The sequence below is a fragment of the Elioraea sp. genome, from assembly GCF_022842375.1.
GTDB lineage: Bacteria > Pseudomonadota > Alphaproteobacteria > Acetobacterales > Acetobacteraceae > Elioraea_A.
Map to the genome: position 1 here is coordinate 276,390 of NZ_JALHPR010000002.1, position 46,896 is coordinate 323,285.

Here is a 46,896-nt window from a genome sequence, read left to right on the forward strand (position 1 = left end):
GACCAGCGCGATCGACAGCATCAGCAGGATGCCGAAGCCGAAGCGGAGCCCGTGGCGGAAGGCCCAGGGGTCGGGGCTTCCACCAGCCGCGGAATAGAGCATCGCATAGCCCGTGCCAGCCAGGAGACACAGCAGCACCACGAACGGCCAGCTCACCGAGCCGAGCTTCTCGGCGAAGCTCATGCCGCGGTCGCGCGTCAAGGTCCGCTGCATCAGCGGCGCTCGCCCAGCGACGGTGACGGCGCCGATCGCGACACCTCGGCAACGCGCTGGCCCTCCGGCCGCTCGGGCGCCGGCGGCGGCCTGGTCCGCCGGGCGGGATCTCGCGTCAGCGTCTCGACCATCACGTCGCGCGCCACCGGGGCTGCGGCGGCAGACCCGCCGCCACCATGCTCGACGATCACGGCTACCGCATAGACGGGGTTCTCGATCGGCGCGAAGCCGACGAACAGCGCATGGTGCCGCCACTCGTAGGGCAGGTCCTCCTGCCGACGGAGGCCACGCTCGCGCTCTGCCATCGTGATGCGGCGAACCTGGGTGGTGCCCGTCTTGCCGCCCATCTGCACGCCGAGGTCAGCCGGCAGACGGCTTGCCCAGGCCGTGCCGCCACGCTCGTTGACAACACCTGCCATCGAATCACGCATCAGGCGAAGCTGCGGCTCGGGGATGTTCATCGCCGGCCAGTCCTCCGGCCTGTGACCCTTGGCGAGGGTGCCGCCGACAGCGCGCGTCAGATGCGGCTGGATCGCGCGTCCGCCATTGACCATCCGTGCCGTCATCACCGCCAGTTGCAGCGGCGAGCTCAGGGTAAAGCCCTGGCCGATGCCGTGGATCAGCGTCTCGCCCTGCTGCCAGGCGACACCCTGGGTCGCCATCTTCCACTGCCGCGTGGGCACGAGCCCGTTGCGCGCGCCAGGGAGTTCAAGCTGAAGCTCGACACCGAGACCGAACCGGTTCGACATTGCAGCGATCCTGTCGATGCCGACACGCTTGGCCGCCTCGTAGAAGTAGCAGTCGCAGGACTGCTTGATCGCCTCGCGCATGTCGAGCGCGCCATGCCCACCCTTCTTCCAGCAATGGAACTTGCTGTCACCGAGCGTCGTCACGCCAGGGCAGAAGATGCGGTCGGCCGGCGTCAGCACGCGGGCGTCCATGGCTGCCAGCGCCACCACCATCTTGAATGTGCTACCGGGCGCGTAGAGGCCGGCGACAGCCTTGTTCACCAGCGGGTTGCGGCGGTTCGTGGTCCAAGCCCGCCACTGCGTGGCGGAGACACCCTCGGCGAAGATGTTGGGGTCGAAAGAGGGCGTGGAGGCCATCGCCATGACCTCGCCATTGCGGGCATCGAGCACGACGACGGCGGCGCTGTCATTCTCGATCCGCTTGGCAACCGCAAGCTGAAGCCCGGCGTCGAGCGTCGTGGTCAGCTCCTGCCCCGGGGTTCCTTCCTCGCGGTCGAGTTCGCGGATGACGCGCCCGACGGCGTTGACCTCGAGCTGCACGCGCCCCGCACGGCCGCGCAGCGCCTGGTCATGCGTCCGCTCGAGACCGGCACGGCCGACGCGGATGCCGGGAAGCTGGAGCATCGGGTCGCCGTCGAGATCGGCCTCGGACGGGGGCGCGACGTAGCCGATCAGGTGGGCGAAGGTCTCGCCATAGGGGTAGAGGCGGCTCTGGCCCACATCGGTGACGATGCCGGGAAGATCGGGCGCGTTGACCTCGATCCGCGCCATGTCCTCCCACTCCAGGAACTCGCGGACGAGCACGGGAACGAAGCGGCGGCGCCGGCGCACGTCGCGCTCGATCCTCGCCCGCTCGCTGTCACTCAGCGGCACGACATGGGCGAAGGTGGCAAGCGTGGCGCCGACATCGTCGGTCCGCTCGGCGACGAGCATGGCCCGCCAGTTGGAGCGGTTCTCGGCGATCGGGTTGCCGAACCGGTCGGTGATACGGCCGCGCGGCGGCGGGAGGAGCCGCATCGAGACGCGGTTCTCCTCGGCCAGCACGGCGTAGCGCTCGCTCTCGTTGATCTGGAGCTGCCAGAGCCTACCGCCGAGGATGCCGAGCAGCGCCGTCTTGCCTGCGCCGATCAGCAGCAGGCGTCGGTTGAACAGCGCGCGGCGGCCCTTCTCCTTCTTCATCGTGCCCGCTTCTTCATGGTGCCGGCATCATGGCACGGCCAGCGTGCGTTCGAGGCGTACGAACAGCCAGGCCAGTGGGGGGTAGAGCGCCACCGTCAGCCCGAACTCAAGCACGGCAGGCATGACTGGCAGGATCGCGAAGGCGAGAGCAACCCGCAGCAGCCACCCGAGCGAGAGCAGCAGGGACGAGAGAAGCAGGAAGGCGACCCAGACGAGCAGGAAGGATTGCCGCGCCAGCACGCGGCGCTGCGACAGCACCGCCGCATGGAGCAGCAGGAGCAGGAGCGTGTTCACGCCCAGCGGCGCACCGGACAGAAGGTCGGTCAGCAGCCCGAGTGCAAAAACAGCCACGGGGGGCATCAGCCGCGGGCGATACAGCGTCCAGAAATACACCGCCGCCGGGCCAGCGGACGGCATCAGGCCTGGCTGCCCCGGCACCAGCGGGGGCAGGCATGACAGCATGATGAGCACGATGCCGAGCGCCGCCGGCGCTGCCTCATGCGCCGCGGCGTCGAGGCGCTGCAGCAGGGTTTGGCGCGCCAAGCCGCCCCGAGGCGATCCGAGCGCCATGGTGCGTCAGCTTCCGCCGCGACGCCGCGCCGGCGCCTCGGGCCTAGTCACCTGTTCGGGCGGCAGCACGCCGGAGAGGCCGAAATCATGCAACCGCACGAATTCCAGCCGGCTGAGCTCCGCCGAGAGTTCGACCTCCATCACCCCGCCCGGCCCGGCGCGGACGGTGCCGACCGGAAGTCCTGCCGGGAAGGCGCCTGCCTGGGCGGAGGTCACGATGCGGTCGCCTGGCTGTGGCTGCATCCCATCGGACCAGTGCTGCAGCCGCGGCACCGGGCCGTTCGTGCCGGCAAGGATGGCGCGCGCGCGCGTCCTCTCGATCTGGACGGGGATGCGGCTGTTGATGTCGGTGACAAGCAGGATGCGGGCGGAGCGGCTGCCCACCTCGCTCACACGGCCGACGAGGCCGTTCTGGTCGAGTGCGACCTGCCCTTTGCGCACGGCATGGCGGGGGCCGGTCGAGAGCAGGACGGAACGGGCGTAGGCGGTTCCCGTGTCGGCGACGACGCGGGCGGTGATGAAGCCGGGGGTCGGATCGGCCGGCGCGTTCAGGACGGCGCGCAGCGCGTGGTTCTCGGCCTCGAGCGCCATCGCGACGTCGTGCCAGCGCTTCAGCCGTGCATTCTCCTCGCGCAGCCGGGCGTTCTCGGCGTGCAGGTCGGTCAGCGCGCGGATTGCGGCGACGGCATCCTGCGCCGCGCCGACGGGGCGCGAGAGGATGCCATAGACGGGAACGAGAAGGTCGGCCAACGCCACGCGGGCCCGTTCGGCGATCACGGTGTCGGCCTTGCCGAGCAGCATGAGCGCGAAGCTCGCCGCGATCAGGAGCGGAAGCACCAGCTTGGCGATTGCCTGCCGGAGCGGAACGCTCAGACGGATCACATCCACACTCGCCGCACGCCGTGACGCCTTGCCCAAAACCCGAAAGCAGGAACCCGAAGCCGCCGCGCTGGCCGGCAGGCTACAGGAGATGGGTTACCCTCAGTACATCGAGGTCAGCACGTTCCGCAGTTTCTTGATTTCCTCGAGCGCACGGCCCGTGCCGAGCGCGACACAGGAGAGCGCCTCCTCCGCTACGCTGACGGGAAGCCCCGTCGCCTCGCGCAGCACATGGTCGAGCCGGTAGAGCAGCGCGCCACCGCCGGTGAGCACGATGCCCTTGTCGACGATGTCGGCGGCCAGTTCCGGCGGCGTGTTCTCGAGTGCCACCTTCACCGCCTCGACGATCGCCGAGACGGGCTCCGACAGGCTCTCGCTGATCTGGCGCTGGCTGACGATCACCTCGCGGGGAACGCCGTTCATCAGGTCGCGCCCCTTCACTTCCTTCAGCGGCCCGTCATCCATGTCGTCGGGCGGACAGGCGGCGCCGATCTCGATCTTGATGCGCTCGGCGCTCGACTCGCCGATCAGCAGGTTATGGTTGCGGCGGATGTAGGAGATGATCGCCTCATCCATCTTGTCGCCGCCGACGCGCACCGAGCGCGAGTAGACGATGCCGCCGAGGCTGATCACCGCCACCTCGGTCGTACCGCCGCCGATGTCGACGACCATGGACCCAGACGGTTCCGTCACCGGCAGGCCAGCTCCGATCGCCGCCGCCATCGGCTCCTCGATCAGCAGCACCTTCCGCGCCCCCGCACTCTCGGCACTCTCCTGGATGGCGCGGCGTTCTACGGCGGTGGAGCCGGAGGGAACGCAGACGATGATCATCGGCGAGGCGAAGCTGCGGCGGTTGTGAACCTTGCGGATGAAGTGCTTGATCATCTCCTCCGCAACCTCGAAATCGGCGATCACGCCGTCGCGCAGCGGGCGGATGGCGGAGATGTTGCCCGGCGTGCGGCCAAGCATCTGCTTCGCCTCTTCACCGACGGCGAGAACCTGCTTCTTGCCCCGAACATCCGCGATCGCGACGACCGAGGGCTCGTCGAGCACGATCCCGCGGCCCTTCACATAGACAAGCGTGTTCGCTGTCCCGAGATCGATGGCCATGTCGGCCGAGAGGAACCCGAGCAGGCGAGAGAGCATCGATCGGCAACCCTTCTTGAATCCTTCCGCCCTGGCGAGCGGAGACATCCCGCCATGGCCGACACCCGCTCCATGGCCGCCATCAGCTCACGGAGGGCAGGCGCCGAATCGGCGCATGCAACCTCCGCGTGCATCCTGACACGCCGGCGCATGAAGGGAGCAAGGTTTAAGCTTCCCCGTGACGGAGGACAATCGGGATTCCTGAAGCGACCCGCGCGGCAGGCGCGCCCCAGCACTCAGGCAACGAGCACTCGGGCAACGAGCACTCAGGCAAAGAGAAAGTCGGACCAGTCGAGCCCGGACGTGACCCCGAGGAGGAACACCTGGTCACCCCCGCCATGGCGCACCAGCGTGCCGCCGCTGGCTGTCGTCCAGCCCACCTCCGCCCTCGCCACCCCCTCGAAGCGGAGCATGTCAGTCGCATTCTGGTTGAAATCGGTGATGACGTCCTGGCCGTCACCCCGACGGAACACGAATACGTCACGCCCCGCCCCGCCGGCAAGCGAGTCGTTGCCGGTGCCGCCGCGGATCGTGTCGGCCCCAGAGGTACCGGTCACCCGATCATCCCCTGCCCCGGCATCGATGCTGGCGTAACTCCAGCCGTTCCAGCCGGTGACGGTGATGCTGTCATTCCCCGCCCCGGTCGAGACGGTGAAGCCGTTGCCCCAGCCGCCGGCATCGGGCCCGTTCGACCAGGCGGTGACGGTGACGACATCGTCGCCCGCCCCCGTCGTGATGCTACCGCGCTTGCTGCCGGTCGCGGCAACCGTGCTTGGCCCATCGCCCCCCGCCTCGACCAGCACCTCGACGAAGTTGGCGAGCGTCACAACCCCGCCATCGACGTCGCGGACGGTGGCGACCTTCATCGTGTTCCAGGCCGAGGTGACGGTCGCCGACACCGCCTCCACCCCATCCCACGCGACGGCCACCGTCGCACCGGCCACGCCGTGCTGCGCCGAGGTCAACGTCGTGTCGACGCCCTGCTTCACCGCGTAGCCAAGGCCCGGGCCGACGGCGGAGACGAGCAGCGTCGCCGCCACCCCAGGCGGTGCTGCCGCCGGCACGGGGGCAAGGTCCGCCACCCGAAGCGTGACGTCGGTGAAGACCAGGTGCTCGATCCCCGTCAGCCTGTCGATACCGAGCGCGCCGAGGGAGAGCACCAGCGCATCGCCGTTCCAGGCATGGGCAGCATCGCTCCAGGCCATCGCGAAGGCGGCCGTGTCGAAGCCGGCGCCGCCATCGAGCGTGTCGTCGCCGGCGCCGCCGATGAGCCAATCATCGCCATCGCCGCCCCTCAGCATGTCGTTGCCGCGGCCACCGCTGAGGCGGTTAGCGAAACGATCGCCGGTGAGAGCGTCATCCCCGTCGCCACCATGCACCGTCTCGATCGTCGTTCCAGACGCGAGCGCGAGTGCGGCACCGCCGATCGTGCCGCCGCCTGCGGCGAGGTCGAGCAAGATGCGGCCGGTGACGGCGGCGGCGTTGATCGTGTCATTGCCGGCAAGGTCGGCGATTGTGCCGCGCGAGGCATCCGCCGCACGCAGCGCCGCGAAGGCATCGGTGAAGACGTAGATGTCATCGTCGCGTGCCGCATCGCCGAGCGCGGTGAGCGACCAGGACACGACCTGGCCGGTATCGCCCGCCATCAGGTCGACGACCTTCAGCGCCCAGGTTCCGGCAGAGCCCTCGCCCCAGAAGGCATTGGAGGTGACGGTGAAGCGGATGTCATCGGCCGATGAGCCATAGCCCGTTGTGCTGCCAGGCGGGCGGCCCGGGCGGTCGATCAGCATGCTCTCGGTTCCCTCGGGAGAGACCAGCATGACACGGAGATCGCCGATCCAGGTGTGGCGGATGTCGAGCGTGACCTGCACCTTCTCGACGTCGATGCCGCCGGCAAGCGCGAGGCTGGCGGCGAAGCCCGCCGCGGTGCCGTCGGGAATCGCGCCGCCTGCCCCGTTGCTGCTACGCAACGTCGCAAGGTTGGCGCTGGTCGATACGCCCTCCCACGTCTCGGCGAGGCGGACCGCGGCGCGGGCATCCACGATGCCGAAGCCGTAGTCGTTCGAGAACCACATCCCGCCGCCGTTCCAGCCACCACCGCCGTTGGTGAGCCAGGAGGCGTTCGCGGTGTCGGTCTGGCGCGCAGAGAGGGCGAGGATCTCCTGCACGTCGCGCCAGCCGAGGCCCGGGTTCGCCTCGAGCATCAGCGCGACGACGCCCGAGACGATGGGTGCTGCGAAGCTCGTGCCCGAGACGGTCGCGACATTGCCGCTCGCATAGCCCTCGGCCCCGACGCGATCGGTCGTCACGATGTTCACCCCGGCGGCGGAGACGAGCAGCGCCGCACCAGGCGTCGAGAAGGACGCGACCTTGCCCGTGGCATCGACGGCGCCGACGGTGATGACCTGCGGGGCTGCCTGGATGCTGTGGTGGTTCACGTTGTCGCCAGCCGAGCGCGCATTGCCGGCGGCAAAGACGAACACGGTGCCCAGCCCATCGCGGCCCTCGGCAGTGGCGAAGGTCAGCGCATCGCGGATCGGCGCGAAGGCGGCGGTCGCGAAATTGTCGGTGAAGAAGCCGCCGAAGCCCCAGGAGTTGTTCGAGACATCGACCCCCACCTGCTTGCGGAGCTGGTTGGCGAGCTGGTCGGTCGTACCGGCAGCACCATAGCCGATGCGGAAGCCGACAAGCGTCGCGTCATGCGCGATGCCGACCAGGCCGGTTCCGTTCGCGTCAGCGCCGATGACGCCGGCCACAGCGGTGCCGTGCCTGTCGCCCGCCTCGGCGGCTGGGTTGGCATCGTTGCCGCGTGCGTCCCAGCCACCCGTGCCGAACACACCAGCGAGGTCGGGGTTCGCCAGGTCGAACCCGTCATCGATGATGCCGATGCGCACGCCCTGGCCAGTGTAGTCGGGCCACACGGCCGTGACGTTCGTGTCGATGCCGGATGGGTTGCGGAGATGCCACTGGCCGGCGAGGCCGGGGTCGGACGGCAACGCGGCAAGCGGCGTGGCGGCGGCATTCTGCCCGGACATCCGACCCTCCGTTCAGCGCCTGGCCGGGACATCCCGGCGGGGCGCTGAAGGAGGCGTTAACGGGCAGAGGTTAACAGATGGTTGCCGCCAGCATGCACATGCGGGCGCCCTCCGGCAGCGGGATCAGGCCGACATTGCAGCCGGGGCGGTGCGGGCGCGCTTGACCAGCAGCTTGTTCAGCGCGTGCAGGTAGGCGCGGGCGGACGCGACGAGCGTGTCGGTGTCAGCCCCCTGGCCGTCGACCAGCTTTCCCGCTTCCTCGAGCCGCACGGTCACCTTCGCCTGCGCATCGGTTCCTTCCGTCACCGCGCCGACGGAGTAAAGCTTCAGCTCCGCCTCGTGCGGGAACAGCATGCGGATCGCCTTGAACGTCGCATCCACCGGGCCGTCGCCAACGGCTTCCGCCTGCTTGGTCTCGCCATCGACATCGAGCTCGAGGATCGCGCGCTGCGGCCCCTTCGAGCCCGCCCACACCTCGAGCGAGACGAAACGCACGGCATCATGCGCGCGCACCACCTCGTCGTCGACGAGGGCCACCACGTCCTCGTCGAACACGACCTTCTTCACGTCGGCCAGCTTCTTGAAGCGCTGGAACGCATCGTTCAGCGCATTGTCGCCGATGTCGCCGTAGCCGAGCTGCTTCAGCTTGTCGCGGAACGCCGCGCGGCCGGAATGCTTGCCGAGCACGAGCGACGACTTGGCGAGGCCGACGCTCTCAGGCGTCATGATCTCGTAGGTGCCCGCGTGCTTCAGCATCCCGTCCTGGTGGATGCCGGCCTCGTGGGCGAAGGCGTTGCGGCCGACGATCGCCTTGTTCGGCTGCACGTCGAATCCCGTGATGGTGGCGAGCAGCCGCGAGGTGCGGGTGATGTTCTGCGTCGCGATGCCGCTTGCGTAGGGCATCGCATCGGCGCGCGTGCGCAGCGCCATCGCGAGTTCCTCGAGCGCCGCGTTGCCCGCGCGCTCGCCGATGCCGTTGACGGTGCACTCGATCTGCCGCACCCCCGCCTTGACGGCCGCAAGCGTATTGGCGACAGCGAGCCCCAGGTCGTTGTGGCAATGCGCCGAGAAGATCACCTTCTCCGCCCCGGGCACGCGCTCGCGCAGCATGGTGAAGATGGCGGCGAACTCGTCCGGCACCGCGTAGCCCACCGTGTCGGGGATGTTGATCGTCGTCGCCCCTGCCTTGATCGCCGCCTCGACGCAGCGGCAGAGGAAGTCGGCTTCGGAGCGCGAGCCATCCTCGGCCGACCATTCGACGTCATCGGCATAGTTGCGCGCATGCGTGACACTGGCCGTGACCGCGGCGAGCACGGCATCGGGCTCCATCTGCAGCTTGTACTTCATGTGCAACGGGGACGTCGCGATGAAGGTGTGGATACGCTTGCGGCGCGCGGATTTCAGCGCCTCGCCCGCTGCATCGATATCGGCGCGGGCCGACCGTGCGAGGCTGCACACCACCGCCCCCTGGATCTTCTCCGAGATCGCCTTCACGGAAGCGAAGTCGCCGGGCGAGGCGATCGCGAAGCCCGCCTCCATCACGTCGACGCCGAGGTCCTCAAGCGCCTCGGCCATGCGCAGCTTCTCCTCGAGGTTCATGCTGAACCCCGGGCTCTGCTCACCGTCACGCAGCGTCGTGTCGAACACGATGACCCGGTTCGGATCGACGCGGCCGAAGGACGGGTGGTCTACGGCATGGGTGTGTTGCGTATCAGTCATGGCGCTTCTTCCTGGTTCTGAACGACGTGGCCGGGGAACTCCCCCTGAGCGGTGCTTCGCGAAAGCGCGAAGGCGTCACGCCCAGGGGCGGCTAAGTCGAAGGAGAAGGCCAGAAATGAGGGCGTGATGAGCCGGCACCGAAACGGGCGCAAGGACGCTGGCGCGGGCTGGGCCGTGGCTCATGCAATGATTATCCACAGACAAGGGCGTTTCCGCAAGCGCCCCCCGTTGCCGGCACGGCGGGCTGGACGCAGGATGGCGCCCGCTTCGGGGGAAACCAGTTCCGGAAAGGATCACCGTTTCATGCCGCATGTCCTGCTCGCCGGCCAGCTGCACAAGGCCGGGCTGTCGCTGCTCGAGGCCCGCCCCGACATCACCTTCGAGACATTGACGCCAGGCTCGCCGGAATTCCCCATCCGGGTGAAGGAGGCCGATGCGGTTCTGCTCTGGCTCGAGCCGATCACCGAGGCGGTCCTCGCCGCCACGCCGCGGCTGAAGGTCGTTGCGCGCTACGGCGTCGGATACGACACGGTCGACATCGCCGCCTGCACCCGCCGCGGCATTCCCGTTGCCGTCGCCAACGGCTCGAATGATCTTTCCGTGGCCGAGCACGCGATGATGCTGATGCTCGCCGTCGCGCGCCGCACGGTCGAGTACGACGCGAAGGTGCGCAGCGGGCAGTGGCGCCAGGGCCACATGCCGCCGATGCACGAACTTGCCGGCCGTTCCGTCCTCGTCATCGGCTATGGGCGCATCGGCACGCGGGTGGCCAAGCTCTGCCAGGCCTTCGGCATGAAGGTGTTCGTGCACGACCCTGCCTTTCCAACGCCGCGCATCGCCGCCGACGGGCACGTTCCGGCACCGGACTGGAAAGCCGTGCTGCCGGAGATGGACGTCGTGACGCTGCATTGCCCGCTGCACCCCGGCACCAGGGGGATGATGAACGCCGAGGCGTTCGGCCGGATGAAGCCAACGTCCTGGTTGATCAACACCGCCCGCGGCGGCGTGGTGGATGAGCCGGCGCTGATCGAGGCGCTCAAGGCCAAGCGCATCGCGGCTGCCGGCCTCGACGTGCTGGTGGTCGAGCCGCCGACGACCGACCATCCGCTGTTCGCGATGGAGAACGTCGTGCTCGCGCCCCACAACGCGGCGACCCCCGATGAGTGCCTGGCCAAGATGGCGATGCGGTCGGCCCAGAACATCATCGACTGCTTCGACGGCAAGGTCGACCCGGGCTACCTCGTCAACCCCGAGGTGCTGCGCAAGAACGCCTGAGGAAGACAGCGATGCCCCATGTCCTCTGCCTGCGCGCGATCCACCCGGATGCGATCGCGCTGATGAAGGCTGCCCCCGGCGTGACGGTCGAGGTGCTCGACCCCGTCACGCCGGAGACACTTGCCGCGCGCATCCCGGAGGCGGACGCGGTCACCGTCAGGCTCACCAGGATCGACGCGCCGCTCATCGCACTCGCCCGCAACCTCAGGATCGTCGCGCGCCACGGCGTCGGCTACGACGCGGTGGATGTTCCCGCGCTGACCGCCCGCGGCATCCCGCTCACCATCACGCCAGAAGCGAATGCCGGCAGCGTGGCCGAGCATGCGTTGATGCTCATGCTCGCCTGCGCGCGGCGTGTCACGGGGTATGACCAGCGGCTGCGCGACCTCGGCTGGGGCACCGTGCCGGACATGCCCACGGTCGATCTCGCGGGACGCACGGTGCTCATCGTCGGCTTCGGGCGCATCGGCACGCGGGTGGCGAAACTCTGTTCCGCCTTCGGGATGAACATCTCCGTGGTCGACCCGGCCGTTCCCTACAACACCATCAAGGGCCTCGGCTATACGCCGGTGGAGGACCTTCGCGCCGCACTCGCCACGGCGGACGTGGTGACGCTGCACTGCCCGGGTGCCGCGGAGAATCGCGGCATGGTCGATGCAGGGTTCCTCGGCACGATGAGGAAAGGGGCAATCCTGATCAACACCGCCCGCGGCACGCTGGTCGACGAAGCCGCGCTCGCCGATGCGCTGCGATCCGGCCAGGTCTCCGCGGCCGGGCTCGACGTGTTCACCGAGGAGCCGATGGTCGCGTCGAACCCGGTGCTCGCACTTCCCAACGCCATCATCACGCCCCATTCCGCGGCCGGAACAGCCGAGGGCATGCGGCGGATGGCGATGTCGTGCGCCGAGAGCATCCTCGCGCGCTTCGCCGGCACGCTCGACCCCCATGTTGTGGTGAACCCCGAGGTGCTTCGGCGCAACGCGTGATGCTCTATCGCGCGCTCCTCGGCACCAACCTCGTCGCGGCGGCAATCGCTGCGTTCTTCTTCCTCTGGGGCGTGGCCGACGGGACCGTGTCGTCGTTCAACATCGGCATCTGGTCGCTGCTGCTCGGCGGCATCGCCGTGATCATCGGTGGCGGAATGGCGCTCAGGCGGCAGGGAAAGAACAAGGCCGCGAACGCGCTGCTGCTCGTCCTCGCGATGCCGACGGCGGGCTACGCGCTCTTCATCCTGATGATCCTGATCCTTCAACCACGCTGGAACTGACGTGTCAGCGGCCGAGGTCCAGGCCCTCGATCCAGGTACGGGCGAGCGCGAGCGGCTGTTCCCAGCCCGTATCGAGCATCATCGCATGGCCGATGCGGTCGAGCATCGCGCGGTCGGCGCCGTGGAACCAGGCGGTGCGCAGCACGGCATCGGGCGGCACCAGCGGATCAGCCTTGGCGCCGAGAACGAGGGTAGGAACGCCGAGAAGCCGCGCGCTTGCCACCGGCCGCGGCCACTGCGCCTCGGCCAGGGCGCGGATGCTTTCGGGCTGCATGCGCGAGAGATGCGCGGCCGCGTGCCCGTCTTCCATCGCCTCGCCGAACAGGGCATGGCGGAGGCGTGCCGGCGGTGCCACGCCCTCGGCGAGCCATGGCATGCGCGCCACCTCCTGCCACAGCAGGGGGTCGGTGATCGCCAATCGCATGTTGGCCGCCGCAAGTCCCTCTGCCGGCACCGGGGCCATCAGCACCATTCCGCGGATGCGCTGATCGCCGAGCATCATCTGGGCGACGAGGGCGCCCAGCGAATGCGCGACGACGATGACAGGGCCGTCGAGCGCATCAAGAGCGGCGCGCGCGTCCGCCAGGTAGTCGAGCAGGCCCCAGGTGTGGAGCAGGCCACGGCCCCATGAATTGCCATGGCCGCGGAACGATACGGCCGCGCACCGCCAGCCGGAGGCGGCAAGGCTGGGCATCGCATGCTCTGCCCAGACCCAGGCGCCGGCAGCAGCGCCGTGCAGGAACAGCAGCGTGGCCGGACGCTGGTCCTCGGGGCCCGCGAGCAGAAGCTCGAGCCCGTCCGTCTCCGCCGGCGCCGAACGATCCCGGCGCGGGAAGGCGAGGACCTGTCCGGCCACGCCGTATGCCTCAGTTCCGGCTCTTGTCGACGAGCGCGTTCTTCTTGATCCACGGCATCATGCCGCGAAGCTTCTCGCCCACCACCTCGATGTCGTGCTCCGCCATCTTGCGGCGCGTCGCCTTGAACGAGGCCTGGTTCACCTTGTTCTCGAGCATCCAGTCGCGCGTGAACTTGCCGGTCTGGATGTCGTTGAGCACGCGCTTCATCTCGGCCTTGGTCGCATCCGTGATGATGCGCGGGCCGGTGACGTACTCGCCATACTCGGCGGTGTTGCTGATCGAGTAGTTCATGTTGGCGATGCCGCCCTCGTAGATGAGGTCGACGATCAGCTTCACCTCGTGCAGGCACTCGAAATACGCCATCTCCTTGGCGTAGCCGGCTTCGACCAGCGTCTCGTAGCCGGCCTTGATCAGCTCGACCAGGCCGCCGCACAGCACCACCTGCTCGCCGAAGAGGTCGGTCTCGCACTCCTCCTTGAACGTCGTCTCGATGATGCCGGCGCGCCCGCCGCCGATGGCGGACGCATAGGAGAGGCCGAGCTCGAGCGCGTTGCCAGAGGCGTTCTGCGCCACGGCAACGAGGCAGGGAACGCCGCCGCCGCGCTGGTACTCGCTGCGCACCGTGTGGCCGGGGCCCTTGGGGGCGACCATCAGCACGTCCATGTCAGGGCGCGCGTCGATCAGGTTGAAGTGGATGTTGAGCCCGTGCGCGAACAGCAGGGCGGCACCCTCCTTCATGTTCGGACCGAGCTTCTCGCGGTAGAGATCGCCCTGGCCCTCGTCCGGGGTGAGCACCATCACCAGGTCAGCCCACTTCGCTGCATCGGCCGGGTCCATCACCTTCAGGCCAGCGCCCTCCGCCTTGGCCACGCCGGCAGAGCCCTTGCGCAGGCCGACGACGACTTCGGCGACGCCGCTGTCCTTCAGGTTGTTGGCGTGGGCATGGCCCTGGCTGCCGTAGCCGATCACGGCCACCTTCTTGCCCTTCACCAGGTTCACGTCGGCATCGCGGTCGTAGTAGACGCGCATCGGTTTCACTCCCCTCTCTCGGTCGGTCCCGTATCGGAAACACAAGGCCCGGGGTCTAGCCTTGCCCCCGGGTCCTGACAAGCAGGGCGCGCGTCAGATGCCCCTGGGGCCGCGCGCGATGGCGGCAACGCCGGTGCGGCTCACCTCGACGAGGCCGAGCGGCCGCATCAGGTTGATGAAGGCATCGAGCTTGTCGGTCGAGCCGGTCATCTCGAAGATGAAGCTTTCCGTCGTGGCATCGACCACGCGGGCGCGGAACGCATCGGCGATGCGCAGCGCCTCGACCCGCCGGTCGCCGGTGCCGGCGACCTTGATCAGCGCCATCTCGCGCGCGATGTGCGGGCCTTCGATCGTGAGGTCGGACACCTTGTGGATCGGCACGAGGCGGTCGAGCTGCGCCTTGATCTGCTCGATCACCATCGGCGTGCCGGTGGTCACGATCGTGATGCGGCTCTGGTTCTTGGTCTCGTCGACGGGTGCGACCGTCAGGCTCTCGATATTGTAGCCGCGGCCGCTGAACAGGCCGATCACGCGCGCGAGCACGCCGGCCTCGTTCTCCACCAGCACGGCCATCACCGCCTGGCGGGTCGTCATGTCTGTCATCGGAACATTCTCTCGAGGATAAGAATTGCGAAGGGGCGGCGCCCCCTCAGACGAGGACCATCCCCTCCTCGGTGACACCGGCCCCACCCGAACCTTTGGGCGCCTGGTCGTCGGGGCCGAGCAGCATCTCGTTGTGCGCCGCACCCGACGGGATCATCGGGAAGCAGTTCTCCTTCTGGTCGACGCAGATGTCGGCGATCACGGGACGATCGACCGCCAGCATCTCTCCGATCACGTCGTCGAGTTCGCCCACCTTCGTCGCGCGCAGCCCGACCGCATGGAAGCTCTCGGCGAGCTTCACGAAGTCAGGGAGCGCGGCGGAGTAGCTCTCGGAGTAGCGGCCACCGTGCAGCAGCTCCTGCCACTGCCGCACCATGCCCATGTACTCGTTGTTCAGGATGAACACCTTCACCGGCAGGCGGTACTGCGCGAGCGTCGACATCTCCTGGATGTTCATCAGGATCGAGGCCTCGCCCGCGATGTCGATCACGAGCGCGTCTGGGTGGGCGATCTGCACGCCCATGCCGGCGGGCAGCCCATAGCCCATCGTGCCGAGGCCGCCCGAGGTCATCCACCGGTTCGGCTTCTCGAACTTCCAGTACTGCGCGGCCCACATCTGGTGCTGGCCCACCTCGGTGGTGATGAACGTGTCCTTGCCCGTGAGGGAGGCGAGATCGTAGAGCCGCTGGATCGCGTATTGCGGCTTGATGATCGCATCCGCCGCCGTCGGCTGGCGGAAGCGCAGGCAGTCGCGCGCGCGCCACTGCTCGATCTGCCTCCACCAGGCGGCGATCGCGCCGGTGTCCGGCTTGGTCTCGTCGGCCTTCCAGGCGGCGATCAGGGCGCGGAGGATCTTCGTCGCGTCACCGATGATCGGGCAGTCGACGCGGACGTTCTTGTTGATGCTGGAGGGATCGATGTCGGCGTGGATCTTGAGGCTGTTCGGGCTGAACGCCGTGAGCCGCCCCGTCACGCGGTCATCGAAGCGGGCGCCGATGTTCACCATCACGTCGCAGCCGTGCATGGCGAGGTTGGCCTCGTAGGTGCCGTGCATGCCGAGCATGCCGAGGAACTGCTTGTCGGAGGCCGGGAAGGCTCCGAGGCCCATCAGCGTGTTGGTGCAGGGAAACCCCGTCAGGTGCACGAGTTCGGCCAGCAGGCGCGAAGCTTCCGGCCCAGCATTGATCACCCCGCCGCCGGCATAGACGATGGGGCGCTTCGAGCCCTTCATCATCGCCACCGCGCGGCGGATCGCCGCCGGGTCAGGCTCCGTCGCCGGGCGGTAGCTCTTGTGGGTCGCCTCGGGCATGCCGTTGTAGCGGCCCTTGTTGATCAGGATGTCCTTCGGCAGGTCGATCACCACCGGCCCAGGGCGGCCGGAGCGGGCGACGTAGAACGCCTCATGCACCACGCGCCCGACATCGGCGACGTTCCGCACGAGGTAGTTGTGCTTGGTCGCTGGCCGCGTGATTCCGGTCGTGTCGGCTTCCTGGAACGCGTCGTTGCCGATCAGGTGCGTCGGCACCTGGCCGGTGAGGCAGACGACGGGGATGCTGTCCATCAGCGCATCGACAAGGCCGGTGACGGCGTTGGTCGCCCCTGGGCCCGACGTTACAAGCACAACGCCGACCTTGCCGGTCGAGCGGGCATAGCCTTCGGCCGCATGCACCGCCGCCTGCTCATGACGGACAAGGATGTGACGGATGGCGTTCTGCTGGAACAACGCATCGTAGATCGGCAGGACAGCGCCGCCCGGATAGCCGAAGATGACGTCGACGCCCTGGTCCTTGAGCGCGCGGAGGACGATCTCGGCCCCCGACAGCGTCTCGGTGGCGAGGGTCTCGGTGTCATGCGTCGCGGTGGCGGACATGGCGGAAATGTTCCCCGATCGTTCGTTCCGCCGCGCCGGGCGGGCGTGGCGGTACGCCGCAGCGGGACATCTTCGCTGCCGCGCGGCCGCACCTAAGCGCGGTTGGTGCGGTGCGTCAACCCGGCACTGTCAATAAACGCAAATAAAATGGCTCGTTCCTGTTCTGAAAATTGCGCTAGATCCGCGAAACGCGCATGGATCGTATGCAGGCGCGTTGGGGGCACGATCGTCTGGTGGCGGAACCACGTGTCCTGGCGCTTGGCGTATTGCCGCACCATCGCTTGCCCCTCGGCAATCGCCCGCGCGAGCGGGATGCGCCCGGCAAGGGCTGCGGCGATGTTCGGCACGCCATGCGCCTTCATCGCCGGCAAGGCCGGGTCGAGCCCGCGGGCGGCAAGCGCGCGCACCTCCTCGGCCGCGCCTGCCTCAACCATCGCCTCGAACCGCGCATCGATCGCCGCGCGCAGCGGGGCGCGGGGGGGGGCGAGCAGGATCATCGCGGCCCGCCAGGGGGCCGGCGGCTCGGCCCGCCGCGACCACCAGGTCGAGAGCCCCTCGCCTGTGGCCTGCAAGACTTCCCACGCCCTGATCACCCGCTGGGTGTCACCGGGCTGGAGCCGCGAGGCCGTCGCCGGGTCAGCCGCCGCCAGCCGTGCATGCAGCGCTGCGGCCCCGATCGCCGCGGCAAGCGCGCGCGCCTCCTGTCGCATCGCCTCGGGCACGGGCGGGATCGCGCCGATGCCGTTGACCAGCGCCGAGAGCCAGAGCCCCGTGCCGCCGCAGAGGATGGGCAGCCGCCCCGCCGTGCGGGCCTCGTCCATCGCCGCCAACGCCGCACCGCGCCACCAGCCGGCCGAGGCAGCGTCGGCCGCATCGCGCACGCCATAGAGGGCATGCGGCACAGCCGCCTCCTCCGCCGGCGTCGGTCGTGCGGTGAGGATGCGAAGATCGCGATACACCTGCATGGAATCGGCATTGATCACCACGCCGCCCAAGCGCTCGGCGAGCAGCATCGCCAGCGCGGATTTGCCGCTCGCCGTCGGGCCGGCGACGATCAGCGCCGCATCACCGCGCGTTGGCGCACTCGCTTGCGCGTTCATCGCCGCCCCGCCATGGTCCGCCGATGGAGCATGTGTTGACGTTGATCGCCTCCCCCGGCGGAGGATCGCTTGACCGCGCCGCGCTCGAGACGTCGCGCGAGGCCTTGCGTGGCCTCGGGGCCGTCGTCGGCTCGCCGCGCTGGCTGAAGCAAGGCGAGGCGGCCGACCTGCCCTTCGACGACATGGCGCCGGACGCCGCCGAGGCAGCCGCCCGCCACGCGATCGGCCCCGGCCTCGACCTCGTGGCGCAGCGTGCGGAGGGGCGGCGGAAGAAGCTGCTCGTCGCCGACATGGACAGCACCATGGTGATCGGCGAGACGCTCGACGAACTCGCGGACCTCGCCGGGCTGAAGCCCGCGATCGCCGCGATCACCGCGCGCGCCATGAACGGCGAGCTCGACTTCGCCGCCGCCCTGCGGGAGCGCGTGGCGATGCTGGCAGGACTTCCCGAGACGGCACTGGCCGAGACGCATGCGCGCATCGCGATGATGCCGGGTGCGGCAACGCTGGTGGCCACCATGCGGGCCAACGGCGCTTATTGCGCACTCGTCTCCGGCGGGTTCCGCTATTTCACGACGCGGGTTGCCGCGACCCTGGGCTTCGACACCGACCAGGGCAACGACCTCGTGGTCGAGCGCGGCGTTCTCGCGGGCACGGTCGCAGAACCGATCCTCGACAAGGACGCCAAGCTCGCCACGCTGCGCAGCCTCGCCGGCGCGCGGGGCCTGCCGCTCGCAGCAACCCTGACGGTGGGCGACGGCGCGAACGACCTGCCGATGCTGCTCGCCGCCGGCCTCGGCGTCGCCTATTGCGCCAAGCCCGCGGTCGCTGCCGCGGCGCGCGTGCGCATCGATCACGGCGACCTCACCGCCCTTCTCTATGCCCAGGGCTATGCGGCCGACGAATTCGTCACGCAAGCGTGACCATCCGCACGCGGGAACCCGTGCTGGCCTCCAGCCGTTCGTCGTGACCAGCAACATCGACGGGGGACATGCGGAATGTTCGGACTTGGCCTGCGCAAACGCGCAGCGCGGATGCTTCGTGGCCGGACTGGACAGCTGGTCGATGCCGTGCGCGAGGAGGGCCTGACATTTCTTGTCGAGGCTCGGTTCGACGTGCTGCGGCGCTGCCTCGCGGCAGCCGATGACCGCGCCGTTCCAGGCGACGTGGTCGAGGCCGGCGTTGCAGCAGGCGGCTCGGCGATCGTGCTCGCCTCCCTCGCCCGCCCCCGCCGCCGCTTCGCCGGGTTCGACGTGTTCGGCATGATCCCGCCGCCAGGCGAGCTGGACTCGCCCGATGCGCATGCACGCCACGCCATTATCCGGGAGCGGCGGGCCGAGGGCATTGCGGGCCGGCCCTACTACGGCTACGTCGATGACCTCCACGGCGAGGTCGTCGCCGCGTTCGCGCGCCACGGCATCGCCGTCGACGGCACGGATGTTAAGCTTGTGCGCGGCCTCTTCGGTGAGACCATGCCGGCCGAACTTCCCGAGCGGATCGCCTTCGCGCATCTCGATTGCGACTGGTACGACCCGGTGCTGACCGTGCTGCGCGCCGTCGCGCCCCGCGTCCCGCCGGGCGGATCGATCGTGCTTGACGACTACGGCGACTACGGTGGCTGTCGCCGGGCGGTGACTGACTTCCTGGCAGACGCCCCCGGCTTCACCCTCATCGCCACGACGCCCACGGCGGTTTTGCGGCGACGCTGAGGGCGCCGCCGCAGGATCGCGAAGCCTCCCGGCGGGGGGCGACGCTGAGGGCGCCGCCGCAGCATCGCAAAGCCTCCCGGCGGGGGGCGACGCTGAGGGCGCCGCCGCAGGATCGCAAAGCCTCCCGGCGGGGGGCGCCGCTGAGGGCGCCGCCGCAGGATCGCAAAGCCTCCCGGCGGGGGGCGACGCTGAGACCAGCGCCGCCGCACCCGAAGCACGCCCCACGCCGAAGGGCAGCCGCGTCAGCCGGGCGAGCGACCGGCGGGCGGTGTCGCGGGCAGCGGCACCCAGCGCAGGCCCTGCTGGCCCTCGATGAGCATCAGCACGTTGCGGCGGCCAGCCTGGCGGGCGCGGTCGATCCGCTCCTGCAATTCTGCCGGTGTCGCGACGGCCTCCTGCTGAACCTCGACCACCACGTCGCCGGCACGGATGCCGCGCTCTGCCGCCGGGCTGTTCGGCAGGACCTCGACGACGACCACGCCCTTCGCCTCCGCGCTGAGGCTGAACCGCTCACGCAGCTCCGGCGTGATCGAGGACACGCGCACGCCGATGCCGGCGATCTCGACCGGCCTGCCGCCACGATCCTGCGGCCCAGGCGTGGCTGCCGCCTGCTGCGCCTCCTCGGGGAGTTCGCCCACCGTGGCAGTCAGCGTCTGCTCGCGGCCGGAGCGCCAGACGATCACGGGCACCTGCTTGCCGATCGCCGTCTCGGCGACGACGCGCGGCAGGGTCCGCATCTCGCGGATATCCGTGCCATCGAACTTCAGCACGATGTCGCCGTTCTGCAGGCGCGCACGGTCAGCCGGGCCGCCCTCGTTCACGCCGGCGACAAGCGCACCGCGCGCACCGCCCGCGAGCCCGACGCTCTCGGCGATCTCATCCGTCACCTGCTGGATGCGCACGCCGAGCCAGCCACGGCGGGTACGGCCGAACTCGCGCAGCTGCGCGATCACGTTGGTGGCGATGTTCGACGGGATCGAGAAGCCGATGCCGATCGACCCGCCGGTGGGCGAGAAGATCGCCGTGTTGATGCCGACGACATCGCCCGCCATGTTGAACAGCGGCCCGCCCGAGTTGCCGCGGTTGATCGAGGCATCGGTCTGGATGAAGTCGTCATACGGGCCGATGCGGATGTCGCGGCCGCGGGCCGAGACGATGCCCGCCGTGACGGTGCCGCCGAGCCCGAACGGGTTTCCGATCGCCACAACCCAGTCGCCGATCCTGGCCGTGTCGCTGTTGCCGAAGCGAACGGTGGGAAGACGCTTGTCGGTCTTGACGCGGAGGAGGGCGAGGTCGGTGCGCGGGTCGCGCCCGACGATCTCGGCCCTGAGCGAGGTGTTGTCGGTGAGGATGACACTCACCTCGTCGGCGCCGTCGATCACGTGGTTGTTCGTGACGACGTAGCCCTCTCCGTTGCCGTATTCGATGATGAAGCCTGAGCCGAGGCTCTGCGCACGGCGGGGGCGCTGCGGCTGGCCCTGCGGCCCCTGGCCCTGGCGCTGCTGGCGGTCGAAGAATTCGCGGAAGAACTCCTCGAACGGCGAGCCTGGGGGCAGCTGAGGCGCTTCGGGACCCTGGCGTTCGCCGCGCGCCTGCACGGTCTGGGTGGTCGAGATGTTCACGACCGAGGGCAACAGCCGCTCGGCGAGGTCGGCGAAGCTTTCCGGCGCGCTCCTTGGCTGCGCGGCGGTGGGAAGGGCAAGCGGCGCTGCGAGGAGGCCGATCGCGAGCACGGCGGCAGCGGGGCGGAACGGAAAGCGCATGAGCATCCTGCCTGGTTCGAGGCTGAGTGGCGGGCGTGGCTGCCGCGATCCGGCGCGGCTGACGGCCCTGTCCATACACGTCTGAGTATGGGGCCGAACATGGCGGACCGGAAGGACCGGGCGTGCCGTCTCCCGGGTTTCTGATCCGGGGCCACGCTCAGCCAAGCGTTGCGGCGATGATGACGAGCACCACGCCGAGCGAGGCGGCCCCCAGCCCGATGCGCCGGAACGTCGCCTCGGGCGCGGCAAGGAGGGCGGCGAAGACACGGCGCACCGCGCCGGGGAAGGCAAAATAGACGAGGCCCTCGACTGCGATGAGCAGACCGAGGGCCCCGAGGAAGGCTCCAACACTCACCGTGCGCCGAAGCAGCGCCGGTTCAGCAACGTGTCAGCGCGTGCCCGCCGCACGAACATCCTGCGGGATGTCCTTGAAGAAGCGGAAGAACTCGCTGTCTGGGGTCAGCACGAGGCGGTTGCCCTCGCTGCCTTCGCCGAACGCCTCGCGATAGGCCTGCATGCTCCGCCAGAACGCGAAGAACTGCGTGTCGCGCTGGAACGCCTCCGCGAGGATGCGGATGCTCTCCTGCTCGCCCTGGCCGCGCAGGATGTCGGCCTGTGCCTGCGCCTCGGCGAGAATGACGGTCCGCTCGCGATCGGCACCTGCGCGGACGCGGGCGGCCACTTCCGCACCTTCGGCGCGGGCCTCGCGGGCAACACGCTCACGCTCAGACTGCATCCGGCTCAGAATGGCCTGCGTGTTCTCCTCCGGAAGGTCGGCACGGCGGATGCGCACATCCTCCACGATGATGCCGAAGCGACGCGCCTCCGTGTTCACCTGGGTTCGGATGTCGTTCATGATCCGCACGCGGTCGGACGAAAGAACGCCCAGCAGCGGCTCGTTACCGAGAACGCGGCGGAGAGCAGAGGTGACGATCGAGGAGAGACGCGCGCGGATCGCGTTCTCGCCGAAGCCGACCGTCTGGAAGTACTGCAGCGGGTCGACGATGCGGAAGCGCGTGAAGGCATCGACGATCAGCCGGCGCTGGTCGCCGAGGATGACTTCCTCGCCCGGCATCTCGTAGTCGAGCAGGCGACGGTCGAACTCGATCGTCGTCTGCACGAAGGGCAGCTTCGCGTTCAGGCCCGGCTCGGTGATCACGCGGACGGGCTTGCCGAACTGCAGCACGAGCACCTGGCGCGTCTGCTGGACGGTGAACAGGGTCGAGAAGGCGAGCACGGCGACGGCCGCGAGGCCGACGATGCTGCCGATAAGCACTTTCTGGTTCATCGCACTGCTCCGGACGCACGCGCCGCGGGGGCTGGCCTGTCACCGGGGACGACCGTTGCCGCCGGTGCCGCCTGACGGGGGCTTCGGTTCATTTCGTTGAGCGGCAGGAACGGAACGACGTTCTGCACCTTGTCATCCACCACGATGGTCGAGCTCTGGCGGATGATCTCCTCCATCGTCTCGAGGTAGAGGCGCAGGCGGGTCACGTCGCGTGCCTGATTGTAGGCGGTGTAGACCGACACGAAGCGCTGCGCCTCACCGTTGGCGCGTGCGATGCGCGCCTCGCGCTCACCCTGCGCTTCCTGCACCAGCCGCTCGGCCTCGCCTCGCGCCCGGGGGATGATGTCGTTGCGGAACGCTTCCGCTTCGTTGCGGAGGCGCTCGCGGTCGGCGTTGGCGCGCTGCACGTCGCGGAACGCGTCGATGACCGCCGCCGGCGGGTCGACCTTCTGCAGCTGCACCTGGCTGATCTCGACGCCGGCACGGTACTGGTCGAGGATCGCCTGCGTGCCTTCGCGCACCGCCTGCTCGATCTGCGCGCGTGCCTCGGTCAGCGCCGGCTGGATCGGCGTGCGGCCGATCGCCTCACGCATGACGCTTTCCGCCGCCGACTTCACGGTCTGCTCGGCGTTGCGGATGTTGAAGAGGAACTCCGAGGCGTCGCGGATGCGCCACAGCACCGAGAAATCGATGTCGATGATGTTCTCGTCGCCGGTCAGCATCAGGCTTTCCTCGATCACGTCGCGCGAGGGCGCGACGCGGCTCGGATTGCCATCGGCGGCGCTGCGGAAGCCGACCTCGGTGCGGTTGATGCGCGTGACCTGCGGGCGCAGTACGCTCTCGATCGGCGCCGGCAGGGCGTAGTTCAGGCCGGGAGCCGTGAGGCGGTCGAACGCGCCGAAGCGGAGCACGACGCCCTGCTCGTCAGGCTGGACGCGGTAGAAGCCAGAAAGCAGCCAGAGCGCGATGAGGACGAGCGCGATTGCCGCGATCCCCTTCCCGCCGCCGACGCCGCGCGGCAGGAAGCGCCTGATGAAGTCCTGCACCTTGCGCAGCAGCTCATCGACATTCGGAGCCTGCGGAAGCTGCGGGCCACCGCCGCCGCCACCCCAGGGCCCGCCCTGTCGTCCGCCGCCACCCCAGGGGCTTCCGCCCCCGCTGTTATTGGTCCAGGGCATGTGTTGTGATCCCGGCCTTCTCGCTGTTGGAAGCCTGTTCCCCGCGCCCCATATCGGAACCGCGGCAGCGCGGCCCCATGGTTGCGCCAAAACGCCGGCGGGCAAGAGACCCGTCGGCGCAGCGGATATCGTCCAGACTGGAGGGGTTTTCAAGAGATGAACGCAGTGACACCCGAAACCGTGCTCGCGGCACTCGCCCGGTTGCGCGATCCGGAAAGGGGTGCCGACATCGTATCGCTCGGCATGGTGCAGGGGCTGCAAGTGAGGGATGGCCTCGTTTCCCTGGCCCTGGACGTGGCCCGTGAGCGTGCCGCAAGCCTCGAGCCGCTCCGCCGCGCGGCTGAGGCTGCCGTCACCGCGCTGCCAGGCGTGCTGAGCGCCACCGTCGTGCTGACCGCCCATCGTGGCGACGCGCCAGCCGCGAATCCTGCCTCCGCCCCAACCCAGGGCGCCCAGGCAGCCGCCGCGAAGGCCGGCAAGGGCAAGGGGCCGCAGCTGCTCGACAATTGCCGCGCGATCGTGGCCGTCGCCTCCGGCAAGGGCGGGGTCGGCAAGAGCACCACGGCGGCCAACCTCGCCATCGCACTCGCCCAGTCAGGGCTTCGCGTCGGGCTGCTGGACGCCGACATCTACGGCCCCTCGGTGCCCCGCATGCTCGGCATCCGCGGCCGGCCGCACGCCGCAGGGCAGATGATCGCGCCCATGGAGAAATGGGGGCTCAAGATCATGTCCATCGGCTTCCTCGTCGAGGAGGAGACGCCGATGATCTGGCGCGGCCCGATGGTGATGGGTGCGCTCGAGCAGATGATGGGCCAGGTGCTGTGGGGCCCGCTCGACATCATGGTGGTCGACATGCCGCCAGGCACGGGCGATGCGCAGCTGACGATGGCGCAGCGCGTGCCGCTGACCGGCGCGGTGATCGTCTCGACGCCGCAGGACGTGGCGCTGATCGATGCTCGCCGCGGCATGGCGATGTTCGCCCGCACCAACGTTCCCGTTCTCGGGCTGATCGAGAACATGAGCTATTTCTGCTGCCCGAACTGCGGGCACAGGAGCGAGATCTTCGGCCATGGCGGCGCTCGCCGCGAGGCGGAACGGCTAGGCGCCGAGTTCCTGGGCGAGATCCCGCTGAAGCTCGACATCCGCACCACGTCGGACGAGGGCGCGCCGATCACCGCGACCATGCCCGATGGCGAGGAGGCGGCGATCTATCGCGCCATCGCCGCCCGCGTCTGGGCCAAGTGCGAGTCGGTGCTGGCGCGCCAGCAGGCCGCAGCACCGCGCATCGTCGTCGAGTAGGCGCTCAACCCCCAGTTTCCGTCAGGTGCGGGGCTGGGCGAGCGCCTGAGCGAGGCCGATTGCGAGTGCTGGCATGGCGTAGGCGGCCGCGACGCTGGCAACGAGGCTTGCCTGCGCCATCAGCATGGCGGTGGGGAATAGGGTGTACATGCGCGTCAGTCTCCGCCGGCGCGGTTAACGCGCCGCCAAGGGGGCGGCGCCGTCGGCGAGGAGCGCGTCGGTCTCCGCCCGGGAGGGGATGCTGCCCTGCGAACCCGCCCGCGTACAGGCCAGCGCCGCGGCTGCCGCCCCGCGCCGCATCGCCTCCGCGAGGCCAGCGCCGGCATCGAGTGCCGCGGCCAGCACGCCAGCGAAGGTATCGCCTGCCGCCGTCGTGTCGATGGCCGTGACGGCGAAGGCAGGTTGGCGGATCGACCCCGATTCCGTCGCCGCCTCCGCCCCCTCCTCGCCGCGGGTGACGATGACGTCGGGCCCTCCGAGGCGTGCGCGAAGCGAGGCCGGGTCGGCGCCCGAGCCCAGCATGGCGGCGAGAGCTGCCGACTCGCTTTCGTTCAGCAGCAGGAGATCGAGCGCCGCAAGCGCATCCGCAGGCAGAGGCGCTGGCGGGGCGAGGCTGAGTATGATGCGTGCCCCGCTGGCCCTGGCGCGGGCGATCAGCGAAGCGGTTTGCCCGGCATCGACCTCCATCTGCAGCACGAGCGTGGTGCCGGGGCCGAGATCGGCCTCGGTGAGCTGGCTGGCACGGGCAGCGAGGTTGGCGCCGGGCGCCACCGCGATCTGGTTTCCCCCCTCGGGATCGACCGAGATGGTGGCAACGCCGGTCGGCTGCTCGACCGCCGCCAACCGCGTGAGATCCGCCCCCGCCGCACGCAGGAGCGCGGTGGCAGGCTCGGCGAAGGCATCGTGGCCGACGGCGCCGGCGAAGGCGACCCTGGCCCCAGCGCGCGCGGCGGCGACCGCCTGGTTTGCGCCCTTGCCGCCAGGCTCGCTGCGGAAACCTGTTCCGAGCACGGTCTCCCCCGGCGCCGGCAAGGCAGGCACCGAGACGATCAGGTCGAGATTGATCGAGCCAAAGACGACGATCACCGCCCTATCCCTCGCGGCCGAGGCTGGCCATGAACTCACGCCACTCGCGCTTGCTCATCCCGGCACTCTCGGCCGTCATCGCCTCGCCGGCGAGCATGCGTTTGAGTGCGCCGACCATCTGCGCCGAGAGGGTGACGGCGCCGAGGCGATAGTCGAGGAAGGCCTGCGCCGTGATCGGCACCCAGGCCTTGACGATGCCGAGCATCGCCTCGGCATAGGCGCGGATCTCGTATTGCGCATGCGCATCGGCGCGCAGCGACAGGAAGTGCAGGAGGTTGTGGAGGTCCGTCTTCCAGTACCACTGTGTGTAGGTATTGAGCGTGAGGTTCATCCGGGCAAGCTCGCGGGCGAGCCCCTGGCGCGAGTCGTCTTCGGGCTCGCCGTCCGCCCCCTCGTTGAGCATCCAGGCATAGTGGTCGTAGCAGCGGGCGGCATCCTCGCGCAGCAGCCGCAGCACCTCCTCCGCCTCGGCGCCGTCGAGGACCTCGCCGCGGCCCTGGCGGTTCACGGCACTCTGCGCGGCGAGCGCATGGCGGGCGGGGATGTAGAACTCGCGGTCGAGCACGGAATAGCGGGCGGAATACTCGTTCACGTTCGCGGTGCGATGGCGGATCCACTGCCGCGCGATGAAGATCGGCAGCTTCACGTGGAACTTGATCTCGGCCATCTCGAACGGCGTCGAGTGCCGGTGGCGCATCAGGTAGCGGATCAGCCCGGCATCGTCCTGCACGCGCTTGGTGCCGCGCCCGTAGGAAACGCGGGCCGACTGCACCACCGCGGCATCGTCGCCCATGTAGTCGACCACGCGGACGAAACCGTGATCGAGCACCGGCATGGGCGAGTAGAGCAGCGCCTCCAGCGCCGGAACGGTGGGGCGGAGCGTGGGGGCGGCCGTGGCGCGCGCCTCGGCGATCTCGGCCCCTTGGGCGTCGGTGAGGTCCATCGCGTCTGCGTTCCCTGCATGCCAGAGGATTTATCAGAGGCTGGCGCTGGCCCGAGTCGTGGGGCTTTCGCGCGGGCCCTGGGTTTCCTATATACAGAGGTGCCGGGGCAACCCGGCTATGGCGATAAACGGTGTTTGGAATAAGCGTTGCGGACCCGGGGGCAGTGCCCGGCGCCTCCACCATATCCCTCCGCTTGGCTGTTGGCGGGTGTCATGGGGGCGAAACAGGCTCGACGCGCGTGGTAAAGACTCACCTTTTGCCCGGCATGGTTCCGCCGTTATCGGGCCGATCCTTAGGTGCCAATGACAACAGCCATGTGGCGCTCGCTGCCTGATAACAGGTAAGCGCGGTTCGGGGGGCACCGGGCAACAGAAGCCCCCCACTCTCTCCCGGCATCCCTTCGATCCCCGTCTTTCCGCCCCGCGCAATCTTTCCCACCCACGCCATGGTTCGACCCCACCGGGCATTGCCCATGTGTGGGTTCCGCAACGCCATGGCAAACGAGCGTGACAGCCGCGTGTCACTCGACATAGCTTCACGCACGCGGCGGGGATTGGAAGGGGCTGGGTGCTCGATGGCGCAGGACGAACCGGGTCTGAAGGACAGTCTCCTCCCTTATGAGAGCTGGATCCAGGAGAGCCTGCGTGGCGTCCTCCGCTTCGCGCTCGACCGCGCTGCGGGCGAGGGCCTGCCCGGCGACCATCATTTCTACCTCACCTTCCGCACCGATGCGCCAGGCGTGGCAATGCCCGACAGGCTGCGCGCCCAGTACCCCAACGAGATGACGATCGTGCTGCAGCACCAGTTCGACGACCTGCGCACGACCGACCACGGCTTTTCGGTGAAGCTCTATTTCGGCGGCGTTCCGGCCGCACTGTCGATTCCCTGGTCTGCGCTCACCCAGTTCGCCGACCCCTCGGTCCGCTTCGGCCTCCGCTTCGACGCGGCCCCCGGGGGAGCGGGGCAGATTCCCGCGCTGACCGCAGAGCCTGAGCCTGCCAAAGCCGAGCCTGACGAGGCGCCGGCCGAGGACGCGCCGCAGGTCGTCAGCCTCGACGCGTTCCGCAAACGGCCGCCGAACAAGGGCTGAGAGGCCGCCTCCGACCTTCTGGCTCCTTCCCGCGCGCCGTGCCATAAGCCGCGCGACCTGACCCTGAGCGAGGGAGCCAGCGCATGAACGCGCCCGCCACGCGCGCCGCCACCACCGGCGGCTTCGCCTACAGCCCGATGTTCCCGCTGGGACCGACCGCGACGCCCTGGAAGAAGCTCGATGTCGGTGGCGTCGCCACGGTCGAAGCCGCAGGCCGGCGGGTTCTGACCATCGCACCCGAGGCGCTCACCGCGCTCGCCTTCCAGGGCTTCCGCGATACCTCGCACCTGCTTCGCCCCGGGCACCTGGCGCAGCTCCGCGCCATCCTCGACGACGCGGAGGCCTCGCCCAACGACCGCTACGTGGCGCTCGAGTTCCTGAAGAACGCCAACATCGCCGCCGGCGGCATCCTGCCGATGTGCCAGGACACGGGCACCGCGATCGTGTTCGGCAAGAAGGGCCAGCGCGTGTGGGTGGAGGGCAACGAGGAGGAGGCCCTCGCCCGCGGCGTGTTCCGCACCTTCACCGAGACGAACCTGCGCTACAGCCAGATGGCGCCGCTCACGATGTTCGACGAGGTCAACACCGCCAACAACCTGCCCGTGCAGTTCGACATCATGGCGGCACCGGGCGACGACCACGCCGACGAGTTCCACCTGATGTTCGTGGCCAAGGGCGGCGGCAGCGCGAACAAGACCTTCCTGTTCCAGGAGACGCGCGCGATCCTGAATGAGCAGCGGCTCTACGACTACATCGCGTCCAAGATGAAGTCGCTCGGCACCTCCGCCTGCCCGCCCTATCACCTGGCCATCGTCATCGGCGGGACCTCGGCGGAATTGACGCTGAAGACCGTGAAGCTCGCCTCGACCCGCTATCTCGATGGACTGCCGACGGAAGGGGCGGTCTCCGGCCACGCCTTCCGCGACCTCGAGGCCGAGGTGAAGGTGCTCGAGATCAGCCGCAACCTCGGCATCGGCGCACAGTTCGGCGGCAAGTATTTCTGCCATGACGTGCGCGTCATCCGCCTGCCGCGCCACGGCGCGTCGCTGCCCGTCGGCATCGGCGTCTCCTGCTCGGCCGACCGGCAGATCCTCGGCAAGGTCACGCCCGAGGGCGTGTTCCTCGAACAGCTCGAGACCGACCCGGCAAAGTACCTGCCCGAGACGACCGACGAGCATCTCGGCAATGACAGCATCCACATCGACCTCGACCAGCCCATGGGCGAGATCCGTGCCGCCCTCTCGCGCTGCCCGGTGAAAACGCGGGTCATGCTCTCGGGCACGATGGTGGTCGCGCGTGACATTGCCCACGCCAAGCTGAAGGAGCGGCTCGACCGCGGCGAGCCAATGCCCGACTACATGCGCAACCACCCCGTCTACTACGCAGGCCCCGCCAAGACGCCGGCCGGCTATGCCACCGGCGCCTTCGGGCCAACGACGGCCGGGCGCATGGACAGCTACGTGGCCGAGTTCCAGAAGGCCGGCGGATCGCTCGTCATGCTCGCCAAGGGCAACCGCTCGCGTGCCGTGCGCGAAAGCTGCCGCGCCAATGGCGGGTTCTATCTCGGCTCCGTCGGCGGGCCTGCGGCAAGGCTCGCGAAGGACTGCATCACCAAGGTCGAGGTGCTGGAGTATCCGGAACTCGGCATGGAGGCGGTGTGGCGCATCGCGGTGAAGGATTTCCCGGCCTTCATCGTGATCGACGACAAGGGCAACGATTTCTACGACGGGCTGGAGTAGGGCCGCGATGCTCTTCATGGTCATCGAGACCTTCCCAACCGGCGAGGTGGTGCCGATCTACCGCCGCCTCGCAGACCAGGGCCGGGGGCTGCCGGACGGCGTCGAGTTCGTCGACAGCTGGATCGCCGCCGATCTCGGCCGCTGCTTCCAGCTGATGCGGGCCGACGACGTCGCTCGCCTGCAGCGCTGGGTGCTGCACTGGGAAGGGCTTGGCGTGAGGATCGAGATCGTTCCGGTTGCCCCGGGAGCCGAGACGCGCGAGATGGCCTATGCGCTGATGAGGGAGAAGAACGGCAATGCGTAAGTGGATCTCGTCAGGCTCACGCTTCGAGGAGGAGATCGGCTACTCCCGCGCCGTGGTCGATGGCGACTACGTCTGGCTCTCCGGCACCACCGGCTACAACTACGCCACGATGACGATCGCCGATGACGTGGTCGAGCAGGCCGAGCAGTGCTTCCAGAACATCGCCGCCGCGCTCGGCGAGGCCGGCTGCACGCTCGATGACGTGGTGCGCGCCTTCTTCATCGTGCCGAAGCGCGAGGACTGGCAGCCCTGCTGGCCCGTGATCAAGAAGTATTTCGGCAAGGCCCGCCCGACCTCGACACTGATCCATGCCGGCCTCTACACCGATGCGATGCGCATCGAGCTCGAGGTGACTGCCAAGCTGCCGAAGAAGGCCTGAACGCATGCGCTTCTCCGTCGACCGGCTCGATCATCTCGTCATCACCTGCCGCGACGTCGACATCATGGCGAACTGGTACCAGCGCGTGCTCGGCATGGAGCGCGAGGCCTTCGGCCCCTACAAGCGCACCTCGCTGCGCTTCGGCGGGCAGAAGATCAACCTCCGCCCTGCGGACGCGACGCAGGAGGCATGGTTCACCGGCGAGAAGGGTGCGCCCGGCACGCAGGACCTCTGCTTCGTCGTCACCGTCACCCCGCCGGAGATCGTCGCCCACCTGCATGGCTGCGGCGTGATGATCGAGCTTGGCCCCGTCTCGAAGGTGGGTGCGCTCGGGTCCATCACCTCGCTCTACTGCCGCGACCCTGATGGCAACCTGATCGAGATCAGCACCTATCACTTCTGACCTCTCGTCCCTCCAGGCCTACGACTACGCGCTGCCGGAGGCGGCGATCGCGCAGACGCCCGCGCGCCCGCGCGATGCCGCGCGGCTGCTGCACGTGCGCCGCGACGGGCTCGGCGATCATCGCGTCTCCGACCTGCCATCCCTGCTGGCCCCGGGCGACCTTCTCGTCGTCAACGACACGCGCGTCATTCCCGCACAGCTCGAGGCGCGGCGTGGCGCCGCACGCATCGGGCTGACGCTCGACCGCCCCCTGCCAGACGGCACCTGGGCGGCACTGGCCCGCAACGCGCGGAAGCTTCGCGCGGGCGACACGCTCACCCTCGCCCATGGGCTGACGGCAGAGGTGGTCGCCGCACCCGGCGACGGGGCCGTCACGCTCCGCTTCGCCGGCGACCCGACGGCCGAGGCAGCGCTTGCGCTGCCGCCCTACATCGCCCGCCCGGACGGCCCGACGGTCGATGACGCGGCGGACTACCAAACTGTGTTCGCTGCCCAGGAAGGTGCGGTCGCGGCACCAACGGCGGCGCTGCACTTCACGCCGCGGCTGCTCGATGCGCTGGCCGCGCGCGGCGTTGGCCTTGCACGCGTCACGCTGCATGTCGGGGCGGGAACCTTCCTGCCGATCCGCACCGACGACATCACCGCCCATCGCCTCCATGCCGAGCGTGGCGAGCTCGGCGAGGCAGCAGCAGCCGCGATTGCCGATGCGCGCGCGCGCGGTGGGCGCATCGTCGCCGTCGGCACCACCGCGCTGAGGCTGCTCGAGACGGCGGCACAGGACGACGGCACGGTGCTGCCCTGGCGCGGCGACACCTCACTCTACATCACCCCTGGCTTCCGCTTCCGCGTGGCGGACATGCTGATGACGAACTTCCACATCCCGCGCACGAGCCTGATGGTGCTCGTCGGTGCCTTCGCGGGCCATGCCCGGATCATGGCGGCCTACGCGCACGCCGTCGCCGGCGGCTATCGCTTCGCGAGCTACGGCGATGCCTCGCTGCTCGAGCGTGGCACATGACACTCGGATTCACTCTCGCCAGCACCGACGGCACCGCGCGGGCCGGGACGCTGCACACCACGCATGGCGACGTGGCCACGCCCGTGTTCATGCCGGTCGGCACGGCGGGCACCGTGAAGGCGATGACGGCCGATGCCGTCCGGGCCACCGGCGCGCGCATGATCCTCGGCAACACCTATCACCTGATGCTGCGGCCGGGAGAGGAGCGCGTGGCCCGCCTCGGCGGCCTGCACAGGCTGATGGACTGGCACGGACCGATCCTGACCGACAGCGGCGGCTTCCAGATCATGTCGCTGAGCGGCCTGCGCAAGCTCGACGCCGATGGCGTGACGTTCCGCTCGCATATCGACGGCACGCAGCACCGGCTGACGCCCGAGCGCGCCGTCGCGATCCAGCACGCGCTCGGCGCCGACGTGACGATGGCGTTCGACGAGTGCACGCCCTTCCCCGCGACGGAGGACCAGGCCGCCACCTCGATGCGCCTTTCGATGGCCTGGGCGCTGCGCTCGCGCGAGGCCTTCGTGCCGCGCCCCGGCCACGGCCTGTTCGGCATCGTTCAGGGCAGCGTCTACCCCGATCTCCGCGCCGAGAGCGTGGCGGCACTCACCGCCATCGGCTTCGAGGGCTACGCTGTCGGCGGGCTTGCGGTGGGCGAAGGGCAGGAGACGATGTTCGCGGTGCTCGACGTCACCACGCCGCTGCTGCCGCGCGAGAAGGCGCGCTACCTCATGGGCGTGGGCACGCCAGCCGATCTCGTCGGTGCCGTCGCGCGCGGCATCGACATGTTCGATTGCGTCATGCCGACGCGGGCCGGCCGCACAGCGCGCGCCTACACACGGCATGGGCAGATGAACCTGCGGAACGCCCGCTTCGCCGACGATGCGCGCCCGCTCGACCCCGAATGCGGGTGCCCCGCCTGCGCGCGGCATTCCCGCGCCTACCTGCACCACCTGTTCAAGGCCGGCGAGATGCTCGGGCCGATGCTGCTTACGTGGCACAACATCACGTATTATCAGGACCTGATGCGCGGCCTGCGCGAGGCGATCCTCGCCGGCACCTTCGCCGCGCATGCCGAAGCCCTGGCCGCCGCCTGGGCGGAAGGAGACGCCTGGGTCGAAGGAAATGGGCCATGACCGACACGCTGACGCAGCTTGGCCGCCAGACGCCGATGCCCGCGAGCCCCGATGCCGCGCTGCTCGAGCGCGTGGCGAACCCGCATGCCGGCACGGCGTATCTCGTGCGCTTCGCGGCACCCGAGTTCACCAGCCTCTGCCCGCTCACCGGCCAGCCCGACTTCGCGCATCTGGTGATCGACTATGTGCCGCGAGGGTGGATCGTCGAGAGCAAGTCGCTGAAGCTCTATCTCGGCAGCTTCCGCAACCACGGCGCCTTCCACGAGGATTGCACGATCGGCATCGGCAAGCGGCTCGTCTCGCTGCTCGATCCCGCCTGGCTGCGCATCGGCGGCTACTGGTATCCGCGCGGCGGCATCCCGATCGACGTGTTCTGGCAGACGGGGCCTGCGCCCGAGGGCGTGTGGGTGCCCGACCAGGGCGTCGCCCCCTACCGTGGGCGCGGCTGAGGCAGATCCTCGCCCCGCCATCAGGGCGGAGGCGACCAGGCTCGGTTTCGACGCGATCGGCTTCGCCGAGGCCACGCTCCCGCCGGAGGCGCGTGCACGGCTCGATGCGTTCCTCGCCGCGGGCCACCACGGCACGATGGGCTGGATGGAGGCGCGGAAGGATGAGCGCAGCGATCCGCGCGCGCTGTGGCCCGAGGCGGTGAGCGTGGTCAGCCTCGGCCTCTCCTACGCACCGGAGGGTGACCCGCTTGCGACGCTCGACCAGCCCCGCATCGGCACGATCAGCGCCTATGCCCGCGGGCGCGATTATCACGATGTGCTGAAGGGCCGGCTCAAGCACCTGGCGCAGTTCATCGCAAGTCGTTTCGGCGCCGGGGTGAAGGTGTTCGCCGACACGGCACCGGTGATGGAGAAGCCGCTGGCGCAGGCGGCGGGCCTCGGCTGGCAGGGCAAGCACACGAACCTGGTGTCGCGCCGGCACGGCTCGTGGCTGTTCCTCGGCGAGGTGATCACCACGCTCGCAATCCCGCCCGACGGTGCCCACGCCGATCGCTGCGGCAGCTGCACGCGCTGCCTCGCCGTGTGCCCGACCGATGCGTTCCCCGCGCCTTACCGGCTCGATGCGACGCGCTGCATCGCCTACCTCACCATCGAGCATGCCGGCCCGATCCCCGAGGCACTGCGGCCGGCGATGGGCAACCGCATCTTCGGCTGCGACGACTGCCTGGCCGTCTGCCCCTGGAACCGCTTCGCGCAGGCGACGAGGGAGGCGAAGCTCGCCGCCCGCGAGGACCTGCTCGCGCCTGACCTCGCGGGGCTCGCAGCCCTCGACGATGCAGGCTTCCGTTCACGCTTCGCCGGCACGCCGGTCAAGCGCAGCGGGCGCAACAGGATGGCGCGCAATGTCGCGATCGCGATCGGCAACAGCGGCGACGCCGCGCTCCTTCCCTCAGCCGCGATGCTCGCAGCCGATGCCGATGCCGTGGTAGCGGAGGCAGGCGCCTGGGCGCTGGCCAGGCTCTCGGCGAAGGGATGACGGGCATGCGCACGGAAACCGACAGCCTCGGGACGATCGAGATCGAGGAGGGCCGGCTCTGGGGCCCGCAGACGGAGCGCGCGCGGCGCCTGTTCCGCATCGGCAGCGAGCGCTTTCCGCGCGTGCTGATCCGCGCCGTGGGCTTGCAGAAACAGGCAGCGGCGCAAGCGAACCTCGCACTTGGCGAGCTGCCGGAGGCGATCGCACAGCCGATCATCGCCGCCGCGGCCGAGGTCGCGGCCAATGCGCTCGACGATCACTTCCCGCTGCCGGTGTGGCAGACCGGCAGCGGCACGCAGACGAACATGAACGCCAACGAGGTGATCGCCAATCGCGCAGCCGAGCTGCTCGGCCGGCCCTTCGGGTCGCGCGACCCCGTGCATCCGAACGACCACGTCAATCGCGGCCAGTCCTCCAACGACAGTTTCCCCACCGTGATGCACATCGCCGCCGCAATCATGGTCGTGGACCGGCTGATCCCGGCGCTTCGCCGGCTGCGCGACAGCCTCGCCGCCCGCGCCGAGGCGTGGAGCGGCATCGTGAAGCTCGGCCGCACCCACATGATGGATGCGGTGCCGATGACGCTGGGGGGCGAGTTCGCCACCTTCGCGCACCAGGTCGAACACGGCATCGCACGCCTGCGCGATGCGCTGCCGCGGCTCTTCCTGCTGCCCCAGGGCGGCACGGCGATCGGGACCGGCCTCAACCGCCACGCGCGCTTCGACGTGGTGTTCTGCGAGCGCGTCGCCGCTCTCACCGCGCTTCCCTTCGAGCCGAACCCGGACAAGGCGGAGGGCATGGCCGCACACGATGCGTTCGTCGAGCTCTCGGGCGCGCTGAACACGCTCGCCGTCTCGTTGATGAAGATCGGCAACGACATCCGCCTGCTCGGCTCCGGCCCGCGCGCCGGCCTCGCCGAACTCGTCGTGCCGCCCGACGGGCTCTCCTCCTCCATCATGCCGGGCAAGACGAACCCGACGCAGGCAGAGGCGCTGACGCAGGTCTGCGTGCAGGCGATGGGCAACGCGGTGACGGTGACGATCGCCGCGAGCCACTCGCACCTGCAGCTCAACGTCTTCAAGCCCGTCATCATCCAGGCCGTGCTGCAATCCTGCACGCTGCTGGCGGATGCCGCAGAGGGCTTCGCCGCCAACATGGTGGACAGGCTCGAGCCGAACCGCGAGGCGATCGCGCGGCATGTCGCGAACTCGCTCATGCTCGTCACCGCGCTGAACCCGCGCATCGGCTATGACCGTGCCGTCGCCATCGGCAAGCGGGCGCTGGCCGAGGGAACCACGCTGCGCGATGCAGCGATCGCCTCCGGCCACGTGACGGGCGAGGAGTTCGATGCCTGGGTAAGGCCGGAGGACATGATCGTTTCAGGCGCGACGCTCGCCGGCGGCGGCTAGGTGGCAGGGCATCTCGAGAAGCGCTCGCTCAGCCTCGCCGGGCACCGCACCTCGGTCGCGCTCGAGCCTGCGTTCTGGCGCGCGCTGGAGGATGCCGCCGCGCGCGAAGGCATCACGCTTGCAGCACTCGTGCGGATGATCGATGCGGCGCGTGCGGGCCCATCGCTCCCGCTCGCAAGCGCGCTGCGCGTCCATGCGCTCGCCGCGCGGCGGGGTTAGCGTCGCGGCGCGCGCTCCCGCTCGGCAAGGTGGCGTGCCGCTGCCGCCGTCTCGATCACACGGCGTGGCTGGTCGAGCGCGCCGGAGACGCGCAGGCCAAGGTCGGGCAGGGCTTCCGCCCCGCCGACGGGTATGACCGTGATGGAAAGCCCGAGCGCATCGGCGCGAAGGTCGATCTCGCCGCTGGCGGACGCACTGCCAGCCTGGGCACGAAGCGCGGCCTCGGTCATCGCGACGACGCCACGCTCGGCACGGAACTGCAATGCCAGCAGCTCGAACGCCGTGGCCCCGCCTGCGAGTGCGCGACGCACCCGCGCCAATGCCTCCGAGTCCGGCAGGGGCGCGGTGAGCGCTTCGGCAGCGGCGGCCATGTCGAAGCCGGCAAGCACGCCGGATGATGCCTCGACGCTCGCCTGGCCGGAGAGGCTCGCGCGCAGCGCAGCGGGGCTGAGCCCGGTCGCGGTCACGCTCGCGGTCATGCCGATGCGGCCGCCGGCGAGGTCGAAGGGAAGGCCAAACAAGGGCGCATCGAGCACGGCGTCGGCCAGCACCCAGTCAGCCGCGAAGCCACCCTGCGGCGTGAGGCTCGCCGAGCCGGTAAGCGTGCCACCGCGCAGCGCCGCGGTGATATTGGCAACGCGGATCGTTCCGTCTTCGAGATCGATCTGTGCCTCGACGCGTCCGAGCCCGGCGCTGTTCCCGATCGGCAACGACGCCGCCCTGAGCGCGACCGTTCCCGACCAGCCTGCCAGGGGATTGAGCGACCAGGGAGCTGACTCGCCCCAGGCGATGCCCGGCAGCGGCAGCGTCTCCGCCTCGGCCGCAATCCGGAACCGTCCGCCATCGTCCGCGAGGGCCACCTCGCCGGAGCCGCGCAGGCGGAGGCGCCCGGCAACGAGATCGGCGCCAGCGAGGCTCAGCGCGGCAGCGCCAAGCGTGCCTTCCGCCACGAGCGCGAGAGAGCCTTCGCCAAGCCAGGCGGTCGTCTCCGGCAGGCCGAGGGCGGAGAGAAGCCGCGGCGCACCGGGATGGCGCAGCGCGATGCGGCCGGTGGCACGGGAGAAGGCGGCATCCGTCGTGCCCGCCGCCTCGAACCGCGCATCCAGCAACTCGGCCACCGCCGTCACCTCCGTCAACTCGCCGGCAGCACGCCCTGCGGCGCGCAGGACATAGCCGCCCTGCCACACCGGTGCGGCCGCGCCGAGCAGACGCGACGCGGGCAGCAGCACGCCAAGCCGCGACGCATCGGTCCCGGAGAGATCGACATCGAAGCTCGTGATCCGCGCGGCCGCCCCGGTATCAGCCGCGCCTGAGAGAACCAGCCGCCCGCCGGCGAGTTCGCCCGCCGTCAGCCGCCGCACCGCCAGCCTTCCGGCAGCAAGCGTCGCATCCAGCCCGACCTGGGCGGCCGCCACGCCGTGCCAGACCAGCGCGTCGAGCTCGAGCCGGACATTCGCGTCGAACCGGCCAAGGCTCGGCGTGCGCAGGTCGAGGCGTTCGCCGGCGAGAAGCTGGTCAAGGTCGAGCCGCGCGAGCCTGAGCCCTGCACCCAGCTGCAGGCGATCGGCAGCCGTGGCACCTGGGCGCAGCACGACGCCACCCTCGATCGCCACGCCATCGAGCCTGCCGGTGCCCTGCTCGATCTGCAGCACCCCGGGTTCCGCTGCGACCCGGGCGGAGAGCGAGAGCGAGCGCAGCACCTCCGGTCCCGCCCAGGCCGGGTTCGCGTGAAGCCATGCGAGCAGGGCGCGCAGGTCTGGCGCGTCAAGCTCGACCAACCCTTCGAAGCGCGGCCCACGTTCCGCCGCAACGACGGCGCCGGCCAAAGCAAGCTCCGCCCCGCCTGGCAGGACGGCGGAGGCTTCGTTCACCGCAACCTGCTGCTCGGCGATCAGGAGCGAGGCGCGCACCGAGCGCAGCGTGCCGCCAGCGATCTCGGCTGCTTCGAGAGAGAGGTCGAGCCCAACGGGGAAGGGCGGCGCGCGCAACGCCCCGCGTGCCGGCGTCAGCCATGGGTCAAGCGCAAGACGCACGGCCGCGAGCGCGATGTCGACGCGCGGCTCGGGCTGTTGCGCGAAGCTCACCGCACCCGACAGCCGCGCCTCGCCGAGCTGGAGGGTCAGCTGGTCGGCACTGCCGGCACCGCCCTCGACGGACAGCCGCGCCTCGGCGCGGAACGGCAGCGCCGGTGTCGGCAGCAGCACCGAAAGATCTGGGCCCTCGGCCTCGACCCGGCCGGAAAAGACGAACCCGCCATGCAGCACAAGACCGGTTGCGGCAACGCGCGCACCGCGGCTCATGAACCCTGCCTCGACCGTCGCCGCGCCATCGACCCCGGCACGGCCGAGCGTGACCTCGGCGGCGATCGGCAGGCCGCCCAGGCCGAAGCTCCCATTGATCGTGTAGGGGCCGAGCGGCCCCTGCGCCGAAAGCCTGGCCGAGACATCGGTAAGCAGCACGGTTCCCATGCTCACCTCGCCGCGTTCAAGCGTGACGCGGGTTCCGGCAAGGAACGGGGCAGGGCGAACGGCGGCGACCCAGAGTGGCACGGGCAGGTCACGCATCACGAGCCGCGGGGCGACGAGGGTCAGCTCGGTGACCGCCACCTCGCCGAGCAGGAGCCGCCCGAGTGCAAGGGTGAGACGCAGCTCGTCGGCTGATCCGGTGAAGCTGTCGCCTGCCTCGCCGATCACCACCCCGCGCGCGGCAAGCCGTGGCGCGGGCAGCAGCGCGAGCGCGAACGGCCCGTCGATGCGGAACTCACGCCCAAGCTGGGCCGAGGCGATGCGTTGCAGTTCCTCGCGATAGACGGTCCAGTCGAGCCTGGGCGGCACAAGCCAGGCGGCCAGCAGCACGAGGGCCGCGAGGAAGCCGCCGATCCAGGCGATGAGACGGAGGAAAGAACCCACGCGCCCGACTTGCCAGAGCCGGCCCGCGATCACAAGCCGTTACGCTGCCCCATACCCTCCGCCCCCCGGCGTCTCGATCACGAACACATCCCCGGGCATGAGTTCCGCCTTGTCCGTGCCACTCAGCGCCTCGACCGAACCATCGCCCCGTTCGACGCGCTGGAGGCCGGCTGCGCCATCCGCCCCGCCAGCCAGGCCGAAGGGAGCGACGTTGCGGCGGCTGGCAAGGATCACGGCCGTCATCGGGGCGAGGAACCGGATGCGGCGGACCGATCCGTCACCGCCCCGCCACCTCCCCTGCCCACCGGAACCGCGGCGGATGCCGAACTGCTCCAGCAGCACGGGGTAGCGGAGTTCCAGGACCTCGGGGTCGGTCATGCGCGTGTTGGTCATGTGCGTCTGCACGGCCGAGGTGCCGTCAAAGCCGGGGCCGGCGCCGGTGCCGCCGCAGATCGTCTCGTAGTACTGGAAGGTGCTGTCGCCGAAGGTGAAGTTGTTCATCGTCGCCTGGCTGCAGGCGATCGCGCCCAGCGCGCCGAACAGCGCGTTGGTCACGGCCTGGCTCACTTCGACATTGCCGGCCACCACGGCGGCGGGCGGCTTCGGCGAGAGGAACGAGCCGTCGGGCAGGATGATGGTGATCGGCTTCAGGCAGCCGTCGTTCAGCGGGATGTCGCTGCCGACGAGGCAACGGAAGCAGTAGAGCACGGCCGCCCGCGTCACCGCCGGGGGCGCGTTGAAGTTGTCGTTCCGCTGCTTCCCCGTGCCGGTGAAGTCGACGACGGCGGAGCGTGCCGCGCGGTCGACGCGGACGGAGACGCGAAGCGGGCTGCCGTCATCCATCCGGTAGTCGAACGTTCCATCACCGAGGCGCCCGATGACGCGGCGGACGCTCTCCTCGGCGTTGTCCTGCACGTGGCGCATGTAGCGGCGGACGGTGTCGAGCCCGAACTGCGCGACGATGCGGCCCAGCTCCTGCACGCCCTTCTCGTTTGCGGCGACCTGGGCCTTGATGTCGGCCACGTTCATGTCGGAGTTGCGCGCCGGATACACCGCACCGGTGAGCAGCGCGCGGAACGCCTCCTCGCGGAACGTTCCGCCATCGACGAGAAGGAAGTCGTCGACCAGGACGCCCTCCTCCTCCAGCGTGCGGGACAGCGGCGGCATCGAGCCTGGCGTGATGCCGCCCACGTCGGCGTGGTGCCCGCGCGAGCCGACGAAGAAGAGGATCTCGCGGCCGTCGGCGTCGAACACCGGGGTGATCACGGTGATGTCGGGCAGGTGCGTGCCGCCGTTGTAGGGATTGTTGAGCGCCACCACGTCGCCCGGCTTGAGGGTTGCGCGCCGGCTTGCCAGCACCGTGCGCACGCTCTCGCCCATCGCGCCGAGATGCACCGGGATATGGGGTGCGTTCGCGATCAGGCTGCCGTCGGCGTCGAACAATGCGCAGGAGAAATCGAGACGCTCCTTGATGTTCACGCTCTGCGCGGTGTTCTGCAGCACGAGCCCGGTCTGCTCGGCGATCGACATGAAGAGGTTGTTGAACAGCTCGAGCATCACCGGGTCAGCGGCCGCGTCGCCCTCGGTGCCGATCGCCACACGATCGGGGCGTGGCGCGGTGCGCGTGAGGACGAGGTGGTTCGCCTCCGTCACTGCCGCCCGCCAGCCAGGCTCGACCACCGTCGTCGCAGTCGTCTCGCGGATCAGGGCAGGGCCGGTCACGGTATCGCCGGCGAGCATCGCGGCACGGTCGAACACGGGCGTGTCCCATGCGCGGCCAGCGGTGAACATCTCGACGATGTCGATCGATGCAAGCGCTTCGTCGGTGCGCGGGGCGAGGCGCTCCTCACGAACCGCCTCTCCGGCAGCCACCGCCTCGACAGAGACCGCCTCGACCACGAGGCCGCGCTCCGGCGTGGCGAAGCCGAAGCGCCCACGGTGCGCGGCGGTGAACGCGGCAACCACGGCATCATGCCCGGCGAAGCCGACGGTGAGCGGCGTGTCGGTGCCGGCATAGCGGAGGTGGAGCGTGCGGGTGACGGCGATCGCCTCCGCCGCGGCACCCTGCGCGACGAGGGCAGCCGAGGCCTCGGCCGCGAGCGCGTCGAGGCGGCGGGCAAGCTCGTCCATCGCCCCGGGTGAGAAGGGCTGCTCCACCGCTGCCTCGCGCATTGCGCTCTGGTCGGCAAGCCCCATGCCGTAGGCGGAGAGAACGCCAGCGAACGGGTGGATGAACACCGTTCCCATGCCGAGCTCATCTGCCACCAGGCAGGCATGCTGGCCGGCAGCACCGCCGAAGCATTGCAGGGCGAAGCGCTGGGGGTCGTGCCCCTTGGCGATCGACACCTGCTTGATCGCGTTCGCCATGTTGGCGACAGCGATGCGCAGGAACCCCTCGGCCACCTCGCGCGGGTCGCGGATCGGCGCGCCGGTCGCGGCGGCGATGCGCGCGGCGAGCGTGAGGAAACACTCCCGCACGATCGTCGCGTCGAGGGGCATGTCGCCCGAGGGGCCGAACAGGGAAGGGAAATGCGCCGGCTGTACCTTGCCGACGGCGACGTTAGCGTCCGTCACCGTCAGCGGCCCGCCGCGGCGATAGCAGGCGGGCCCCGGCGTGGCGCCCGCGCTGTCGGGCCCCACCCTGTAGCGGGAGCCGTCGAAGTGCAGGATCGAGCCGCCACCGGCCGCCACCGTGTTGATCGCCATCATCGGCGCGCGGATGCGCACGCCGGCGACCAGCGTCTCGAAGCTCCGCTCATAGGCGCCATCGTAGAGGGCGACGTCGGTCGAGGTGCCGCCCATGTCGAAACCGATGATGCTGTCGAACCCGCCGAGGCGCGCGGTGCGGGCGGCACCGACGATGCCGCCGGCTGGGCCCGACAGGATCGCGTCCTTGCCCTGGAAGGCGCCGGCTTCCGCGAGCCCGCCGTTGGACTGCATGAAGTAGAGCCGGGTGCCACCGAGTTCGGCCGCCACCTGCTCGACATAGCGGCGGAGGATTGGCGAGAGATAGGCGTCGGCCACCGTCGTGTCGCCGCGACCGACCCACTTGATCAGCGGGCTCACGGCATGGCTGGCACTCACCTGCGTGAAGCCGATCTCACGCGCGAGTGCGGCAACCACCCGCTCGTGCGCGGCGTTCTTCCAGGCATGCATCAGCACGATCGCCACTGCGCGGATGCCGTCATCGAAGGCGGCCTGGAGGTGCGCGCGCGTGGTGGCGAGGTCAAGCGGCGCACGCTCGCTGCCGTCCTGCATCAGCCGGCCGGGGATCTCGGCCACGCGCTCATACAGCATCGTTGGCAGGGTGATCGCGAGGTCGAACAGCCTCGGCCGCGTCTGCCAGCCGATGCGAAGTGCGTCCGCCAGCCCCTCGTTGACGACCAGCAGCGTGCGCTCGCCCTTGCGCTCCAGCAGCGCGTTGGTGGCAACGGTCGTTCCCATCTTCACGGCATCGACGAGGCCGGGCGGGATCGGCTCATCCGGGGCGAAGCCGAGAACCTGGCGGATGCCCGCCACCGCGGCATCGCGATACCGCCCCGGATTCTCGCTCAGCAGCTTGTGCGTGGTGAGCGTGCCGTCGGGGGCGCGGGCGACGATGTCGGTGAAGGTGCCGCCGCGGTCGATCCAGAACTCCCAGCCGGCTTGGTGATCGCCGGCACGCATACGGTTGTCTTCGCCCAACGGTTCGACTTTCCTGGCAAGGTTGCACGGCGCGTTCCCGCGTTCCCCCTGGCGTGGTAACGTCGTTGTGCGGCGACGGCAAGGCGCGGGCAGTGCCGGCCGCACAAGGGGTTCAGCCAGGTATTTCATGAGCGTGTGGGGGAAGATCCTCGGCGGCGTCGCCGGCTTCGCGATGGGCGGGCCGATGGGGGCCGTGCTTGGCGCCGCACTCGGCCATGCGGCCGACAACAAGGGCGGCCCGGGCGTGACGACAGGACACCCTGGCGCGAGCCCGGCTGACCTCCTGGGCCCTCCCGATCCGCTCAGGATGACCGAGATCGCGGCGATGATGGGCAGCCGCGACACTGTGTTCTCGATCGCCGTCGTCGTTCTCGCCGCCAAGCTCGCCAAGATCGACGGCCCGGTGAAGCGGGCGGAGATCGACGCGTTCAAGCGGCTGTTCCGTTTCGCGCCGGAGAATGCCAGGGACATCGCCAAGCTGTGGGATGGCGCGCGCGACAGCGCCGGCGGGTACGAGCCTTTCGCCGACAAGCTCTCCGAAGCCTTCGCCGACAACCGCACGGTGCTCGAGGAGGTGCTGGCGAGCCTGTTCGCCGTCGCTCGCGCCGATGGGCCGTTGAACGCAGCGGAGGAGAAGTTCCTCGCAGGCGTCCGCCAGCGCTTCTCGCTGTCGGAGCGGGCGTGGGAGAGCGCGCGGTCGGGCAACACCGCGCGTGCCGAACCGCAGGGGCCCGACCCCTACGAGGTGCTCGGCGTCGCGCGGTCGGCGTCGGATACCGAGATCCGTGCGGCCTGGCGCCAGTTGATGCGCGAGAACCACCCCGACACGCTGGCCGCGCGCGGCGTGCCGCCGCATTTCATCGAGCATGCGACGCGGCGCGTGTCGGAGTTCAACGCCGCGTGGAACCGCATCAAGAAGGAACGCGGGATCTGAGCCTCGACCTCGTCGATGCGCCGAGCCCGAACCACGATGCGCGGCCCGACGGCGGCCCGATCGACACGCTGGTGCTGCACTACACGGGCATGGAGACAGGAACGGCCGCGATCGCGCGGCTGCGTGACCCTGACGCAAAGGTCTCGAGCCACTACGTGGTCGAGGAGGACGGGCGCGTCTTCTCGCTGGTGGCGGAGGACCGCCGCGCCTGGCACGCCGGCCTCTCCTGGTGGCGCGGGCATCTCTCGCTCAACGATCGCTCCATCGGCATCGAGATCGTCAATCCCGGCCATGAATGGGGCTATCGCGACTTCCCCGCTGCACAGGTCGGGGCCGTGATCGCCCTCTGCCATGGCATCCTCGGCCGACACCCGATCCCCGGGCGCAACGTGGTCGCGCACAGCGATGTGGCCCCCGAGCGCAAGCAGGACCCGGGCGAGCGCTTTCCGTGGGCCGCGCTGGCCGAGGCCGGCATCGGGGTCTGGCCGGGCGCTGCCCCCGACGAGGCGCGCGCCCTGCCGCCACTGTCGATCGGCGACGCGGGAACGGGGGTGACGGGGCTGCGCGCCGTGCTGCGGCGGATCGGCTATCGCGTCGCCTCCGAGGGAGCGTATGACCGGTCGGTCGCGGTTGCCCTCACGGCATTCCAGCGGCACTGGGCGCAGCACCGCACCGATGGCGTGGCCGACGGCGAGACGCGCTGGCGGGCCGGTCGCGTGCTCGGGCTTGCCACGGGGCATGTCCGCACCGCTTGACGGGTTCGCTTGACGGGGGCTGCCGATCGGGCGCATCACCCGGGCGGGTCAGGCGGCTGGACGGCCGCGCTCCGCACCCGTCCCGCAAGGGACGGCAGGGGCCGAAAGGCTGCGGGGTGAGGAAAGTCCGGGCTCCACGGGAACACGGTGCCGGGTAACGCCCGGCGGGGGAAACCCCAGGGACAGTGCCACAGAGAAGAGACCGCCATCACCCGCCCGGGCGCTTTCCGGGATGGCTGACGGCAAGGGTGAAACGGTGCGGCAAGAGCGCACCGCGCGCGCCGGCAACGGCCGCGGCACGGCAAACCCCACCGGGAGCAAGACCGAATAGGGGCGGACAGCGGAAGCCGGGCAACCGGCAGGCCGCAGGCGCGTTCCCGCGTTTTCCGCCCGGGTAGGTCGCGCCAGGCGTCCGGCAACGGGCGTCGCAGAGGAATGGCCGTCCAGGGGCAGCGATGCCCTGGACAGAACCCGGCTTACAGGCCGCCTGACCCGCTTCCTGCGCCGTGCGCGGCACAGCAACGACCGCAAGAACAAATCGTGAATATTAACCTTCGACACGGTGGCGGCACCGCTGTCCTGCGTCTGCGGGCCCCAACGGGGTATTCGCAGGCCGGAACCATGGCCTAACGGATGGTTTCCATTTGTAACCCATATGTGCCCGTGTTATCCCATCAACACCCATGGCGAGGCAGCGCGGGCGCGTTCGCCGTGGACCACTCCTTCCCCCCAGCGCGGTGTGCGGGGCGGCGGGCACGAGGTCCGGGCCGGCAAGGCATCGGCGCGGAACGGAGCGAGCAGCGGAGGCCGTGTCGGAGCCTGGATGACCCAGTTCTACGACACCTACACGAACCGTCTGGACAAGAAGGGCCGCGTCTCGGTCCCCGCCCCCTTCCGCGCGGCCCTCGAACGCATGAACGCGGGCGACCTCATCCTCTCGCCGAACCACAAGCGCGCCTGCATCGACGCCCGCCCCGACATCCAGTTCCGCCAGATCGCCGCCTCGCTCGACACGCTCGACGTGTTCTCCGACGACCACGACGATCTCGCAACGACCCTGTTTGCCCGCTCCTGCTCCGCCATGCCCGATGGCGAGGGGCGGATCATGCTGCCGGAGCGGCTGATCGCCCATGCCGCCCTCTCCGACCTCGTCGCCTTCGTCGGCCTTGGCGCCAGCTTCCAGCTCTGGCACCCGGACGCAGCCCTCGCACGCGCGTCGGAGGCGACGGCGCGCGCGCTCGAGCGCGGCTTGACCGTTCCGCGCGGCCGCGGCGCGGCCGGAGTGGCGGGATGAGCGTCGCACATGTTCCCGTCATGCTCGCCGAGGTGCTCGACCTGCTGCGCCCTGCCGAGGGGCGCACCTATCTCGACGCGACCTTCGGCGGCGGCGGCTACACCCAGGCGATCCTCGAGACCGCCGCCTGCACCGTCTTCGCGATCGACCGTGACCCTGACGCGATCGCCCGCGGTGCGGCACTCTCCGCGCGCCATGCCGGCCGGCTGCACCTGCTCGAAGGCCGGTTCGGCGACATGGTCTCGCTCCTCGAGGCCGAAGGCGTCACGGCGCTCGACGGCGTGGTGTTCGACGTGGGCGTATCCTCCTTCCAGCTCGACGAGGCCGAGCGCGGCTTCTCCTTCCGCGCCGACGGGCCGCTCGACATGCGCATGGGCCGTGCGGGCGAGACGGCGGCCGATCTCGTGAACACGCTCGACGAGCGCGCGCTCGCCACCTTGCTGCTCGAATTCGGCGAGGAGCGGCATGCACGCCGCGTCGCCCGCGCCATCCTGCGGGCCCGCGCCGAGGCGCCGATCACCACCACCGCGCGGCTCGCCGCGATCGTGCGCGGCGCAGTTCCGCCCGCCCATGACGGGATCGACCCTGCGACGCGGAGCTTCCAGGGGCTTCGCATCGCGGTGAACGACGAGCTGGGCGAGCTCGCCCGCGGCATCGAGGCAGCGATCGGCCTGCTCGCCCCGGCCGGGCGCATCGTTGCCGTGTCGTTCCACTCGCTCGAGGACAGGATCGTCAAGCGCGCCCTCGGTGCTGCCGCCGGCCGTGGCGGCAACCCCTCGCGCCACGACCCCGCAGCCCTCGCCGCTCCCGCAGCGCCGCCCGTCTTCGCGCTGTTGACCGCAAAGCCGCTGCGCCCGACCGAGGCCGAGACGATCGCCAACCCGCGCGCACGTTCGGCACGGCTGCGCGCCGCGGAACGCATCAGGGAGGCTGCCTGATGCTGCGCCTCTCCACGCTGGTCTGGGCACTGATCGCCGTCGCGGTCGGGTTGTTCCTCTATCAGGTCAAGCACGAGGTGCAGGGGCTCGAGCAGCAGCTCAGCCGAACCAACCGCGCGATCGGCGCGGCGCATGAGCGCATTCACGTTCTCCATGCGGAATGGTCTCTCCTGAACGAGCCCGATCGCCTGCGCGCACTCGCTACCCGCCATCTCGACCTCGTGCCGATGCGGCCCGCGCAGTTCGCCGCCCCCCAGGCGATCGCCGCACTGCCTGCGGCTGCACCGTCCATCGCCGTCGCCGAGGCCCCGGCACAACCTGCTGCGTCCGTGGTCGCGGCGAGAGGGCGCCCGCAGGAGGCTGCCCCGCCCGCGATGATCCAGCGCGAGGAGCCCCTGCCACGGCCGCGCCAGGCGGCACCCGCGCCGCGCCGCGAGCTCGAGGC

General features: G+C 69.8%; 43 protein-coding genes and 2 other RNA genes (1 of these 45 cut by a window edge). 24 read left to right on the top strand and 21 right to left on the bottom strand.

Annotated features, from left to right (window positions below):
• The 7 genes from rodA to Q0C38_RS03165 all read right to left on the bottom strand — a co-directional run.
• On the bottom strand, positions 1 to 213 hold the start of the coding sequence (rodA, locus tag Q0C38_RS03135; protein ID WP_291295595.1) for a rod shape-determining protein RodA. The gene continues 927 nt to the left of window position 1, outside the view; only the first 213 of its 1,140 coding nucleotides appear in the window; it begins with the start codon at positions 211 to 213; its stop codon lies off the left edge, out of view.
• Positions 213 to 2,141, bottom strand: coding sequence for a penicillin-binding protein 2 (gene mrdA / locus Q0C38_RS03140; RefSeq protein WP_291295596.1), 1,929 nt, complete (start codon positions 2,139 to 2,141; stop codon positions 213 to 215). Before mrdA ends, rodA begins: the two co-directional genes overlap by 1 nt.
• A gap of 27 nt (positions 2,142 to 2,168) precedes the next feature.
• Entirely contained in the window at positions 2,169 to 2,684 is a 516-nt protein-coding gene (mreD, locus tag Q0C38_RS03145) for a rod shape-determining protein MreD (protein WP_291295597.1), read from the bottom strand.
• Between the two features lie 33 nt (positions 2,685 to 2,717).
• Positions 2,718 to 3,593, bottom strand: coding sequence for a rod shape-determining protein MreC (gene mreC / locus Q0C38_RS03150; RefSeq protein WP_291295598.1), 876 nt, complete (start codon positions 3,591 to 3,593; stop codon positions 2,718 to 2,720).
• Positions 3,594 to 3,692: 99 nt separating this feature from the next.
• Positions 3,693 to 4,736, bottom strand: coding sequence for a rod shape-determining protein (locus Q0C38_RS03155; protein ID WP_291295599.1), 1,044 nt, complete (start codon positions 4,734 to 4,736; stop codon positions 3,693 to 3,695).
• Positions 4,737 to 5,002: 266 nt separating this feature from the next.
• Positions 5,003 to 7,771 (bottom strand): S8 family serine peptidase, encoded by a 2,769-nt coding sequence (locus Q0C38_RS03160; protein ID WP_291295600.1) that lies wholly within the window; start codon positions 7,769 to 7,771, stop codon positions 5,003 to 5,005.
• Positions 7,772 to 7,894: 123 nt separating this feature from the next.
• Positions 7,895 to 9,490 (bottom strand): 2-isopropylmalate synthase, encoded by a 1,596-nt coding sequence (locus Q0C38_RS03165; protein WP_291295601.1) that lies wholly within the window; start codon positions 9,488 to 9,490, stop codon positions 7,895 to 7,897.
• A 303-nt stretch (positions 9,491 to 9,793) separates the two neighbouring features.
• Here Q0C38_RS03165 and Q0C38_RS03170 point away from each other — a divergent pair, with 303 nt between their 5' ends.
• From Q0C38_RS03170 to Q0C38_RS03180, 3 genes are read left to right on the top strand one after another with little or no spacing between them, the layout of a single operon-like run.
• Complete coding sequence (locus Q0C38_RS03170; RefSeq protein ID WP_291295602.1) at positions 9,794 to 10,765, top strand: hydroxyacid dehydrogenase; 972 nt, start codon at positions 9,794 to 9,796, stop codon at positions 10,763 to 10,765.
• Between the two features lie 11 nt (positions 10,766 to 10,776).
• Entirely contained in the window at positions 10,777 to 11,751 is a 975-nt protein-coding gene (locus tag Q0C38_RS03175) for a hydroxyacid dehydrogenase (RefSeq protein WP_291295603.1), read from the top strand.
• Entirely contained in the window at positions 11,748 to 12,032 is a 285-nt protein-coding gene (locus Q0C38_RS03180; protein ID WP_291295604.1) for a hypothetical protein, read from the top strand. Before Q0C38_RS03175 ends, Q0C38_RS03180 begins: the two co-directional genes overlap by 4 nt.
• 4 nt (positions 12,033 to 12,036) lie before the next feature.
• On the opposite strand, the gene Q0C38_RS03185 is transcribed toward Q0C38_RS03180, so the two are convergent.
• The 5 genes from Q0C38_RS03185 to miaA form a co-directional block, all read right to left on the bottom strand.
• Positions 12,037 to 12,888: an alpha/beta hydrolase gene (locus Q0C38_RS03185; RefSeq protein WP_291295605.1), complete on the bottom strand. Its 852-nt coding sequence runs from the start codon at positions 12,886 to 12,888 to the stop codon at positions 12,037 to 12,039.
• Between the two features lie 10 nt (positions 12,889 to 12,898).
• On the bottom strand, positions 12,899 to 13,918 hold the full coding sequence (gene ilvC / locus Q0C38_RS03190) for a ketol-acid reductoisomerase (RefSeq protein ID WP_291295606.1): 1,020 nt from the start codon (positions 13,916 to 13,918) through the stop codon (positions 12,899 to 12,901).
• 93 nt (positions 13,919 to 14,011) lie between these two features.
• The gene (gene ilvN, locus Q0C38_RS03195; protein WP_291295607.1) at positions 14,012 to 14,521 is read right to left on the bottom strand and encodes an acetolactate synthase small subunit; all 510 of its coding nucleotides are present in this window, start codon (positions 14,519 to 14,521) and stop codon (positions 14,012 to 14,014) included.
• 46 nt (positions 14,522 to 14,567) lie between these two features.
• Positions 14,568 to 16,391 carry an acetolactate synthase 3 large subunit gene (locus tag Q0C38_RS03200; RefSeq protein WP_291295608.1) on the bottom strand — a complete coding sequence of 608 codons (1,824 nt, stop codon included), beginning with the start codon at positions 16,389 to 16,391 and terminating at the stop codon, positions 14,568 to 14,570.
• A gap of 92 nt (positions 16,392 to 16,483) precedes the next feature.
• A complete protein-coding gene (miaA, locus tag Q0C38_RS03205; RefSeq protein ID WP_291295609.1) occupies positions 16,484 to 17,491 on the bottom strand; it encodes a tRNA (adenosine(37)-N6)-dimethylallyltransferase MiaA in 1,008 nt (335 codons plus the stop codon).
• Positions 17,492 to 17,514: 23 nt separating this feature from the next.
• On the opposite strand from miaA, the gene serB reads away from it, so the two are divergent.
• Positions 17,515 to 18,414 (top strand): phosphoserine phosphatase SerB, encoded by a 900-nt coding sequence (gene serB / locus Q0C38_RS03210; protein ID WP_291295610.1) that lies wholly within the window; start codon positions 17,515 to 17,517, stop codon positions 18,412 to 18,414.
• A 111-nt stretch (positions 18,415 to 18,525) separates the two neighbouring features.
• Positions 18,526 to 19,200, top strand: a complete 675-nt coding sequence (locus Q0C38_RS03215; protein WP_291295611.1) for a TylF/MycF/NovP-related O-methyltransferase — start codon at positions 18,526 to 18,528, stop codon at positions 19,198 to 19,200.
• Between the two features lie 242 nt (positions 19,201 to 19,442).
• Here Q0C38_RS03215 and Q0C38_RS03220 read toward each other — a convergent pair whose 3' ends face one another.
• The 4 genes from Q0C38_RS03220 to hflK all read right to left on the bottom strand — a co-directional run bounded on the left by Q0C38_RS03220 (position 19,443) and on the right by hflK (position 23,429).
• Positions 19,443 to 20,963, bottom strand: coding sequence for a Do family serine endopeptidase (locus Q0C38_RS03220; protein ID WP_291295642.1), 1,521 nt, complete (start codon positions 20,961 to 20,963; stop codon positions 19,443 to 19,445).
• A gap of 157 nt (positions 20,964 to 21,120) precedes the next feature.
• Positions 21,121 to 21,318, bottom strand: a complete 198-nt coding sequence (locus Q0C38_RS03225; RefSeq protein WP_291295612.1) for a DUF2065 domain-containing protein — start codon at positions 21,316 to 21,318, stop codon at positions 21,121 to 21,123.
• 33 nt (positions 21,319 to 21,351) lie between these two features.
• Positions 21,352 to 22,251 (bottom strand): protease modulator HflC, encoded by a 900-nt coding sequence (gene hflC, locus Q0C38_RS03230; protein ID WP_291295613.1) that lies wholly within the window; start codon positions 22,249 to 22,251, stop codon positions 21,352 to 21,354.
• Complete coding sequence (gene hflK, locus Q0C38_RS03235; RefSeq protein WP_291295614.1) at positions 22,248 to 23,429, bottom strand: FtsH protease activity modulator HflK; 1,182 nt, start codon at positions 23,427 to 23,429, stop codon at positions 22,248 to 22,250. The genes hflC and hflK overlap by 4 nt, the downstream gene beginning before the upstream one ends.
• Positions 23,430 to 23,585: 156 nt before the next feature.
• Here hflK and Q0C38_RS03240 point away from each other — a divergent pair, with 156 nt between their 5' ends.
• Positions 23,586 to 24,728, top strand: a complete 1,143-nt coding sequence (locus Q0C38_RS03240) for an Mrp/NBP35 family ATP-binding protein (RefSeq protein WP_291295615.1) — start codon at positions 23,586 to 23,588, stop codon at positions 24,726 to 24,728.
• A 21-nt stretch (positions 24,729 to 24,749) separates the two neighbouring features.
• Here Q0C38_RS03240 and Q0C38_RS03245 read toward each other — a convergent pair whose 3' ends face one another.
• The 3 genes from Q0C38_RS03245 to thyX are packed head-to-tail and all read right to left on the bottom strand — an operon-like array spanning position 24,750 to position 26,757.
• Complete coding sequence (locus Q0C38_RS03245) at positions 24,750 to 24,878, bottom strand: hypothetical protein (protein ID WP_291295616.1); 129 nt, start codon at positions 24,876 to 24,878, stop codon at positions 24,750 to 24,752.
• Between the two features lie 24 nt (positions 24,879 to 24,902).
• Entirely contained in the window at positions 24,903 to 25,814 is a 912-nt protein-coding gene (locus Q0C38_RS03250; protein WP_291295617.1) for a PfkB family carbohydrate kinase, read from the bottom strand.
• A 4-nt stretch (positions 25,815 to 25,818) separates the two neighbouring features.
• Positions 25,819 to 26,757, bottom strand: coding sequence for an FAD-dependent thymidylate synthase (gene thyX / locus Q0C38_RS03255; protein WP_291295618.1), 939 nt, complete (start codon positions 26,755 to 26,757; stop codon positions 25,819 to 25,821).
• A 61-nt stretch (positions 26,758 to 26,818) separates the two neighbouring features.
• On the opposite strand from thyX, the gene ssrA reads away from it, so the two are divergent.
• The 12 genes from ssrA (at position 26,819) to Q0C38_RS03315 (ending at position 35,937) form a co-directional block, all read left to right on the top strand.
• Positions 26,819 to 27,142, top strand: a transfer-messenger RNA (tmRNA) gene (ssrA, locus tag Q0C38_RS03260).
• 190 nt (positions 27,143 to 27,332) lie between these two features.
• Positions 27,333 to 27,848 (top strand): SspB family protein, encoded by a 516-nt coding sequence (locus Q0C38_RS03265; RefSeq protein WP_291295619.1) that lies wholly within the window; start codon positions 27,333 to 27,335, stop codon positions 27,846 to 27,848.
• An 83-nt stretch (positions 27,849 to 27,931) separates the two neighbouring features.
• Positions 27,932 to 29,587: a fumarate hydratase gene (locus Q0C38_RS03270; protein WP_291295620.1), complete on the top strand. Its 1,656-nt coding sequence runs from the start codon at positions 27,932 to 27,934 to the stop codon at positions 29,585 to 29,587.
• Between the two features lie 7 nt (positions 29,588 to 29,594).
• The gene (locus tag Q0C38_RS03275; protein ID WP_291295621.1) at positions 29,595 to 29,891 is read left to right on the top strand and encodes a DUF3303 domain-containing protein; all 297 of its coding nucleotides are present in this window, start codon (positions 29,595 to 29,597) and stop codon (positions 29,889 to 29,891) included.
• On the top strand, positions 29,884 to 30,270 hold the full coding sequence (locus tag Q0C38_RS03280; protein WP_291295622.1) for a RidA family protein: 387 nt from the start codon (positions 29,884 to 29,886) through the stop codon (positions 30,268 to 30,270). Before Q0C38_RS03275 ends, Q0C38_RS03280 begins: the two co-directional genes overlap by 8 nt.
• A 4-nt stretch (positions 30,271 to 30,274) precedes the next feature.
• Positions 30,275 to 30,673 carry a VOC family protein gene (locus Q0C38_RS03285; RefSeq protein ID WP_291295623.1) on the top strand — a complete coding sequence of 133 codons (399 nt, stop codon included), beginning with the start codon at positions 30,275 to 30,277 and terminating at the stop codon, positions 30,671 to 30,673.
• A complete protein-coding gene (gene queA / locus Q0C38_RS03290; protein WP_291295643.1) occupies positions 30,663 to 31,691 on the top strand; it encodes a tRNA preQ1(34) S-adenosylmethionine ribosyltransferase-isomerase QueA in 1,029 nt (342 codons plus the stop codon). Before Q0C38_RS03285 ends, queA begins: the two co-directional genes overlap by 11 nt.
• The gene (tgt, locus tag Q0C38_RS03295) at positions 31,688 to 32,824 is read left to right on the top strand and encodes a tRNA guanosine(34) transglycosylase Tgt (RefSeq protein ID WP_291295624.1); all 1,137 of its coding nucleotides are present in this window, start codon (positions 31,688 to 31,690) and stop codon (positions 32,822 to 32,824) included. Before queA ends, tgt begins: the two co-directional genes overlap by 4 nt.
• Complete coding sequence (gene queF, locus Q0C38_RS03300) at positions 32,821 to 33,273, top strand: preQ(1) synthase (protein ID WP_291295625.1); 453 nt, start codon at positions 32,821 to 32,823, stop codon at positions 33,271 to 33,273. Before tgt ends, queF begins: the two co-directional genes overlap by 4 nt.
• The gene (gene queG / locus Q0C38_RS03305; protein WP_291295626.1) at positions 33,260 to 34,309 is read left to right on the top strand and encodes a tRNA epoxyqueuosine(34) reductase QueG; all 1,050 of its coding nucleotides are present in this window, start codon (positions 33,260 to 33,262) and stop codon (positions 34,307 to 34,309) included. The genes queF and queG overlap by 14 nt, the downstream gene beginning before the upstream one ends.
• Positions 34,306 to 35,718: a lyase family protein gene (locus Q0C38_RS03310; RefSeq protein WP_291295627.1), complete on the top strand. Its 1,413-nt coding sequence runs from the start codon at positions 34,306 to 34,308 to the stop codon at positions 35,716 to 35,718. Before queG ends, Q0C38_RS03310 begins: the two co-directional genes overlap by 4 nt.
• Complete coding sequence (locus Q0C38_RS03315) at positions 35,719 to 35,937, top strand: ribbon-helix-helix domain-containing protein (RefSeq protein WP_291295628.1); 219 nt, start codon at positions 35,719 to 35,721, stop codon at positions 35,935 to 35,937.
• On the opposite strand, the gene Q0C38_RS03320 is transcribed toward Q0C38_RS03315, so the two are convergent.
• A complete protein-coding gene (locus tag Q0C38_RS03320; RefSeq protein WP_291295629.1) occupies positions 35,934 to 38,846 on the bottom strand; it encodes an AsmA-like C-terminal region-containing protein in 2,913 nt (970 codons plus the stop codon). The two genes, Q0C38_RS03315 and Q0C38_RS03320, sit on opposite strands and share 4 nt — an antisense overlap.
• A gap of 39 nt (positions 38,847 to 38,885) precedes the next feature.
• Positions 38,886 to 42,512: a hydantoinase B/oxoprolinase family protein gene (locus Q0C38_RS03325; RefSeq protein WP_291295644.1), complete on the bottom strand. Its 3,627-nt coding sequence runs from the start codon at positions 42,510 to 42,512 to the stop codon at positions 38,886 to 38,888.
• A gap of 145 nt (positions 42,513 to 42,657) precedes the next feature.
• On the opposite strand from Q0C38_RS03325, the gene Q0C38_RS03330 reads away from it, so the two are divergent.
• The 6 genes from Q0C38_RS03330 to Q0C38_RS03355 form a co-directional block, all read left to right on the top strand.
• Complete coding sequence (locus tag Q0C38_RS03330) at positions 42,658 to 43,464, top strand: TerB family tellurite resistance protein (RefSeq protein ID WP_291295630.1); 807 nt, start codon at positions 42,658 to 42,660, stop codon at positions 43,462 to 43,464.
• Positions 43,431 to 44,219 (top strand): N-acetylmuramoyl-L-alanine amidase, encoded by a 789-nt coding sequence (locus Q0C38_RS03335; protein ID WP_291295631.1) that lies wholly within the window; start codon positions 43,431 to 43,433, stop codon positions 44,217 to 44,219. Before Q0C38_RS03330 ends, Q0C38_RS03335 begins: the two co-directional genes overlap by 34 nt.
• Positions 44,220 to 44,267: 48 nt before the next feature.
• Positions 44,268 to 44,714, top strand: an RNA gene (gene rnpB, locus Q0C38_RS03340) — RNase P RNA component class A.
• 328 nt (positions 44,715 to 45,042) lie between these two features.
• Positions 45,043 to 45,513: a division/cell wall cluster transcriptional repressor MraZ gene (locus Q0C38_RS03345; RefSeq protein WP_291295632.1), complete on the top strand. Its 471-nt coding sequence runs from the start codon at positions 45,043 to 45,045 to the stop codon at positions 45,511 to 45,513.
• Positions 45,510 to 46,451 (top strand): 16S rRNA (cytosine(1402)-N(4))-methyltransferase RsmH, encoded by a 942-nt coding sequence (rsmH, locus tag Q0C38_RS03350; protein ID WP_291295633.1) that lies wholly within the window; start codon positions 45,510 to 45,512, stop codon positions 46,449 to 46,451. The genes Q0C38_RS03345 and rsmH overlap by 4 nt, the downstream gene beginning before the upstream one ends.
• The coding region (locus tag Q0C38_RS03355) for an energy transducer TonB (RefSeq protein ID WP_291295634.1) at positions 46,451 to 46,896 on the top strand (446 nt) is incomplete at its 3' end. The genes rsmH and Q0C38_RS03355, both read left to right, overlap by 1 nt.

Excerpts from the sequence above, each read along its gene's own strand:
- Q0C38_RS03165 (WP_291295601.1), bottom strand. The coding sequence starts at position 9,490 with ATGACTGATACGCAACACACCCATGCCGTAGACCACCCGTCCTTCGGC.
- Q0C38_RS03325 (WP_291295644.1), bottom strand. The coding sequence starts at position 42,512 with ATGCGTGCCGGCGATCACCAAGCCGGCTGGGAGTTCTGGATCGACCGC.
- Q0C38_RS03220 (WP_291295642.1), bottom strand. The coding sequence starts at position 20,963 with ATGCGCTTTCCGTTCCGCCCCGCTGCCGCCGTGCTCGCGATCGGCCTC.
- Q0C38_RS03330 (WP_291295630.1), top strand. The coding sequence starts at position 42,658 with ATGAGCGTGTGGGGGAAGATCCTCGGCGGCGTCGCCGGCTTCGCGATG.
- Q0C38_RS03245 (WP_291295616.1), bottom strand. The coding sequence starts at position 24,878 with ATGTACACCCTATTCCCCACCGCCATGCTGATGGCGCAGGCAAGCCTC.
- Q0C38_RS03200 (WP_291295608.1), bottom strand. The coding sequence starts at position 16,391 with ATGTCCGCCACCGCGACGCATGACACCGAGACCCTCGCCACCGAGACG.
- Q0C38_RS03265 (WP_291295619.1), top strand. The coding sequence starts at position 27,333 with ATGGCGCAGGACGAACCGGGTCTGAAGGACAGTCTCCTCCCTTATGAG.
- hflK (WP_291295614.1), bottom strand. The coding sequence starts at position 23,429 with ATGCCCTGGACCAATAACAGCGGGGGCGGAAGCCCCTGGGGTGGCGGC.
- Q0C38_RS03345 (WP_291295632.1), top strand. The coding sequence starts at position 45,043 with ATGACCCAGTTCTACGACACCTACACGAACCGTCTGGACAAGAAGGGC.
- Q0C38_RS03215 (WP_291295611.1), top strand. The coding sequence starts at position 18,526 with ATGCTTCGTGGCCGGACTGGACAGCTGGTCGATGCCGTGCGCGAGGAG.
- Q0C38_RS03280 (WP_291295622.1), top strand. The coding sequence starts at position 29,884 with ATGCGTAAGTGGATCTCGTCAGGCTCACGCTTCGAGGAGGAGATCGGC.
- Q0C38_RS03155 (WP_291295599.1), bottom strand. The coding sequence starts at position 4,736 with ATGCTCTCTCGCCTGCTCGGGTTCCTCTCGGCCGACATGGCCATCGAT.
- Q0C38_RS03160 (WP_291295600.1), bottom strand. The coding sequence starts at position 7,771 with ATGTCCGGGCAGAATGCCGCCGCCACGCCGCTTGCCGCGTTGCCGTCC.
- miaA (WP_291295609.1), bottom strand. The coding sequence starts at position 17,491 with ATGAACGCGCAAGCGAGTGCGCCAACGCGCGGTGATGCGGCGCTGATC.
- Q0C38_RS03310 (WP_291295627.1), top strand. The coding sequence starts at position 34,306 with ATGACGGGCATGCGCACGGAAACCGACAGCCTCGGGACGATCGAGATC.
- serB (WP_291295610.1), top strand. The coding sequence starts at position 17,515 with ATGGAGCATGTGTTGACGTTGATCGCCTCCCCCGGCGGAGGATCGCTT.
- Q0C38_RS03170 (WP_291295602.1), top strand. The coding sequence starts at position 9,794 with ATGCCGCATGTCCTGCTCGCCGGCCAGCTGCACAAGGCCGGGCTGTCG.
- tgt (WP_291295624.1), top strand. The coding sequence starts at position 31,688 with ATGACACTCGGATTCACTCTCGCCAGCACCGACGGCACCGCGCGGGCC.
- ilvN (WP_291295607.1), bottom strand. The coding sequence starts at position 14,521 with ATGACAGACATGACGACCCGCCAGGCGGTGATGGCCGTGCTGGTGGAG.
- queF (WP_291295625.1), top strand. The coding sequence starts at position 32,821 with ATGACCGACACGCTGACGCAGCTTGGCCGCCAGACGCCGATGCCCGCG.
- Q0C38_RS03175 (WP_291295603.1), top strand. The coding sequence starts at position 10,777 with ATGCCCCATGTCCTCTGCCTGCGCGCGATCCACCCGGATGCGATCGCG.
- mrdA (WP_291295596.1), bottom strand. The coding sequence starts at position 2,141 with ATGAAGAAGGAGAAGGGCCGCCGCGCGCTGTTCAACCGACGCCTGCTG.
- thyX (WP_291295618.1), bottom strand. The coding sequence starts at position 26,757 with ATGGACCTCACCGACGCCCAAGGGGCCGAGATCGCCGAGGCGCGCGCC.
- Q0C38_RS03240 (WP_291295615.1), top strand. The coding sequence starts at position 23,586 with ATGAACGCAGTGACACCCGAAACCGTGCTCGCGGCACTCGCCCGGTTG.
- Q0C38_RS03270 (WP_291295620.1), top strand. The coding sequence starts at position 27,932 with ATGAACGCGCCCGCCACGCGCGCCGCCACCACCGGCGGCTTCGCCTAC.
- rsmH (WP_291295633.1), top strand. The coding sequence starts at position 45,510 with ATGAGCGTCGCACATGTTCCCGTCATGCTCGCCGAGGTGCTCGACCTG.
- Q0C38_RS03275 (WP_291295621.1), top strand. The coding sequence starts at position 29,595 with ATGCTCTTCATGGTCATCGAGACCTTCCCAACCGGCGAGGTGGTGCCG.
- ilvC (WP_291295606.1), bottom strand. The coding sequence starts at position 13,918 with ATGCGCGTCTACTACGACCGCGATGCCGACGTGAACCTGGTGAAGGGC.
- Q0C38_RS03285 (WP_291295623.1), top strand. The coding sequence starts at position 30,275 with ATGCGCTTCTCCGTCGACCGGCTCGATCATCTCGTCATCACCTGCCGC.
- hflC (WP_291295613.1), bottom strand. The coding sequence starts at position 22,251 with ATGAACCAGAAAGTGCTTATCGGCAGCATCGTCGGCCTCGCGGCCGTC.